General features: G+C 43.7%; 49 protein-coding genes and 1 pseudogene (2 of these 50 only partly in view). 21 read left to right on the top strand and 29 right to left on the bottom strand.

Annotation, left to right across the window (positions count from 1 at the left end; all coding sequences use genetic code 11):
- From cyoB to ACROAE_RS08440, 3 genes are all read right to left on the bottom strand, one after another.
- On the bottom strand, positions 1-1,396 hold the 5' portion of the coding sequence (cyoB, locus tag ACROAE_RS08450) for a cytochrome o ubiquinol oxidase subunit I (RefSeq protein ID WP_432400699.1). 587 nt of this gene lie to the left of the window's left edge; only the first 1,396 of its 1,983 coding nucleotides appear in the window; it begins with the start codon at positions 1,394-1,396; its stop codon lies beyond the left edge, outside the window.
- Between the two features lie 2 nt (positions 1,397-1,398).
- Complete coding sequence (cyoA, locus tag ACROAE_RS08445; RefSeq protein WP_432400697.1) at positions 1,399-2,457, bottom strand: ubiquinol oxidase subunit II; 1,059 nt, start codon at positions 2,455-2,457, stop codon at positions 1,399-1,401.
- Positions 2,458-2,629: 172 nt separating this feature from the next.
- A complete protein-coding gene (locus ACROAE_RS08440; protein WP_229785805.1) occupies positions 2,630-3,019 on the bottom strand; it encodes a hypothetical protein in 390 nt (129 codons plus the stop codon).
- A gap of 679 nt (positions 3,020-3,698) precedes the next feature.
- On the opposite strand from ACROAE_RS08440, the gene ACROAE_RS08435 reads away from it, so the two are divergent.
- The 5 genes from ACROAE_RS08435 (at position 3,699) to ACROAE_RS08415 (ending at position 8,960) form a co-directional block, all read left to right on the top strand.
- Positions 3,699-5,189, top strand: coding sequence for a SulP family inorganic anion transporter (locus ACROAE_RS08435; RefSeq protein WP_432400694.1), 1,491 nt, complete (start codon positions 3,699-3,701; stop codon positions 5,187-5,189).
- 31 nt (positions 5,190-5,220) lie between these two features.
- A complete protein-coding gene (locus ACROAE_RS08430) occupies positions 5,221-6,069 on the top strand; it encodes a universal stress protein (RefSeq protein WP_432400692.1) in 849 nt (282 codons plus the stop codon).
- A gap of 1,181 nt (positions 6,070-7,250) precedes the next feature.
- Positions 7,251-7,925: a DUF2238 domain-containing protein gene (locus tag ACROAE_RS08425; RefSeq protein WP_432400690.1), complete on the top strand. Its 675-nt coding sequence runs from the start codon at positions 7,251-7,253 to the stop codon at positions 7,923-7,925.
- Between the two features lie 484 nt (positions 7,926-8,409).
- Complete coding sequence (locus ACROAE_RS08420; RefSeq protein WP_160052031.1) at positions 8,410-8,667, top strand: type II toxin-antitoxin system Phd/YefM family antitoxin; 258 nt, start codon at positions 8,410-8,412, stop codon at positions 8,665-8,667.
- Complete coding sequence (locus tag ACROAE_RS08415; RefSeq protein WP_432400688.1) at positions 8,655-8,960, top strand: type II toxin-antitoxin system RelE/ParE family toxin; 306 nt, start codon at positions 8,655-8,657, stop codon at positions 8,958-8,960. Before ACROAE_RS08420 ends, ACROAE_RS08415 begins: the two co-directional genes overlap by 13 nt.
- Positions 8,961-9,499: 539 nt before the next feature.
- On the opposite strand, the gene ACROAE_RS08410 is transcribed toward ACROAE_RS08415, so the two are convergent.
- The 8 genes from ACROAE_RS08410 to ACROAE_RS08375 all read right to left on the bottom strand — a co-directional run bounded on the left by ACROAE_RS08410 (position 9,500) and on the right by ACROAE_RS08375 (position 18,574).
- Positions 9,500-10,384, bottom strand: coding sequence for a DMT family transporter (locus ACROAE_RS08410; protein WP_432400686.1), 885 nt, complete (start codon positions 10,382-10,384; stop codon positions 9,500-9,502).
- Between the two features lie 144 nt (positions 10,385-10,528).
- Positions 10,529-11,008 (bottom strand): transcription elongation factor GreB, encoded by a 480-nt coding sequence (gene greB / locus ACROAE_RS08405; protein WP_432400684.1) that lies wholly within the window; start codon positions 11,006-11,008, stop codon positions 10,529-10,531.
- Positions 11,009-11,092: 84 nt separating this feature from the next.
- On the bottom strand, positions 11,093-11,599 hold the full coding sequence (locus ACROAE_RS08400) for a hypothetical protein (protein ID WP_432400682.1): 507 nt from the start codon (positions 11,597-11,599) through the stop codon (positions 11,093-11,095).
- Positions 11,600-11,631: 32 nt separating this feature from the next.
- Positions 11,632-12,315, bottom strand: a complete 684-nt coding sequence (locus ACROAE_RS08395; protein ID WP_432400680.1) for a TorD/DmsD family molecular chaperone — start codon at positions 12,313-12,315, stop codon at positions 11,632-11,634.
- Positions 12,316-12,367: 52 nt separating this feature from the next.
- The gene (locus ACROAE_RS08390) at positions 12,368-13,048 is read right to left on the bottom strand and encodes a 4Fe-4S dicluster domain-containing protein (RefSeq protein ID WP_160052026.1); all 681 of its coding nucleotides are present in this window, start codon (positions 13,046-13,048) and stop codon (positions 12,368-12,370) included.
- An 11-nt stretch (positions 13,049-13,059) separates the two neighbouring features.
- Positions 13,060-15,576, bottom strand: coding sequence for a DMSO/selenate family reductase complex A subunit (locus ACROAE_RS08385; protein ID WP_432400678.1), 2,517 nt, complete (start codon positions 15,574-15,576; stop codon positions 13,060-13,062).
- Between the two features lie 44 nt (positions 15,577-15,620).
- Positions 15,621-17,612 carry an MtrB/PioB family decaheme-associated outer membrane protein gene (locus ACROAE_RS08380; RefSeq protein WP_432400676.1) on the bottom strand — a complete coding sequence of 664 codons (1,992 nt, stop codon included), beginning with the start codon at positions 17,610-17,612 and terminating at the stop codon, positions 15,621-15,623.
- A gap of 14 nt (positions 17,613-17,626) precedes the next feature.
- Positions 17,627-18,574 (bottom strand): DmsE family decaheme c-type cytochrome, encoded by a 948-nt coding sequence (locus ACROAE_RS08375; protein ID WP_432400674.1) that lies wholly within the window; start codon positions 18,572-18,574, stop codon positions 17,627-17,629.
- Positions 18,575-18,756: 182 nt separating this feature from the next.
- On the opposite strand from ACROAE_RS08375, the gene ACROAE_RS08370 reads away from it, so the two are divergent.
- From ACROAE_RS08370 to ACROAE_RS08340, 7 genes are all read left to right on the top strand, one after another.
- Entirely contained in the window at positions 18,757-19,692 is a 936-nt protein-coding gene (locus tag ACROAE_RS08370; protein ID WP_432400672.1) for a helix-turn-helix domain-containing protein, read from the top strand.
- A gap of 102 nt (positions 19,693-19,794) precedes the next feature.
- On the top strand, positions 19,795-22,155 hold the full coding sequence (locus ACROAE_RS08365) for a Tex family protein (RefSeq protein ID WP_432400670.1): 2,361 nt from the start codon (positions 19,795-19,797) through the stop codon (positions 22,153-22,155).
- Positions 22,156-22,349: 194 nt separating this feature from the next.
- Complete coding sequence (locus ACROAE_RS08360) at positions 22,350-24,017, top strand: phosphoethanolamine transferase (protein WP_432400668.1); 1,668 nt, start codon at positions 22,350-22,352, stop codon at positions 24,015-24,017.
- A gap of 9 nt (positions 24,018-24,026) precedes the next feature.
- Positions 24,027-24,437 carry a diacylglycerol kinase gene (locus ACROAE_RS08355; protein WP_432400666.1) on the top strand — a complete coding sequence of 137 codons (411 nt, stop codon included), beginning with the start codon at positions 24,027-24,029 and terminating at the stop codon, positions 24,435-24,437.
- Between the two features lie 84 nt (positions 24,438-24,521).
- Positions 24,522-25,199 (top strand): response regulator transcription factor, encoded by a 678-nt coding sequence (locus ACROAE_RS08350; RefSeq protein ID WP_432400664.1) that lies wholly within the window; start codon positions 24,522-24,524, stop codon positions 25,197-25,199.
- Entirely contained in the window at positions 25,196-26,623 is a 1,428-nt protein-coding gene (locus ACROAE_RS08345; RefSeq protein WP_432400662.1) for a sensor histidine kinase, read from the top strand. The genes ACROAE_RS08350 and ACROAE_RS08345 overlap by 4 nt, the downstream gene beginning before the upstream one ends.
- 426 nt (positions 26,624-27,049) lie before the next feature.
- Positions 27,050-29,053 carry an LTA synthase family protein gene (locus ACROAE_RS08340; protein ID WP_432400761.1) on the top strand — a complete coding sequence of 668 codons (2,004 nt, stop codon included), beginning with the start codon at positions 27,050-27,052 and terminating at the stop codon, positions 29,051-29,053.
- Here ACROAE_RS08340 and ACROAE_RS08335 read toward each other — a convergent pair.
- Positions 29,045-29,560, bottom strand: a complete 516-nt coding sequence (locus tag ACROAE_RS08335; protein ID WP_432400660.1) for a hypothetical protein — start codon at positions 29,558-29,560, stop codon at positions 29,045-29,047. The genes ACROAE_RS08340 and ACROAE_RS08335 overlap by 9 nt on opposite strands.
- A gap of 64 nt (positions 29,561-29,624) precedes the next feature.
- Positions 29,625-30,416 carry a pimeloyl-ACP methyl ester esterase BioH gene (bioH, locus tag ACROAE_RS08330; RefSeq protein ID WP_432400658.1) on the bottom strand — a complete coding sequence of 264 codons (792 nt, stop codon included), beginning with the start codon at positions 30,414-30,416 and terminating at the stop codon, positions 29,625-29,627.
- Positions 30,417-30,458: 42 nt separating this feature from the next.
- Between bioH and ACROAE_RS08325 the strand changes: the two genes are divergently transcribed.
- Both ACROAE_RS08325 and nfuA read left to right on the top strand, forming a co-directional pair.
- Complete coding sequence (locus ACROAE_RS08325) at positions 30,459-31,265, top strand: ComF family protein (RefSeq protein ID WP_432400656.1); 807 nt, start codon at positions 30,459-30,461, stop codon at positions 31,263-31,265.
- Positions 31,266-31,493: 228 nt separating this feature from the next.
- Positions 31,494-32,072 carry a Fe-S biogenesis protein NfuA gene (gene nfuA / locus ACROAE_RS08320; protein ID WP_432400654.1) on the top strand — a complete coding sequence of 193 codons (579 nt, stop codon included), beginning with the start codon at positions 31,494-31,496 and terminating at the stop codon, positions 32,070-32,072.
- Between the two features lie 79 nt (positions 32,073-32,151).
- Here nfuA and ACROAE_RS08315 read toward each other — a convergent pair.
- From ACROAE_RS08315 to ACROAE_RS08305, 3 genes and pseudogenes are all read right to left on the bottom strand, one after another.
- A pseudogene (locus ACROAE_RS08315) lies at positions 32,152-32,480 on the bottom strand (FKBP-type peptidyl-prolyl cis-trans isomerase).
- A 289-nt stretch (positions 32,481-32,769) separates the two neighbouring features.
- A complete protein-coding gene (locus ACROAE_RS08310; protein ID WP_432400652.1) occupies positions 32,770-34,704 on the bottom strand; it encodes an alpha/beta hydrolase family protein in 1,935 nt (644 codons plus the stop codon).
- A 65-nt stretch (positions 34,705-34,769) separates the two neighbouring features.
- A complete protein-coding gene (locus tag ACROAE_RS08305; RefSeq protein ID WP_432400650.1) occupies positions 34,770-36,113 on the bottom strand; it encodes an MATE family efflux transporter in 1,344 nt (447 codons plus the stop codon).
- A gap of 14 nt (positions 36,114-36,127) precedes the next feature.
- Between ACROAE_RS08305 and ACROAE_RS08300 the strand changes: the two genes are divergently transcribed.
- Positions 36,128-37,186, top strand: a complete 1,059-nt coding sequence (locus tag ACROAE_RS08300; RefSeq protein WP_432400648.1) for a polysaccharide deacetylase family protein — start codon at positions 36,128-36,130, stop codon at positions 37,184-37,186.
- A gap of 29 nt (positions 37,187-37,215) precedes the next feature.
- Here the strand turns inward: ACROAE_RS08300 and ACROAE_RS08295 are convergent, their stop codons facing one another.
- From ACROAE_RS08295 to ACROAE_RS08275, 5 genes are read right to left on the bottom strand one after another with little or no spacing between them, the layout of a single operon-like run.
- Positions 37,216-37,839, bottom strand: a complete 624-nt coding sequence (locus ACROAE_RS08295; RefSeq protein WP_432400646.1) for an SCO family protein — start codon at positions 37,837-37,839, stop codon at positions 37,216-37,218.
- 14 nt (positions 37,840-37,853) lie between these two features.
- A complete protein-coding gene (gene cyoE, locus ACROAE_RS08290; RefSeq protein ID WP_432400643.1) occupies positions 37,854-38,765 on the bottom strand; it encodes a heme o synthase in 912 nt (303 codons plus the stop codon).
- Positions 38,766-38,778: 13 nt separating this feature from the next.
- On the bottom strand, positions 38,779-39,759 hold the full coding sequence (locus tag ACROAE_RS08285; protein WP_432400641.1) for a COX15/CtaA family protein: 981 nt from the start codon (positions 39,757-39,759) through the stop codon (positions 38,779-38,781).
- Positions 39,759-40,310 (bottom strand): hypothetical protein, encoded by a 552-nt coding sequence (locus ACROAE_RS08280; protein WP_432400639.1) that lies wholly within the window; start codon positions 40,308-40,310, stop codon positions 39,759-39,761. Before ACROAE_RS08280 ends, ACROAE_RS08285 begins: the two co-directional genes overlap by 1 nt.
- A 45-nt stretch (positions 40,311-40,355) precedes the next feature.
- A complete protein-coding gene (locus ACROAE_RS08275; RefSeq protein WP_432400637.1) occupies positions 40,356-41,189 on the bottom strand; it encodes an SURF1 family protein in 834 nt (277 codons plus the stop codon).
- Between ACROAE_RS08275 and ACROAE_RS08270 the strand changes: the two genes are divergently transcribed.
- Entirely contained in the window at positions 41,137-41,355 is a 219-nt protein-coding gene (locus ACROAE_RS08270) for a DUF2909 domain-containing protein (protein WP_432400635.1), read from the top strand. The genes ACROAE_RS08275 and ACROAE_RS08270 overlap by 53 nt on opposite strands.
- Before the next feature lie 11 nt (positions 41,356-41,366).
- Here the strand turns inward: ACROAE_RS08270 and ACROAE_RS08265 are convergent, their stop codons facing one another.
- The 6 genes from ACROAE_RS08265 to lexA form a co-directional block, all read right to left on the bottom strand.
- The gene (locus ACROAE_RS08265) at positions 41,367-42,242 is read right to left on the bottom strand and encodes a cytochrome c oxidase subunit 3 (RefSeq protein ID WP_432400633.1); all 876 of its coding nucleotides are present in this window, start codon (positions 42,240-42,242) and stop codon (positions 41,367-41,369) included.
- Positions 42,239-42,802 (bottom strand): cytochrome c oxidase assembly protein, encoded by a 564-nt coding sequence (locus ACROAE_RS08260; RefSeq protein WP_432400631.1) that lies wholly within the window; start codon positions 42,800-42,802, stop codon positions 42,239-42,241. The genes ACROAE_RS08265 and ACROAE_RS08260 overlap by 4 nt, the downstream gene beginning before the upstream one ends.
- Before the next feature lies 1 nt (position 42,803).
- Entirely contained in the window at positions 42,804-44,399 is a 1,596-nt protein-coding gene (gene ctaD / locus ACROAE_RS08255) for a cytochrome c oxidase subunit I (protein ID WP_432400629.1), read from the bottom strand.
- A gap of 10 nt (positions 44,400-44,409) precedes the next feature.
- Complete coding sequence (gene coxB / locus ACROAE_RS08250) at positions 44,410-46,443, bottom strand: cytochrome c oxidase subunit II (protein ID WP_432400627.1); 2,034 nt, start codon at positions 46,441-46,443, stop codon at positions 44,410-44,412.
- Between the two features lie 392 nt (positions 46,444-46,835).
- On the bottom strand, positions 46,836-47,342 hold the full coding sequence (locus tag ACROAE_RS08245; RefSeq protein WP_432400625.1) for a cell division inhibitor SulA: 507 nt from the start codon (positions 47,340-47,342) through the stop codon (positions 46,836-46,838).
- Positions 47,339-47,953, bottom strand: a complete 615-nt coding sequence (gene lexA, locus ACROAE_RS08240; protein WP_432400623.1) for a transcriptional repressor LexA — start codon at positions 47,951-47,953, stop codon at positions 47,339-47,341. Before lexA ends, ACROAE_RS08245 begins: the two co-directional genes overlap by 4 nt.
- A gap of 264 nt (positions 47,954-48,217) precedes the next feature.
- On the opposite strand from lexA, the gene plsB reads away from it, so the two are divergent.
- The 5 genes from plsB to ACROAE_RS08215 all read left to right on the top strand — a co-directional run bounded on the left by plsB (position 48,218) and on the right by ACROAE_RS08215 (position 53,439).
- Complete coding sequence (gene plsB, locus ACROAE_RS08235; RefSeq protein WP_432400621.1) at positions 48,218-50,641, top strand: glycerol-3-phosphate 1-O-acyltransferase PlsB; 2,424 nt, start codon at positions 48,218-48,220, stop codon at positions 50,639-50,641.
- Positions 50,641-51,897, top strand: coding sequence for a tryptophan permease (mtr, locus tag ACROAE_RS08230; protein ID WP_432400619.1), 1,257 nt, complete (start codon positions 50,641-50,643; stop codon positions 51,895-51,897). The genes plsB and mtr overlap by 1 nt, the downstream gene beginning before the upstream one ends.
- 123 nt (positions 51,898-52,020) lie before the next feature.
- Positions 52,021-52,800: a VOC family protein gene (locus tag ACROAE_RS08225; protein WP_432400618.1), complete on the top strand. Its 780-nt coding sequence runs from the start codon at positions 52,021-52,023 to the stop codon at positions 52,798-52,800.
- A 100-nt stretch (positions 52,801-52,900) separates the two neighbouring features.
- Positions 52,901-53,161 carry a hypothetical protein gene (locus ACROAE_RS08220; protein ID WP_432400616.1) on the top strand — a complete coding sequence of 87 codons (261 nt, stop codon included), beginning with the start codon at positions 52,901-52,903 and terminating at the stop codon, positions 53,159-53,161.
- Positions 53,161-53,439, top strand: coding sequence for a hypothetical protein (locus tag ACROAE_RS08215; protein ID WP_432400614.1), 279 nt, complete (start codon positions 53,161-53,163; stop codon positions 53,437-53,439). Before ACROAE_RS08220 ends, ACROAE_RS08215 begins: the two co-directional genes overlap by 1 nt.
- 106 nt (positions 53,440-53,545) lie before the next feature.
- On the opposite strand, the gene ACROAE_RS08210 is transcribed toward ACROAE_RS08215, so the two are convergent.
- Both ACROAE_RS08210 and ACROAE_RS08205 read right to left on the bottom strand, forming a co-directional pair.
- Positions 53,546-56,677, bottom strand: a complete 3,132-nt coding sequence (locus ACROAE_RS08210; protein ID WP_432400612.1) for an efflux RND transporter permease subunit — start codon at positions 56,675-56,677, stop codon at positions 53,546-53,548.
- 11 nt (positions 56,678-56,688) lie between these two features.
- Positions 56,689-57,671, bottom strand: partial view of an efflux RND transporter periplasmic adaptor subunit gene (locus tag ACROAE_RS08205; RefSeq protein ID WP_432400610.1) — the 3' portion only. 496 nt of this gene lie beyond the right edge of the window; the window shows 983 of its 1,479 coding nt (coding positions 497-1,479); its start codon lies beyond the right edge, outside the window; it ends in the stop codon at positions 56,689-56,691.

Below are 57,671 nucleotides of genomic sequence, written 5' to 3'. Positions count from 1 at the left end.
AGCCAATTTGCCAGCACCAAAAAGATGCCTTGCCTAAACGTTCATTAAGCGTGAAACCCATCGCTTTAGGGAACCAGTAAGCAAACCCCGCCATATAGCCAAATACCGCACCACCAATAATGGTGTTATGGAAATGGGCAATTAAAAACAAGCTGTTATGCAACACATAATCGGCTCCTGGTAATGCTAACAATACCCCGGTCATGCCGCCGATGGTGAAGGTCACCATAAAGCCTAAGCCCCACAATACTGGCACGGTCAAACGTAAACGGCCGCGATAAATGGTAAATAGCCAGTTAAACAGTTTTACCCCAGTCGGCACCGCAATCACCATGGTCATTGCGCCGAAGAAGGCGTTAACATTCGCGCTTGAACCCATGGTAAAGAAATGGTGTAACCACACAATAAAGCCAAGTACAGAAATCGCACCCGTTGCCCACACCATTGAGGTGTAACCAAATAAACGCTTTGAAGTGAAGGTTGAAAACACTTCAGAGAAAATACCGAAAGCCGGTAATACCAAAATGTACACTTCAGGATGACCCCAAGCCCAAAATAGGTTGATGTACATCATGGCGTTACCGCCACCGTCGTTGGTAAAGAAGTGGAAATCTAAATAACGGTCTAAGGTCAACATGCCTAACAAAGCCGTTAAAATGGGGAACGATGCAACGATTAACACGTTAGCCCAGGTACAAGCCCAAGTGAAAATAGGCATTTGCATCAGCTTCATACCAGGCGCACGCATTTTTAACACAGTGGCGATAAAGTTCACCCCGGTTAAGGTTGTCCCTATACCGGATATTTGCAAGGCCCAGATATAATAATCAACCCCCACCCCCGGACTGTAGGCCAGCTCTGACAATGGCGGATAAGCCACCCAACCGGTTTTAGCAAACTCACCGAGTCCTAGCGATATGTTAATTAACACCGCACCAGAGGTGGTTAGCCAAAAACTGAAATTGTTTAAGAATGGGAACGCGACATCGCGAGCACCAATTTGCAACGGTACGACCAAGTTCATTAAACCAATCATAAATGGCATTGCCATAAAGATAATCATGATCACGCCATGGGCGGTGAAGATTTGGTCGTAATGTTCTGGTGGTAAATACCCCGCAGCGCCATTAGTGGCGAGCGCTTGCTGGGTTCGCATCATAATCGCGTCAGAGAAACCACGGATAAGCATCACCATCGCTAACACGATATACATGATGCCAAGTTTTTTATGGTCAACCGAGGTTAACCAGTCGTGCCACAGCACGCCCCATTTTTGATGCTTAGTGATTAAAGCTGCAATAATGACACCAATAATGGCGACAGCCGCGAGGGTCACCATAATAATGGGTTCGTGATACGGAATAGACTCGAGTGTTAATTTTCCAAGAAATGGCATGATTACTCCGCCTCCCCAGAAGCAGTTGAAGAATGCTCTGTGGTTGAGTGTGTAGGTGATGGATGTTCGGGATGTTTTTCAGCGTCCATGTCTTTCATATGCTGCATATGTTGAGTGTGATCCATACCAGACATTGATTTCATGTTGCCCATGTCGTGCATGCCTTCCATACCTTCCATACCTTCCATACCTTCCATGTTGCCCATAGATTTCATGTTCGAGTCTGGATGCATATACTGCATTACAATGTAATTAAACATGCCGTGTTGTACTGAGCCGTAATATTGCACAGGGTTATTTTCGCTCTTTTCAGCGAGCTGCTTATATTGCTCAACATCCAAGGTGTGACCTTGTTGTTTTACCTTAGCAACCCAGGCATCAAAATCATCTGCTGTAGGTGTGGCAATGGCTTTAAATTTCATGCCGGTAAAACCTGCACCACTGTAGTTAGCAGAAATGCCGTCAAAAGTGCCAGGTTCATTCGCGATAAGGTGTAGCTTGGTTGTCATACCTGCCATTGAGTATATTTGGCTGCCCAACTGTGGAATGAAAAATGAATTCATCGCCGTGTCTGAAGTGATTTTGAAATTAACCGGCACGTTGGCAGGGAAGGCCAATTCGTTAACCGAGGCAATGCCATATTCTGGATAGATAAATAGCCACTTCCAGTCCAGCGACACTACTTCAACCGTGACGGGTTTTGCGTCATGTTTAAGCGGTTTATAGGGGTCTAAATCGTGTGTCGAATTCCAGGTGATAACACCCAAAATGATCACGATAATAATGGGTACAACCCACACCACAACTTCAATGGCGGTCGAGTGTGCCCATTTAGGCGCATAAATCTCCTGGTCGCGACCATCACGATATTTCCACGCAAAGTACAGCGTCATAAAAATGACCGGAATAACCACAATCAGCATCAGTAGCGTCGCCACTATAATGAGGTTTTTCTCATCGATGCCGATTTGACCTTTGGGATCCAGTACGCCGCCTTCACAACCGGCAAGCATAAATGCTAATGCCGCCAGTGCTGGTTTACTTAAATTTCGAATTAACAAAGGAAGATTCCTCTCACCTTAAAAGCTTACTACGCTGCCAATTCCATAAGGTTGTGGCAGATTGAGAGCAACACGCAAACACAGCATTAACTGGCCTATAAACGGCAGTTGTTCACTTTGATGTCAAAGTGGGTGTCATAACGAGTTGTTGAGTATTGAGCTAAAACGAAAGTTAACGAGGAGGGGCGCGGCAACCGTGTGCCGTATAGTCTAACGACTTAGGAATAACAGGAGATAATGCACTGAGCGCATCGCTGAGTTCAAGCAGATTGCTAAATTTAGAATTGAGATGAAACAAACGCCAAAATTGTTCAATAACCATAGGGTTAAGCACAATTAAGCTGAGTAAGCCCGCACCCACAAACTCAGCCAATAGGCCGTCTGCAATCGCGATAAACTCACTGATATCAATAAAGTGACCAACCGAAATCGATAACGCATCGGCTAAAGGTTGCAGCAACAGTAATCCGAAACACAAAGTTAAATGTGCTTTACTCAATTTAGACAAGCTTGCTATGCGGCTTAGCGGCGTAACAAGTTTTTGGCAAAGAGTTGGATTCAAAAAACGTTTCCGCCTGAGCGTAAATGAAGTGGTTGTCGCATCAAAAACCATGCGAGCTGTTATACGGCAGGAGAATAACAAGAAGCAGCTATTAATTGAAAGTAGTTAAGGGCCGTAAAACAGCGTAAAGATTAAATAAACCTGAAATAGCACATTATTTATACTGTTTGTTTACATATTTAACCTGGCATTCATCATTTCAGGTCTTATTAAGCTTAAAATCGTGATCGACCGCACACAAAATATCCAGATAAACGTGAGCCATCTTAAAATGGATTTGGGCTGAGTCTATTAAAAAAGGCGCTACTTTTATCGGATATGATCAGTGAAAATATTGTACTGAAACATCGCTGCAAATGAGGCTTAATAAGGCGAAACATCGATTATTTTTACGACAGATTTTGACTTTAGACGGGCTGAACTATATTCTTTGTCGCTGCTTTGAGGTGCATACGTGTATTTAAAGCAAAATCTTGCATGAACTAAGCCGCATTTAGCTATACCCTCCCGTATTGGATTGCGACAATCCATCTGTAGTGGCTGTTTTGCTTTACCCCATATTTGATAGCATCTCGTTGCATGACGGATCAACATCTTAGAAACTGTTTGCGGTATTTTCAGTTTCGGATCAGCACGTACTATTGAAATAAATGACTGAATTTTAAACAGAGTGAATAACATGATACAAACCATGAAAAAAGAATGGTTCTCCAACATCCGCGGCGATCTATTAGCCGGTCTTGTGGTGGCACTGGCGTTAATTCCAGAGGCAATTGCCTTTTCGATTATTGCAGGTGTCGACCCTAAAGTGGGGCTATATGCTTCGTTCTGTATTGCGGTAGTGATTGCGTTTACCGGTGGCCGCCCAGGGATGATCTCTGCTGCAACGGGTGCAATGGCACTGTTAATGGTGACCTTAGTAAAAGAGCACGGCCTTGAATATTTATTGGCTGCCACCTTATTAACCGGTGTATTCCAGATTGCCGCAGGTTACTTAAAACTCGGTAACTTAATGCGCTTTGTATCGCGCTCGGTGGTGACCGGCTTTGTTAACGCCTTGGCGATTTTAATCTTTATGGCGCAAGTGCCAGAACTCATTGACGTGACTTGGCATGTGTACGCCATGACTGCCACAGGCCTTGGGATTATTTACTTGTTCCCGCTTATCCCTGTTATCGGTAAATCATTGCCGTCACCGTTAGTGTGCATCGTGGGATTAACCATTTTTGCGGTATTTATGGGTGTCGATGTTCGTACTGTAGGCGACATGGGGCAGTTACCAGATACATTGCCTATCTTCTTGTGGCCAGAAGTGCCATTAACCCTTGAAACCTTAATGATCATCTTGCCTTATTCAGCAGGTCTTGCGGTGGTTGGTTTACTTGAATCAATGATGACAGCCACCATTGTTGATGACTTAACCGACACCCAAAGTGATAAAAACCGTGAGTGTAAAGGCCAAGGTATTGCCAACATTGGTGCCGGCTTAATGGGCGGCATGGCGGGTTGTGCGATGATTGGTCAATCAATTATCAACGTTAAATCAGGCGGCCGTGGCCGTTTATCAACGTTTGCAGCCGGTGTGTTTTTGCTGATTTTAATCGTATTCCTCGGCGAATGGTTAAAGCTTATCCCTATGGCAGCATTGGTTGCTGTGATGATCATGGTGTCTATCGGTACTTTCTCTTGGGATTCAATCCGTAACCTTAAACATCACCCAATGTCGACAAACCTTGTGATGGTGGCCACGGTTGTGGTGGTTGTCGCTACCCATAACCTGGCGATTGGGGTATTTGTAGGGGTGTTATTGGCTTCATTATTCTTTGCCAATAAAGTGGGCCGATTCATGGTGGTTAAAAGTTCAGAGATTACTGCTGAAACTGGCCGCCATTATCAAATCGTTGGCCAGGTGTTTTTTGCCTCGGCAGATAAATTCAGCCAATCATTTGATTTTAAAGAAGTGGTAGATAAAGTGACTATCGACTTATCACTAGCGCATTTTTGGGATATCACCGCAGTATCGGCACTCGATAAAGTAGTGATTAAATTCCGTCGTGATGGCACCGAGGTTGATTTAATTGGCCTAAATGAAGCCAGTTCGACCATCGTTGATAAATTTGGGGTGCACGATAAACCTGAAGAAGTCGAAAAAATGATGTCTGGTCACTAACCCTGAGCAACACCACAAAAGGAGAACAATAATGACAAATGTGATTGCTTGTATCGACGGTTCAAAAGCAACCTTAGCCGTATGTGATGCCAGTGGATGGGCGGCTAAGCAATTAGATGCCCCAGTGACCTTGTTACATGTATTAGATAAGTCGGTGTATCCAACTCAGTTGAATTTATCTGGCAACATTGGTTTAGGAACGCGTGAGCATCTACTTGACGAAATGGTGGTGCTTGAAGGCCGCAGAAGCAAACTGGCACTCGAGCAAGGCAAATACATGCTCGAAGATGCTAAAACGCGTGTAACTGACCAACAATCTTCTGTGTCAGTCGATACCTTACAGCGCCATGGCGACTTAATTGAAACCTTGTTAGAACAAGAGCCAAATGCACGTTTAGTGGTCATGGGACGTCAAGGTGAGCAACACCAGGACCAACCAATAGGTAGCCATATTGAGAGTGTTATCCGCACGCTTAAGCAACCTATTTTGGTTGTCATGGCAGAGTTTACAGCGCCTGAGCGCTTTATCTTTGCTTACGATGGCAGCGCCACTGCGAAAAAGGCCCTTGGCCGAGTTGCCGCCAGCCCTTTACTTAAAGGCTTAGCGTGTCACTTAGTGATGGTGTCAGACAATCAAACGACAGCCAGTGCCGAACTTGCAGCGGCAGCTGACACCTTAAGCAGTGCAGACTTTACGGTAAGTACAGCAGTGTGTCAGGGTGAAGTGCAAACCGCATTAGAAGCCTATCAAGTCGCCAATAATATCGACTTAATGGTAATGGGTGCTTACGGCCATTCACGTATTCGTGAATTTTTTGTCGGTAGCAATACCACCAGAATGATCAGCAAAAGCAAAATCCCGTTATTACTGCTGCGTTAATCATAATGGATTAGCTGACTGCGAACGGTTATTAGCTGATTGCGATTAGCGAATAATGATTAGCTATGAACAAAGTGCTGATAGCTAAACCTTGATAGCGATAGTTAATAGTGTCAGTTGATAGCTAACAGCTGATAGCTAAAAGTTAAAAGTGCTAGCTAAAAAGCCACCCCGGCATTGTATGTCGGGGTGGCTTTTTTTGTTTATGGCTTCGTTATGGTTATTTAAGGCCTACGAGCACTTACGTCGTGGCGCTTCGATGACTCCAGAGTATGAATCAATGTCACTTTGATTCCATTCAATTCGACTGAGTTAAATTCAACTTCATTAAATCTGTCTTCATAAAATTCGTCAGCATTAAACTCGTCTTCATTAAATTCGTCCTCCCGGCAATGCTTTTGAGCCGGGATCCAGGTGTTTGCTTTGCTTTTTCTGATGGCCTACGGCCACTAACGTCGTGGCGCTTCGCCCACACCAGACCAAGAGGAAACCAACGGCTGTTCCCTCTTGGAACTCCCAGCCGCCACATCAAAATTATCTGAAAAGCGATAATTTCGCGACGTGGTTGAATCAAGCTTTTGACCGTATTTCGGTGTTCTTCGGTCTTATTCGAAAATGCTAACGCTTCAGATGGGGCGTCCCTTCCCCTCTAAAGCTAGCCAGACATCCATGTCAGGACTCACGTCATTTTCTTCAACAGCCTCAAGTTCAGAGTTGAATTTGTACATTTTAAAATCAAAAAATCAACTCGGTTTGGCATCAAAGTTAGTAAGGAAGGTTAATCATGGCCAACCAACCTAATTGCTAATGCCTGAGTCTACTACGCCTAAGCGTTTTATCTTTGTTTTGGCTTTTTTCATGGCTATTTGCCCACATTGAGGCAGAGAGTTAAAGCTTATTCTTGTTTAAAATCAGAGATGATATGTTGTGTTAAATAAACGATTTAGCATTGAAATATTGGCGTATGGGTTTATTGTATAAAAATAAAGCGTATCATCAATAATGACGCAGTGATAAATGCAATCTATGAGTCGTAGGTGTTTGTTGCCTAAGATTTTTTAGCGGTATTCATCCGTGACTATCGCTATTCATCTGTGTTTAGCAGGTGATGTTGAGAGGCAAGCCTAAAGTAAGCCGTTACATGCCATAAAATATCTTTAATTCACAATGGCCAACATTCTATGGAACATAAACGATATTTTTTATTGCTTTCAATCATCTTTGTTATTGAATTTATTGTTATTTCTATCAACCCTTATAATCGAGCCGATTGGGCGCTTGAGAATGTGTTAATTGTCTTCTCTGCCATCTTTGTGGTGTTCACCTATAAAAAATGCCCATTATCGCGGCTTTCTTATAGCCTGATATTTGTCTTTATGAGCTTGCATGAGATCGGCTCACATTATACTTATGCCAATGTTCCCTATGATGAATTTCTGCAGTCATATTTTAATTTTAGCCTTAATGAATATATGGGCTGGGAGCGTAATAACTTTGATCGATTGATTCATTTCGCATACGGCTTCTTACTGGCATACCCAGTGAGAGATTTGTATTGCAAGATTGCTGGCGTGAAAGGCTTTTGGAGTTATTTCACGCCGTTAAACCTGATTATGTCGACATCGATGTTATATGAGTTAGTAGAGTGGGGCGCCGCAGAGATATTTGGTGGCGAACTTGGCATGGCGTATTTAGGCACCCAGGGTGACATTTGGGATGCGCATAAGGATATGGCACTCGCTAGTCTAGGCGGATTTATAGCGATGGCGATAACACTGTTTATCCATTCACGTATTCAAAAAGACTTTCGAGAGCAATGGCGATTAAGCTTAACAGTAAAACATAACGGGGATTAAGCAAAGCTGAGGCAAGTTGAATTGTTATGGTTACTCAGACTTTGTATGACCTAAAGCCAAAAACGCCGTGGTGCTTCGCTGACGCCAGAGTTGGGTAAATGTTACTCAGTTCCACTTCAACGTCATTAAATTCGACTTCATTAAATTCGTCGTCCCGGCAATGCTTTTAAGCCGGGATCCAGGTGTTTTCTTTGTTCATAATATAGAAAGCTGCAACACGCGATGCACTAAGAAGGGGAAGCCTTTTTCACCTCAAAACTCACCAAACCCGCCATATACTCCCTCTAAAACAACAGTATACCCGCATGTTAAATAATGTTTGAATTTTTGTTAAGTCGTTGATTTAAATTATTAAATTTGTTGTTTTTTACTGCATTAATCAAAATAAATTTTAAAACCAGTAATTCTACAGGCTTGTTAGCTGTATTCTCAAATTGCTCATTAAGTGCTACTATAGTGATACATTTTTTGTGAGGCGATTAGTATGAGAGTAGAGCTAGTTACAACATTAAAACGGCAGGCAACGAAAATATTATCAGAGCTTCATTCTTCTAAAGAGCCTGTATTAATTACTGAACATGGACAACCTTCTGCATACCTTGTTGATGTTGATGACTTCGAATTTATGCAAAAGCGTATGCAAATCCTTGAAGCTCTTGCTAAAGGTGAGCAGGCTATAAGTCGTGGAGAAACGGTATCTAATATTGAGGCTAAAGAGAAAATGAGTAAATGGCTGAAATAATTTGGACCAACCCTGCCTTGGAAGATCTTAATGACATAGCTGAATATATTGCTTTAAGTCATCTTCTGGCCGCTAAAAGTTTGGTAGCGAAAATTTTTGCTAAAGTCGAACGGCTTGAAGAATTCCCTGAATCAGGAAAGAAACCTATTGAGTTAAGTAACCTTAATTATCTGGAAATAGTTATTAATCCTTGTCGTGTTTTTTATAAAGTAGAAAACGACAAAGTTTATATTTTACACGTTATGAGGCAAGAGAGAGACCTACGTAAATTCTTACTTACAGCTAACAAATAAGGATAGACCGCGCGAAGCCGCGTGCCTATACCAAGTGTACTTTGTTATGTAAATAACAGCTCGAGAAAACGCGCTGATTGATTGTTAAAGCACAAAACTCACACCTGGATCCCGGCTCAAAAGCATTGCCGGGACGACGAAAAAATCTAAGCCTTGTCCAAACGAGCCAATTGCTGTTTGAAAATGCCCAAACTCAACTCTGAACTTGAGGCTGTTGAAGACTCTTTACAAAAGAAACGTGAGTCCAGACATGGCCTTTCCCACAAATCAAAACCCTAGTCTTAAGCAATAGCATTTTCACTCTTTATTACAAGATGCGCCGCAGGCTATAAGCAAACCAAAGCAAACCAAACCAAACACCTGGATCCCGGCTCAAAAGCATTGCCGGGACGACGAAAAAATAGCTAACAAGCATCGTCAAAAACGAGTCAGTCTCTGTTGCTTCACTCTCACCAGAGAGTGAAGCAACATGATCTTAATGGCCACAAGCCATAAGATCATTGATGCTACAACTAAACCCTGTGCAATCCCACTGCCCATTAGGCTTCGCTATTCACCACCCTCGAACTGACTTTTTTGCGTGTTTGGCTGAGCGTGTAAACGCCGCTGACGACAACCAGTAGGCTGCCGAGTAGCGTCATGGTGTCGGGTGATTCACCGAATATGAATATGCCCAACGCTAATGCAAATAATAAACGGGTGTAGCGAAAGGGGGCGATGACCGAGACGTCGCCTGCGCGCATGGCGATGGTGAGGGCATTGTAGGCGGCAACACCAAAAATAATCGCACCGATGATTTGCAGTGATGCTGTGGTATTAAGTTGTGCTGGCTCATTTTGATATAGCTGGATAGCGATACCTGCAGGGATTAATACAAAGAATCCGTAAACCCCAAGTTGCATGTTCGATAGCACGGGTGGCGCTGCGCGGGTGGCTAAATCGCGGCCGGCAAAGCCTAATGTGGCGATGACTGCGAATAGTGAGTTAGCTTCAAACCCAGCGAGTCCTGGGCGTATAATCATTAACACCCCAATAAACCCTACAAGTACGGCAATCCATCTTTTAACCCCCACGTGTTCACCAAACAATAATGCTGCGCCTATCATGGCAATCAGTGGCGTGGCTTGTAATATTGCCGAGGCGCTTGAGAGTGGTGTGAGAGTGATGGCTAATGCAAAGGTGAAGCGGCCAGTCACTTCACAGACTGCACGGATTAAAATCGGCGCAGTGAGTATGGCCGGATGCAGTATTTTTTGACCTTTACGCCATGTTAGCAGCATAAAAATCAGCATGCCGCCGAGGCCAAACAATGCCAGGATTTGGCCTAAAGAAGTAGTTTCTGCTGCGGACTTAATCAGCATGTCTTCAATGGCAAAAGCGGCCATTGCAAAAACCATGTAGAGACTGCCTTTCGTGTTGTTCAATATGACACCTATTGGGAATGCAAAGCGATTAACGCAACGTGATAAACACAGCTACCTTGAGTAATGTGTGAGTGAAAAAGGCTTGATACATACGTTAACTGGTTGATTATTATTAGCTATCGATTAGGCAACACTAAATCACTTTTAGGCTTTGGTATAGGTAATTTTATTAATGTACCAGGTTTTATTGCCTTGAGGCGTGCTGACGACGGCTTCGTCGTCGACTTCTTTTTTGAGTAACGCGCGCGCCATAGGTGAGTCGATAGAGATGTAATCTTTGCGTTCGTCGTAGATTTCTTCTGGGCCGACAATTTTAAAGGTTTTAATGTCGCCAGCATCGTTTTCGATTTCGACAACGGCACCAAAAAACACTTTGCCTTCTTGTTCTGGCGCGTAATAAACGATTTTAAGCTCGGGTAACAGTTTGCGTAAGTAGCGTACTCTACGGTCTATTTGCCTTAATAAACGCTTGTTGAAGGTGTAGTCAGCGTTTTCTGAGCGATCTCCAAGACTGGCAGCCCAAGTTACAATTTTAGTCACTTCAGGACGTTGTTCTTTCCACAAGTAATCGTGCTCAAGTCTGAGCTTGTTGTAACCTTCGAGGGTAATTAGCTTGGTTTTCACGCGTTTCTCTATGTGTTTTGGCTTAAAGCAGAAACTAACTAAATTATTGGCATTTGTCGATTTGTATTTACGGTCAGTTAGGCGTTAATGCGCGCCCATGTTGCGTTGTGCTTTTCTTTGGACATGTCTTCGTTGTTTTAATTGCGCCATGGCGTTGATGATCTGGACACTTTGGTTCATTAGCTTAATGTCTTCAATCGGCGTTTTTTGACAGTTAATCGCGTAGTATTCAGCTAACTGCACAATGATGGCTTCTGCTTGTGAGAGCTGTTGATATTGAAGTTCTTTTACAAATAACAGCAAGAAACAGTCAAATAAAGCATTAGCAGCATCGATATGGGTTAACCCTTGCTGTGGCTGATTTGAGTCTGATGAGGCGACTTGCAGTGGATTATTTTCTGGTGGTTTTGCTTGAGCTGATTTTGGCTCGGGCGTTGGCTTCAGGGCGGCAACCACGTTAGCGACAGTGATCATAGTTGTCGCTCCCGCAAAGAGGCTCCTTACATACGCGTCTTGTTGCCAAAAAAGCACCAGCTGATGTGACCATTCAGCTTTGCTCCATTGCGATGATACCGCGCGTATAAAAGACATGTTGTCGCCTCCAGTGAGCTAGCCAAAATAACCTATCGATGCAGTTTTCTTGGCATGGGCAGTACGTTAAAGGTGCTGGTCAGTTCGTTGATAAAGGCTTGGGTCATTTTGGCGATACCAAGGTAAAAATCAGTGTTTGCGTGTTGCTCGCTGAGCGCTAAACAACGGCTTGCCCAAGGAGTGAAGTGCTTTTGCAATAAAGTGTAGATAAATTGCATCAGTTCGTCTTTGTTAGTGTGCGAGTCTGCTCCAATTAAACGCTGAAAGCTTGAATCTAACACACTAAAAAATAGCCCCATATGGTCAACAGGCTGCGGCATATCGAGCTTGAATTCAACTTTATGTTGTTTATAAAAGTCGACCAGCGCTAAAGTTGATACATCAAAATGCACTTGCTCTTCGCCCAGGTAGGCCGAACCTTGTGGTATGGCTTTAGGTTCGCCAGGGCCAAAGTATAGGTTGCCATAATCGAGTTGTAGTTCGGTAAGTTGATTGGCTTGCCATTGCTGCAGGTATCGTTGTAGATAAAACTGTCCAGGCTGCTCGGGTGCTGACTCGGCGAACACAGGCCAGGTTTGGGCGACGTCGTTTTCGATAAAACTGTCGATGAGTGCTTCGTTGGGATAAAAGCAAAAAACATTGTGCAGGATGCGTGCAATCGATTGATATTCTTCTAACTTATCGACGCCGATTGATGCAACGTTGTTTTCAGTCATGATTAAGTCCTTAAAGGAAGGCAGTGATAATGATTTATCACTGCCTTAATTATTACACTTCTGATGGATTCAGAATTTGACCTGTGCCACCTGTTGTTGATTGGCCAAGGCGATTGGCTTTAATAATCAAATTAGGTGATGTTAGTGATTGATTAGGTAATGGTGCAATGTGCGAGTCGCCGGTACCGTATTTAGCCACGATATTTTCAACGGTATCAAAGTCTAATGCGCGCATTGGACATGATTCAACACAGGCTGGCTTGCGGCCTACTGCCAGGCGTTCATAACAACCATCACACTTGGTCATGACTTTTCTTTCTTGGTCAAGCTGTGGCGCATCATATGGACAAGCGCGTGAGCAGCTTTCGCAAGCGATACATAAGCTTTCTTCAATGTGCACTAAACCGTCTTCTTTGCGTTTGTGCATTGCGCCTGTTGGGCAAGCTTTAACACAGACTGGTTCTGAACAATGATTACAGCCAAGTGACATGTAGTAAGCAAAGACTTCTTGCTCGTAAGCGCCAGTGTTTGGGTCCACATTCCATGAACCGCCACCGTACTCATACACGCGGCGCCAGTTAACGCCATTTAGCGTAGGCACACCATCTTCTACAGGTTTGGTTGAGCTGCGAATGATATCGCCTTGTCTGTCTTTACAAGCAATGTGACACGTTTTGCAGCCTGTGCATTTAGTGGTGTCGACATAGAAACAATATTGGGTTGAGTCGCTCATGGTTGTGCCCCTTAAATAACTTTACGAATTTGAACGCGGTTAGTGTGCTGTGGATTGCCTTTTGCTACTGGGCTTGGCATGTATCGGGTTAGGGAGTTAATTGCCCCACCAATATCCACAACTTTACCTGATGAGCCGGTTCTACTATTTGGGTCTGGCTTGAACCAAGCGCCTTGTCCTAGCATGATAACGCCAGGAATGACTCGTGGTGTCACTCTTACTGTGACTTCAATTGAGCCGCGTTCGTTATATATTTCAACCGTATCACCAGACGACACGCCGTAGTTTTGCGCGTCGATTGCGTTCATCCATACAGCGTCTTCTACGGCTTCACGTAACCATGCTACGTTATGGTAGCTGGAGTGAGTCCGGCCTTTGGTGTGGTATCCAGAAAGTTGTAATGGATAATCTGTTTTAGTGTCTTCATCTTCATAGCCGTCCCAGGTGACTGTGTATTGTGGGATGGCCGTGATGGTGTCGCCTCTGACTTTGTTTTGTTCCCAGTTAGCAGCGCGCCATGCTAGCTCTGCTGAGTAAATTTCAATTTTGCCAGAGGGTGTTGGTAATGGCTTACTACCGTTAACGTATGACTCAAGTGCAACGTTGCGATTTTCCATATTTTTACGGAAGAAGCCGATTTCTTGTGCTTCTTTGTAAGTGTCTGGGAATGCTGGGGTGACACCGGCGTTAGTGCTAGACGCTTTAGTTTGCTGATAAAGCTCTTCAAGCCATTGGTCTTCGGTTTTGCCTTCGGTAAATTCATTACCTACGCCCATTTTCTCTGCGATTAATGCAGCAATTTGATACATAGACTTGCAGTCCCAAATAGGTTCGCCAGCCGCTTTCATGGCGGTGATGTAACCTAATGCACCAGAAGCATAAGAGTCATTAACAAGGTCGTTTGATTCTAACCATGAAGTGTCGGGTAGAATAATATCGGCAAATTTACTGCCCGGTGTCATCCAGCAATCGCAAGAAACGATTAACTCTACACCGTTTTCATCACTGTAGATTTCAGCGGTTTTATTAATATCAGAATGCTGATTTAACAGGGTGCTATCAGACGCTGAGAAAATCACTTTGATATTGGTGCCTAATGGCGTATCTAACGTTTCAGTACCGGTAATACCATGGGTTCTCGCTGTCATGGTTTCGCCATGGTGAATGGCTTCACTCCATGAGAAAAAAGAGATTCTTTCTTTAACTGGGTTAGTGCCTGTAGGAATACCACCACGGAACATACTGCTCATGTTTGGCAGCTCGCCATTTGATGCACCTACTTGACCTAATTTGCCGGCTAGTACACCTAACATGTAAATAGCACGGACGTTTTGCTCGCCGTTTGCATGGCGGTTAACGCCTGCGCCCGCAATAATATACGGTCTGCTAGAGGCCATTAAGTCGTCGGCTAGGGTGTTAATTTTTGCTTCGCTAATGCCAGTGATTTTCTCAGCCCATGCTGGTGTGCGTGGACCTCGGTCACTGTAAATACCCAAACCCATAATATAGTCGTAGTAGTTTTCGCTTGGGTTCATTGCTGCGGCATATTCAATTTTTGTGGCATCACCGCTGGCTTCAAAAATTTCTTTTTGAGCGGTAATTGACGCTGCGTCATAACCGACTGCATATTGGTTAATGAAGTTAATTGAGTTGGCATCAACCCAGCCAGAGCTGATCATTAAGTAGGCCATGGCTTCAGCTAATGCGGCATCTGTACCAGGTCTAATCGGTAACCAGGTGCTTTCTTTACCGATCATCGAGTCTGTGTAACGCGGGTCAATCATGGTGACTTTTAGACCATTATTGCGTTGTAGCGCTTCAAGGTAGTCGTAACCTTCACCTGAACCAGACTGTCTAATTTCGCTTGGGTTATAGGCAAAACCTAATAAAAAGTCGCTGCTTTCTAGTGTGATTGTGGCAGAGCCTGAAGTACTGCCAGAACCAAAGGTATGTTTGGCTGCTTCAGTTTGTTGTGCCCAAGAGTAGTTACCAAATTTATCTAAAAAGCCACCCACTAAATTGAATAAGCGGTTAAAGCAGCTGTTAGAGGCAAAACCGTAATAAGCACCAGAGCCGTAGCTTCTGAAAATAGCTTTGTTACCGTGCTCGGCTATCACTGAGGTTAATTTGTTAGCGACGGTAGTGGTGGCTTCTTCCCATGTGATAGGAACAAACTTACCTTCACCTCTTTTACCAACACGTTTCATTGGGGTTTTTAAGCGGTCAAATGCGTAGGTTCTTTGACGTAGTGAGCGACCGCGAGCACAAGCGCGTACCTGGTGTAAGCCGTAGATGTCTTCGACCTCATGGTCGGTTTCAACGCGGGTGATCATGCCATCGCGGCTAAACACTTTAATCGGGCAGTTAGAGCCACAGTTAACCAAACATGATGACCATGTTATGGTTTCTTCTGAAACTGGTGGGCTTACTGGTACTTTTACTGCATCTTTTGAGCTTGAGTTACAGCCCGAGACGGTTGCTGCACAACCCATAGCAGCACTCATTTTTAAGAAACTTCTGCGTTCCATTGTGATGTCCTCTTGCAATATATAAATTGAGTTATTGGTAACGATTACAACAAGTAGCTGAAGTTCAGCATGACCTGATGGGCGTTATAGTTATGATTTAACTCACCTAAAGTGATAACGCTGGCCGGTTCATCAAGCGACATTTGCGCGTCATCGGTGTCGTAATAGCGCTCATAGCGATAGGTGAGCTTTAGTGCCATTTCGTTACTAAGGCTGTAGTTTGCGTATAAGCTGGTGCTGTGGTTGTACGAGTAATAGTCACCGTATGGCGAGGTGCCAGTACTGGTGATATAGGTGTCGCTGTTTGAGTTACTGAATAGGTAGTCTGCGCCGAGTGTCAGCTTGTCTTGCATTAAGCCGCCGTAGCTAATACCGGTGCCGATATTGATAAATTCATCTTCAATGTCGGTATACCAGTCTGCGGTGCTGTAGCTTTGGCTGCTGGCCTGGGCTGAATTAATCCATTGCTGGCTGGCAAAGCCATACAGGTTCACCTGCTTAGAAATATTGAGGTTAAGATTGAGGTTTACGCCGTAATCTTCTGATTCAGTTAAGCCGATGAGGGTGTCGTCATAATCATCTTTGGCATAGTGAGCACTGATATCCACACTTAGCCAGTTGAGTGGCGTATGGTTTACCGACAACTCGACATTGTTGCGGGTTCTGTTGGCCAGGTAATACTTACGCATTAAGGCGTTTTCTTCTGATGAGGTTAATTCATCTGTTTGGTATTCAGAGCCATCACGGTTGCTGTGTTCTGCTTTAATATCAATAATAACGTTGTCGACAGCACGAATAGACAGCTTGCTCCATAACGTGTCGTCGTGGGTTTCTTCACGGGCACTGTAGCTTCTGTCTATTTCTTCGCGGTCGTAACCTGCTTGTAGGCGATAATCCTGGCTAATGCGATATTTTGCGTTGAGCTTATAAGTAGCGCGTTCAATATCGGTGGCGATGTTTTCTTTGAATGTGTCGTTTAAATCATTAAAGGTATATTGCAGAAATTCAAATACAGAGCTGTTGTTTTCGCGGTTGCTGTAGTCGTAGCTACCACCAACACGTAAACGGCTGCTTAGCATTGACGACACTTTTAAGGTGGCATCAGTGGTTTCAATTTCGCCATCCCAATTTTGGATTGGGTTACCGTTCATTGAGATTAAATCGTCATCTTGAATCATCCGGCCCACAATAAAGCGCCCAGACATGACGGTGCTGTCTAACTGATATTGACCAGATAATGCAATTTGGTGTGCTTCATTGTCTGGCGCAGCAGCATAGACATCGTCTAGGTAAGTGAGGCTCAAATCTTGAGCATTGTTTTGATATTGGCTGCCAAAGTAGCTGAGTTCGGTAATCCAGTTAGCACCATTTAATATCGCGCCTGCGGTAAATGAATCTGTTGTTGAGTCAACCACTAGGCCGATATTCACCGGACTCGGTGTGATAATACTGCTACTGGTGTAGCCCGATTTATCTTCGGTTTCAAATTGCACATAACCTTGATAATTATCTTGTTTAACGTCGGCTTCGATATCGAACTTTTCACGTTGCTGTGACAACTCAAAACCGTAGGGCTGGGCGCTGTTAACAAGCGTGCCCTGGTCATAGTAAAGATTGCTTTGAGCATCACCCGATTGGTACGTCGTGATTAACTGATAACCGGCATCGAGATTAAACAAACCGGCTTTGCCAGCACTCATTTCAGCAAAGCTGTTTTCATAGCCTAATTGATGAGTTTGAAGCTTAGCCTGGTAGCCGTCATTATTTTGATATTTCACGTCAGCATTAGGCGTCGCAACAAAGCCATCCTGGTCGGTACCCAAGGCATTGGCCGCGTGGACATCGTCACGGCTAATGTAGCCTGCTGCCACACTCACGTTACCGCGATAGCCTGAGTTAACTTCACAGCGTTGGCATTGATAGTTTTGCTGCTCAACCTTAGTGGTATTCGCCTGGCTAACCGCAAAGTTAGCTGACAGTACTGGCGCAGAAGCGAGCAATAATGAGGCGGTAATAATATTGAGTTTGAAATTCATTGTGTAACTCCTCATTAACGTTGCAATGTGCTGCCAGCAGGGTGGTTTGAACCGTGAATTTGGCTATGGCAATTTAAACAACTTTTACCGCCACCAAAGGCATCGTTACCTGCTTGTTGCACCACTCGACTGGCGTGGCCATCATCGGCATGACATTGCTGACATAACTGTGGGGCGCGATGCGTTAGCATGCTTTCGTTAACGCTACCGTGCGGGTTATGACATGTGATGCAGTTTTCGGTCACTGGCGCATGTTCCCACAGGACTGGGCCACGTTTTTCAGCATGGCAGCTGTAACATGTGTCATTAATAGAAGGTTTGTTTAACGCGCTTTCGGTCATTGAACCGTGTGGAGAGTGACAATCGATACAGGTCATTTGGTCCCATTTCATTGGGTGACTCGAGCGTTTGTTCATGTCGGCTTTTTCACGCGTATGACAATTAGTGCAGGTATCATTGACGGTGAGTTTTTCTAATACTGGGTCGGTCGCGGCGTGAACAACATGACAGTCGGCACAAGCCACATCTTCAAGATTATGAGTGCTGTTATGCCACGCCATTTGCTTGGCATCGTTATGGCAACCCTGGCAGACCGTATTTTGAGTTTGAGTAGACAGTTTGCTGTTTTGGCCAAACTGGATCATCGGTTCTTTACCACCGCGGTTATGGTTACCGAGCGGTCCATGACAGGCTTCGCATTGTAGGCCGGCCATCGGTGATTTTGAATTGTTTAAATTGCCATGAACGCCATTAAAAATGTCCATCACTTTGGCACTTTTCTTATGACACATTAAGCAGCTGTCAGCACCTTTGGGTGAGTAGTTACCGTCAGCGAATTTTTGAGTGAGTGCTGATTCAAGTTGGTCAGCATCAAGCTGTTCCCAGGGTGAAGATGCGGCATTAAATGCACACCCATAAATGACCAGTGAAAGCGCAAAGAGCCATTGCTTGTATGCGTTCATAGGAGTTCCTACCTTAATTACGTAAATGATGTATATCGTAATAGGTAGTTTAGAGGTCTATTCGGAGGTTAACCATGCGTAGAAATTGGCATAAAACGACAACTGTGACTAAGATCAATGCTCAATATAACAAAAAAGATAAAATGTAAATTAGAGTAAGTTAACGAGGCAAAGTTCACCCAGTGATAAAATTTAAATGCCGTCCTGCACTGCACACTAAAATGGTTATCGAGTATTGCGATAGCAAAGGTATTTCTGTGCCAGACCATTATCAACATATCCGTTTTTTAGCAGATGACGATAAGATTAATTATTATACTGTTAATAATATTTTACATGACATGGAAGTGTTAGATAATAATCCATACTTCTTTTTTGAATTAGAACATGTGTTCAGGGAAAGGTTAATTCCCTTTACTATTAAGATATTGGATTTTAATAAGTCTGCGGCACTTAATCTATTAGATTTTACTCATTATTATAGCAGCATTTCTGATCTTGCCTGGTCAAGTATTGTTACCGCCACAAGCGTGACGCTAGTCGCAGCAAGAGGCTCAGAGCAAAGAGCGTCTAAGTACGATGACTTGTTTATCTATTTTTGCATGATCGAAATATTTAAACCGCTATTAAATAACCCCGATGATATGTTAATTTGCCTTCCATATGGACGTGATTTTTATAGTAAATATATTAATGTATTTGAACAGGTTAAATTTAATCATGGTTGTTTTAGCGTCACCATAAATAAAGATGAAGGCGATAAAGATTCTGGCGAGTGTTTAGCTGTAGCCAATATAAATGAATTAGACAGAGTGGGTGCTGCTGCAAATAGTATTCCTTCTCATTCGTTATCGCTTTTTACTTTAGCGCAATTAATGAATGTTGCGCCAAGAAGTTTACAACGAGAATTAAAGTTATTAGATTCAAAGCCACAAAATATTATTGATAATGTAAAAGTGAATTATATTATTAGCCGATTAGGCATTAACAAAGGCAACATTAAATTAACCGCATATGAATGTGGTTTTACGGATATGCCGACATTCAGCCGTTTTTTTACCCGAACCACAGGGCTGTCACCTAAAGCGTATGTTAAGGCTCGAATGATGATCTCGTAATCGCGGTTACGGTGCATGTTTTCCAATCTACGTAAAACTCTATCAAAGATTATGGTATCTTTAGCATAATTTCATTTTCAACCATGCCGAATTCGAACAACTATGCATAATATTGCCCAGATTATCGCTCAAGAACTTAACGTTCGTGAGCAACAGGTCACTGCGACCATAGCGCTTTTAGATGATGGTGCAACAGTACCGTTTGTGGCTCGTTACCGTAAAGAAGCCACTGGTGGCTTAGATGACACTCAGTTGCGTAATTTGTTTTCTCGCCTTGGTTACCTGCGTGAATTGCATGATCGCCGCCAGGTAGTGTTGTCGAGCATTGAAGCGCAAGGCAAATTAACCCCAGCATTGTCGCAAGCGATTAATGAAGCCGACAGTAAAACCCGTCTTGAAGATTTATACCTGCCTTACAAACCTAAGCGCCGTACTAAAGGGCAAATAGCTATCGAAGCGGGCATTGAACCGTTGGTGGATGCCGTATTAGCTGACCGCACATTGGACATAGACAGCAAAGCTGAAGCGTTTTTAAATCCTGAAGCCGGTTTTGCTGATGCGAAAGCGGTATTAGACGGTGCACGTTACATATTAATGGAACGCTTTGCTGAAGATGCAGAGCTATTACGTAAAGTTCGCCAACACTTAAGCCAGCAAGCTGTGCTTGAGAGCCGTATGGTGAAAGGCAAAGAAAAAGAAGGCGCTAAGTTCCGCGACTATTTTGAACACAATGAGCTGATGAGTAAAATTCCATCGCACCGCGCTTTAGCTATGCTGCGTGGTCGTAATGAAGGTGTACTCAGCTTATCGATGAATGCCGACCCTGACACAGAAGCAAACCAAGGCAGCTATTGTGAAGTGATTATTGCCAATCATTTTAAGTTAGTGCTATCTGACTCTAGCGTTGATACCTGGCTAAAAACAGTCGTTACTTCAACTTGGCGGATTAAAGTCGCCTTGCAAATGGAAACTGAGTTTATTTCTAAGATGCGCGAAAGTGCTGAAGAAGAAGCCATTAAAGTGTTTGCTCGCAATTTAGGCGACTTATTAATGGCAGCTCCTGCGGGTGCTAAAGCGACCATGGGCCTTGACCCTGGGATCCGCACTGGCGTTAAAGTGGCGATTGTTGATAACACTGGCAAGCTGGTGGCCCACACCACTATTTTCCCGCATGCACCGCAAAACTTATGGGACAAATCAATTCGTACCTTAAGTAACTTAGTGGCGATGCATAAGGTCGAGATCATCGCGATTGGTAATGGTACGGGCTCGCGTGAAACCGATAAATTGACCGGTGAGCTCATTGCCGCAGTAAAAGAGTCACAACCTAACTTAACCAAAGTTATTGTGAGCGAAGCTGGTGCATCGGTCTATTCTGCTTCTGAATTTGCTGCCAATGAATTTCCGGATTTAGATGTGTCTATTCGCGGTGCAGTATCGATTGCACGTCGTTTACAAGACCCATTAGCCGAGCTGGTTAAAATTGAGCCTAAAGCGATTGGTGTTGGCCAATATCAACATGATGTTAGCCAAAGCATGTTGTCACAGTCACTTGAAGCCGTTGTCGAAGATTGTGTAAACGGTGTTGGTGTCGATTTAAACATGGCGTCTGCGCCATTATTGACTCAAGTCGCCGGGTTAAATAAAACCCTCGCAAAAAATATTGTTGATTACCGCGATGCCAATGGTCAGTTTACTAATCGTAAGCAGGTATTGAGTGTGCCGCGCGTTGGGCCAAAAGCCTTTGAGCAAGCCGCCGGTTTCTTGCGTATTCGCAATGGCGATAATCCGCTTGATGCCTCATCGGTTCACCCTGAAGCTTACAGCTTGGTTGAAGCGATTGCTGCGGCTAAGCAACAGCCTGTTGCACAGCTTATTGGCAATAGCGATTTATTGCGCGACATAAACGCGGCTGACTTTGTCACCGCAAGCTTTGGTGTGCCAACCATTAACGATATCTTGGCTGAGCTGGATAAGCCTGGTCGTGATCCTCGTGGTGAGTTTAAAACGGCTAATTTTAAAGACGGCGTAGAGGAGTTAAAAGACCTTAAGCTTGAAATGATTTTAGAAGGTGTGGTCACGAACGTAACTAACTTTGGTGCCTTTGTCGATGTGGGTGTACATCAAGATGGTTTAGTGCATATTTCATCGTTAACCGACAAGTTTGTGAGCGACCCTCATACCGTAGTGAAAGCCGGCGATGTGGTGAAAGTAAAAGTGATGGAAGTGGACGTTGAGCGCCGCCGCATTGCCTTAAGTATGCGCCTGGATGAAAAGCCAGCGCCTGCCAAAATGGGCCAAGCAAAATCGGGTTCACAAAAGACGTCATTTAGTGGCAAGCCTAATAGTGGTAAACCTAAGTCAGCCGCACCGCAAAAGCAGCAAAATATGCCAGCAAAAGCGACTCAGAATGCCGCAATGGGCAATGCCTTTGCTGATGCCTTTGCCAAACTGAAGAAATAATCCATTGTTGCTCATGCAAGGTTAAGTTAACTTAATGCATTGATTAATAAGCCCTTACATTACGATGTAAGGGCTTTTTTATTGCTGTAGAAAACTGAATTTCTACAGTCAGTAATAATTCAGTTTTTATTCAGTAGATCTTAAGTGTTTTGGTTGAATATCAGCGCCAATCGAGTTTAACGCGAGTGGCAATTTTGAAATTATTAACCCAAACACTTTCACGCCTTACCCCCAAAAGCATCAGTTATGAAGCGATGACGCTCATTATTGCGGTGTATTTTGGCCTGGTATTAAACTTCCCTGTTATTCGCAAAATTTACCAATTATCGACAGAGGGCCATGTGCTATTTTCGCTCTCTCCAGCTATTTTGCTCAGTGGCTGTTTTATGGTTATCTTCAGTTTATTTGCTTTTAGATTTGTGTTTAAACCTGTAATGGTTGTGTTATTACTGACCTCATCGGCAGCGATGTACGCAATGCTCAAGTACAACGTGATGTTTGATTACAGCATGATTGAAAACATTTTTGAGACCAATTCGGGCGAAGCGTACTCTTATATTAATGCACACTCTGTGGGTTATGTGTTGGTGTTTGGTGTGCTGCCATCGATTTGGTTGCTGCTCACAAATGTGACCAACCGCGCTTCGGTGGTTAAAACGGTATTTCATCGTATTGGTTTTGTGGTGTTAGGTTTGGCTGTTATTGGTGCAATGATTGTGTTTTTTTATAAGGATTATGCATCAGTAGGTCGTAATAATAAGTACCTCAACAAGATGATTATTCCGGCACATATCTACAATACCGCTAAGTTTGTAAAGCAACGCTATTTCACTGAAAAACTGACCTTTAATCCTATCGGTGAAGATGCGCAATTGGTGCCAACGGCAAATAACAAACCAACCTTAATGGTGTTAGTGGTCGGCGAAACTGCACGAGCCGAAAATATGGCTTATAACGGTTATCAGCGTAATACCAACCCATACACTGAAAACCTAGGCATTATTGCGCTGCAAAATGTGTCGTCGTGTGGCACCGCTACGGCGCACTCACTACCTTGTATGTTCTCAAATTTAACTCGCGACACTTATAAGCGTGAAGCGGCTGATGCGCAAAATAACGTACTTGATGTCATCAAAGCGGCAGGCGTTGAAGTGACCTGGTTTGACAATGATGGTGGCGATAAAGCGGTTGGCGCGCGGATTAACAAAATTGACATTTCACCTAGCGAAAATAACCCATTGTGTGATGGTTTAAGTTGCTACGATGAAATATTAATTGAAAAGCTCACTCAAAAATTACAACAAGATACACAGGCTAGTGCCGCGTCGGGTAAAGGGTTAGCGAACCAATTTATTGCGTTACATACTATTGGTAGCCATGGGCCAACTTACTGGCAACGTTACCCAGCGGATAAAGCATCATTTACACCAGCATGTAGCCGCAGCGATATTGAAAATTGCAGTGACCAAGAGATCATCAACGTATACGACAATACCATCGCCTATACCGATTTTGTGTTGGCTCAAACCATTAAGGTACTCGAGCAATATCAAGATAAATATAACGTGGCATTGGTTTACCTGTCTGATCATGGTGAATCATTAGGTGAAAGCGGCATGTACTTACACGGCACGCCTTACAGTATTGCGCCTAGCCAGCAAACACATGTGCCTTGGTTTATGTGGTTGCCGCAAGATTACACCCAAGCAAAAGGTGTCGACCGTGAATGTATTGCTGAACATGCTCAAACAGCAAGCTACTCACACGACAACTTGTTCCACAGCTTATTAGGCCTTTACGGCGTAAATACCTCGGTGCGTGATGCTAAATTAGATATCACCAGCAACTGTGAATTGAATTAGGAAGGCTCCATGACATCATCAAGCTCGGCAAATAAAGCTCAAACTACAGAATCGCCTAAAATAGTGGTTAAACGTCAAGGGCTAATGCGCTTATTATATACCTGTAAACATACCTTTAACGGCTTAACCTGGATGTGTCGTAACGAGGCGGCATTTCAACAGGAGTTGATGTTGTTTGTGCCATTGACTGTGTTTGCATGTGTGGCAAATATCACCGTGGTGCAAACTGCGATGTTGGTTTTAGCGTTACTGTTTGTATTGTTTGCCGAACTGGTTAACACTGCTATTGAGGTTGTTGTCGATCGTATTGGCCTTGAGTTTCACACGTTATCAGGTTTGGCCAAGGACATCTCATCGGCGTTTGTGTTTGTGAGTATGTTAATGGCCGCGATTGTTTGGTGGGCGGTTTTATGGCCATAAAACATGAGTAACGGTTGCTTACAGGCGTGTCAAAAATAGTGGTTAGTTTCATGGATAAAACATAAAAATGATAAAGGATGCTCAATGAAAGTGTTGTTAATTGAAGACTCTGAAGCACTTCGCCGTGGTATTCGGGTTGGGTTAGACCATTTGGGCTATACCGTTGATGAAACCGGTGACGGTTCTGAAGGCTTGAGCATGGCGCTCACTAATCAATATGACTTTATTATTTTGGATTTAATGTTACCCAATGTCGATGGTATTAGCTTATTGAAAAGTATCCGTAAGCTAGGTAACCAAGCTAAGGTCATTATTTTATCAGCAAAATCTCAGGCGGAAGACCGTGTTAACGGATTGTTGTCTGGCGCGGATGATTATTTAACCAAACCATTTTCGTTTGATGAGCTCCAGGCGCGGTTGATTACCATGGGGCGCCGTGGCGAATTAAACCAACAAGCAAAAACAATTAATATTGCTGATTTTGTCCTTGATACAAGCAATAAGTCTTTGCGGGTCAATGGCCATTTTATCGACCTGACTAAAAACGAATTTAAGATAGTGGAATACCTATTTAATAACCCTAAGCAAGTGTTAAATCCTGAACAAATCAGCGAGGCGGTAGTGGGGTCGTTTAATCACTTATCTAAAAATACCATTGAAGCGCATTTATCGTCAGTACGTAAAAAAGCTAAAGCCGTTGGGGCGATGTTACCGATTAAAAATAAGCGTGGGTTTGGGTATTTTGTGGATGTGCAAGCATGAAGTCATTAACCACTAAACTAATGAACACCATGACCTACGTGGTGACAGCAATTTTAATTATGGTATTTTTGGCGATTGATATCAGTATCGACAATTGGGTTGATGTTGAGTTTGATAATGCACTGACTGATAAATCTAATTATTTAAAAACGTTAGTAAAAGTAACACCAGAAGGTACCGAGTTTGATTTTTCGGGCGAATTTATGCCTGAGTTTGGCACCTCAACTAAAGCCAGCTTTTTCCAGCTATGGCAAGGCGATGCTGTCTTTGAACGTTCGGAGTCATTGAGTCATTTCTCAGGTAGCGATTTACTCAAAAAAGATATGCCAATCAATAGCGCTATTTTTGCTGATGTAGAATTACCCGACGGGCGCTCAGGGCGTGCCATGGTGTCCTATTTTGAGCCACAAGTGCCAAGTACCATGCGCAATGAGGCAGGGTATATCGTTGAGCCAATGTGGTTAACCGTGGCTATTAGCTCTGAAGACTTAACTCAAATTTTGGTCATCATTGATTCCAGTTTAGCCATTGGTTTGTTGTTAGTGATTGTGTTGATCCGCTGGGCTGTAGTGAAAGTTATTTCTCGGGGGTTAGTGCCGTTAAATGAACTGAATAACGCGTTAAAAACGGTTGATGTCACCCAAAAATATATCCCGTTATCAACCGAGTCTGAACGTTATCTTGAGATTGAACCGATACGTAATGAATTGAATAAGTTCGTTAAAATTAGCCAACAATATTTGCAAACTGAAAAGCGGATCACTGCCGATATTGCCCATGAGTTGAAAACCCCCATTAGTGAACTTATTAGTTTAAGTGAGATCTATATTCGCTACCCAGATGATCAGCGTATTGGTGCCACATACAAGCAAGATGTGCTCAATATTAGTCTGCGGATGAAGACCATTGTGAGTAACTTATTACTGTTGCAGCAAGCCTCGTCTGAAAATATGCACCTACATCGACAGCAGCTTGATGTTACCGATTTAGTGGATCGGGTTATTGAAGCCTTAGCGTTTAAGTACAGCAGCATAACTGAGCGTATGCAGGTGGAAAATTATCTGCGTAATAGCAGTATTTTGGTCGATGAGTTTTCATTACATCTTATTCTCACTAATTTATTTGATAACGCGCTGTATTACAGTCCACCAAAGTCCAGAGTAACTGTAAGGTTATCGACTGACGATAACGGCATGACTCTGAGTGTCGAAAATCAACTACTGACCAGTTTAAAAGCCGATGATTTAGAGCGTCTAACTCAACCGTTATTCCAGGCTGAACAGTCGCGCAGTAATACTGAGCGCCATGGGCTAGGCTTGGCGATTGTGGAAAATATCGCCAAGGTTAATGGTTTTATATTTAGCTTTGGATTGATGGCGGAAGACCGGATTAAGTTTACTGTCTACATTCCTAATGTTGATTAAGCAATCACGAGACGCAAACCATGACATTCAACATAAAATAGCACTTAACCTAATTGTAATAAAAATGTTAATATGACTGCCTTTAGAGTGAACTTATTACCTAAACACAGGTCTTAAGGTTAGCTACTTTTGGTACCAATTTTTAATGCGTATTCATTGTAAATAAAGGTCAATATGCTTTTTATAATTTGAAACACATAAAAATATTGAAATTTATCCAATAGACTTTTTAACGATAAAAATGAAATCGTTTTCACGTTAAAAAATAAGTTGTTGGTACTGTTAACGCCTAAGCCTTTTTAATCGCCGCTGATGAGATTATCTAAATAACCGCTGTTATTTAGAGTTAACTTTTGCGCGCAAAATTTGGCTATGAGTATAAAAAATAATAACAATGGAGTCTAAATGACGACTAGCTTCTCTGATATGGCTGATAACAATCATCCACAGAAACAATACTTTTCACCCAGTTTATTTAAAGCCATTTTTGCTTTTAGCATGATTTCGCTTATCGTGATGAGCTTAAGCCGTATAGGGTTGTCGATATGGCAAGCTGAACGTGTCACTGATGCGCAAGGATGGGGCTATATTTTAAGCCAGGGTTTACGGGTTGATATTGCTTCTATCTGTTGGGTTTTTGGCATTGCAGCACTCGGTACCGTGGTGTTTTCTGGTGAGCATATTGTTGGCCGCGTCTGGTTAGTCATTTTACGTGTGTGGCTTACGTTAGGTTTATGGATACTGGTATTTTTAGAAGTGTCTACGCCGTCTTTTATTGCCGAATATGGTTTTAGGCCAAACCGTTTATATGTTGAATACCTCATCTATCCAAAAGAAGTCTTGTCGATGTTATGGGCAGGGCGTAAAGCCGAGCTTATTTTGTCTTCACTTATCACAATCGGTACGTTATCAGGTGGTTGGTGGTTAAGTGGTCGTTTAACGCAACAAATTAAATACCCAAAATGGTATTGGCGCCCAGTGTTAGCCATTTTAGTCATAGTTGTGACTTTATTAGGCGCGCGTTCATCTTTAGGGCATCGCCCGTTAAACCCTTCGTTAGTGGCGTTTTCCAATGACCCGTTAGTCAATTCATTAGTGCTTAATTCATCGTTTTCATTAATGTTTGCGATTTCGCAAATGAACAACGAAGAAGATGCTTCAAAAGTGTACGGCAAGTTATCTGCCGATAAAGTGATTGATATTGTGCGCCGAGAAAGTGGCCGGCCAATGAGTGCATTTACCTCAACAGACATTCCGACTCTGTCGTTTAATCAAGCCAGTTATAGCGGCAAACCTAAAAACTTAGTGATTATTTTACAAGAAAGTTTAGGGGCACGTTTTGTGGGCAGTTTAGGTGGATTACCGTTAACACCAAATATCGATGAGTTGTCGCAAGAAGGTTGGTTTTTTGAAAATCTTTACGCCACAGGTACGCGCTCGGTGCGAGGCATTGAAGCGATTACTACCGGTTTTACGCCAACACCTGCACGTGCAGTTGTTAAGCTAGGTAAGAGTCAAACAGGCTTTTTTACCATTGCCGATTTATTAAAGCAGCATGGTTATGAAACTCAATTTATTTATGGCGGTGAAAGTCATTTTGATAATATGCGCAGTTTCTTTTTAGGCAACGGTTTTGCCAATATTGTTGACCAGGGTGATTATAAAAATCCTGCATTTATCGCGTCCTGGGGAGTGTCAGACGAGGACTTATTGTTTCGAGCTGATGAAGAGTTCACTCGAATGCATAAACAAGGTAAACCTTTCTTTAGTTTAGTGTTTAGCTCAAGTAATCATGATCCATTTGAGTTTCCTGACAATCGGATTGAGCTTTATGAGCAACCACAATACACCATGCATAACGCTGTAAAATATGCCGATTATGCAGTGGGCGAGTTTTTCAAAAAAGCGAAACAGTCTGAATATTGGAAAGACACGGTATTTTTAGTTGTGGCAGATCATGATAGCCGTGTTAGCGGTTCAGATTTGGTGCCGGTGTCTCGCTTTAGGATCCCTGGGCTGATTTTAGGCGAAGGTATTGACGCTAAACGTGACTCACGGGTAACGAGCCAAATCGATATGGCGCCAACCTTGCTATCACTGATGGGCGTGTCTGATAGCTATCCAATGTTAGGCCGAGATTTAACTCAGGTTCCAAGCGATTGGAAGGGCCGTGCAATGATGCAATATGACAAAAACTTTGGTTTATTAGAAGGTAATGAGGTGACTATTTTACAGCCGGAATTACCAGCAGAAAGCTTTACCTATGACTTTGCGAGTGAGCATTTAATCCCTAAAGAACTCGATAGTAAACAAGCTGAAACCGCATTGGGTTGGGCGTTGTGGGGAAGTTTGGCGTACAACAAAATGCTATTTAAACCAGAAAGAAGCTCTGCCGAAACAGACAAAAATATCAAGGAAGTGTCACGCTAATATTTGTAATTGCGATTCGAGATTGGGCGCGGATTGTTGCTGATAAAATTGGCCAATCCGCATACCAAATTGCTGAGAGTTGGCGCTGGTCATGTTGTCAGTTTGGCGTGGCTTAGGTTCGACTTGAGTTTTTACGGGTGTCGACTGCGATTTTACTTGAATGTCTTTGCGTTGCAGCGCGGGTGTGTTGCTCGCAATCACGCGTAACGTTTGCTTTTGTTGTGCCTGTTGGCGTGTGGGTTGTTGCAATAACGCTTTAGGGTCGACAGATTGTTGGGTTAAGCTTTGTTGTTGACGTTGTGATTGGTCTTGCTGTTGTTTTTTCTCTGCCACAACGTAAGTTGGTGCACGTTCATTTTGTGAATTAAATGCACGTTCTTCATGGCCTTTACTGGGTTCTTGCGGTGGAATAATCGGCGGTTTTTGTTGATTGTCCACTCGTGCAAGGTCCGTCGCAACATTCGATGTTGCTAGCGGGACTTGCGGATAATGAGTGTTAATAATCATTACAGGTCGCTACGCGATTAAACCGTGGCTAAATTATAGCCAAAAAATGAACGTTGCTAAAGTGCTATTGCTGATATTTTATGATCCAAGGCAATAAGTTGTGCAAAAAATCGTCTTGATGTGAAATAAATGGTGCATGCGAGGCCTTGTTTAGCAGTATGTCGCTGATGTTTTCTGCTTGTGGCATTTGCTGAATAACCCGCCGAGGCACTAAGCCATCGAGTTTACCCCACATCCGCAACCAGGGCTGTTGTATCTGTCTAAGCTGCTTTCGTATATCCACGCCCTCCAACATAGTTAACCCCTGTGAAAGAGCCTGACGACTGGGTAACGGTTTGCTTAGTACCAATTGTTTTATTTGGTGTATGTCGGCTTTAGCATTATCGCTTCCCATGGCTTGAATCGCTAAAAAACGTTCAACGGTGCGCGGTAAATCACGATTCAGTTGTGTTGAAAATTGCGCTAATACCTCGGGTGAAATCCCTGGCCACGCAGGTGTGTTAGGCAATTCGTCTCTGGCCATGAAGCACGGCGATGATGCAATAGTCACCAGTGCCGCGACCGAATCAGGGAAATCAATTGCGACTTTGCTAGCGACCAGCCCTCCTAAAGACCAGCCAATCCAAATAGCGTGCTTAGGCAGTTGCTGCGCGAGTGCTTGTGCCCATTGATTAATATCACCATCAATATTGGGGCTTAACCCGAATCCCGGCAAATCAACATAATGCACTCTATACTGGTGTAATGCGTTTTTTAGTGGACTGAATACGGCGTTATTGACCCCCCAACCATGCAGTAGGATTAAATCTGGGCCATGGGTGCCAACAGTATCGATATGCAGTGCAGGAAAGCTCACGTTAATCCCTCTTATTTGACTATTTAATGGAATGAATAGCCTATGTCTGTGACTGTTTTTAAACGAAATATAACGGATTTACTAAAACACAGTAAATCGTTCTATCAACACGTTAATGTGGCATTGCTTGGCAGTTTACCCAACCGTTGCCAGCTGTGCCAGCACCGAATTGAACAGCTCGATTATCAGCAGTTATTTCCTAACCAGGTGCTGACAGGCATTTGCCAGGTGTGTTTAGCCGCAAGTTTATACCAGCATGAAGTGTGTTTAGGCTGCGGGCGTGAAATACCACTGTTACAAGCTTATTGTGGCAAATGCTTAAAGCATACTCCTATGCTGGTTATTGCGCCGTGCAGTTATCATCAAGGGTTAGGGCCGTTGATTGCGGCAATAAAATACCAACAACAATGTGCACCCATGAACGCTATTGCCCAGCAGCTTGCGATCCGCGTTAACCAATTAATTGCGCATAAACTTATTCGTGCTCCGCAAGTATTAATCCCGGTACCTTTACATCCCAATCGCTTACGTCAGCGTGGTTTTAATCAAGCTTGGTTGATTGCGGCGCGCCTAAGCAAGATACTCAATATCCCATTAGATGACACCAGTTTAACCAGAGTGGTTGATACTGTACCTCAAGCCGATTTGTCGGGTAAGCAGCGCCGTGAAAACTGCCATCATGCATTTAAACTGAGCGACAATGTGTCGTATCAACGAGTCGCCCTAATCGATGATGTTGTCACAACGGGTACCACCGTCGATGAAATTGCGAGGTTATTTAGCCAACAATTTATTTATGTGCAAACTTGGTGTTTAGCGCGCGCGGAAGCACCAGGATTATTAGATTAAATCGATTTGAGTAATAACAATATTATTCTCTAACAAAAACAATCAACTAATTTATGCTTTATGAGTAAATATGTTTGGTTATGCGCAACTTTGAATGTAAAAAACCTTGAACTTGATCATTTTTTTAAGATCAAAGCGTGTCGAGACTACAAAGAAAATCCAACACAGAGTATCATGTGCCTAATTCTTACTAAATTACTCGGGTATACCCTGAGGGAGCAGGTTTTCATGATCACCATTTCCGATACAGCTCAGGCCCATTTCGTTAAATTATTGGCCGATCAGCCAGAAGGCACTCACATTCGTGTTTTCGTTATAAGCCCAGGCACAGCGCAAGCAGAGTGTGGCGTGTCTTACTGCCCACCAGATGCGGTAGAAGCTGACGATACTGAATTACCATTTAATGGTTTCAGTGCCATGGTTGACGAAAAAAGCGTGCCTTTTTTAGACGACGCAAGCATTGATTTTGTGACGGATCAACTTGGTTCGCAGCTCACCTTAAAAGCACCTAACGCCAAAATGCGCAAAGTGTCTGGTGATGCGCCATTAGTTGAACGTATTGAATATGTTATTCAGTCAGAAATTAACCCACAACTTGCCAGCCACGGCGGTAACATTATGTTGGTAGAAATTACCGACGCGGGTGTTGCAGTATTACAGTTTGGCGGTGGATGTAACGGTTGTTCGCAGGTCGATATCACCTTAAAGGATGGTATTGAAAAACAGTTATTAGATATGTTCCCTGGCGAATTAAACGGTGTGCGTGATGTAACAGATCACCAGCATGGCGAGCATTCTTACGCTTAATAGCATTAAGTGTGAGCTTAAGTGTGAGCCAATAAAAAACGCGACCTTTTGAGTCGCGTTTTTTTTATATAGAGATGGGTTAATCGTCTCGGGTTAATACTTCAAGTAATTCGATTTCAAAAAACAAATCCGAGTGAGCCGGAATACGATCGCCAATTTGTCGTTCGCCATAGGCGAGGTGAGCTGGTACTGATAACTGTCTTTTGCCACCCACATTCATACCTACAATACCCTGATCCCAGCCTTTAATGACTCGGCCAGTGCCGATGACACATTGAAACGCATCAGATGCATCAAACTGAGTTCCATCAGCTAAACGCCCATGTAGCGGGTCGTTATTAGCGCGCCTTTTACAGCGGTTTTGCCACTGCCTATTTCGACATCGGTTATTATCAATTCTTGAGTCATTCTATTTTCTCATGTAATACCATTTCCATTAATTATGTGACCAATCAGAGTCACTCAGACTGTTCAGTTTGAGGCGCATTGTTGTAATAATGGTTATTCCCTTCTAAGACGATGCAACAAAGAAATGAACGGTCTGAGTGCCTCCTGCAAGGCGGGTTTCTGTGCCTTCTATGCTGCTTAATAGCATTTTGACGTAGAGCAACTATGCCTTCAATTCTATTACTTGCCTAGAAGACACAGAATTCCCGCTGAATGACCAGATAATTAGTGGAATTGGTATAACTTGAAATTATTTTACCCCAAGATTGGCAGCTAAGAAGCGCTCTATTTCAATAAATGTGGTTAAGCGGTGTTCATTACTGCTCAGGTAATGGTCGCCATTTTCAAGCGCAACGTATTTAACTGGTTTATTTAACTCGTTAAGTTCATCGTACATTGCTTCGCTATGTTCTGCTTTTACCACTCGATCTTTAGTGCCGTGAATTAACAATACGGGCACCTTGATACTGGCAGCCTTACTGATAGGTGATCGTTGGTATAAATCATCATAATCATCACCAATTTGTTTTTTAACGATTTTACTGTTGTCGTAGTTACGTGATGATTTTACTAAGCTTTCAAGATCTGTCACACCTGCAATACTGATAGCACATTTGTACAAGTCGGGTGTTTTTGCCACGCCCATTAATGCGGCATAACCACCGTAGCTTGCGCCGACAATACACATGCGTTTAGGGTCGGTAATGCCTTGTTGCACTAGCCAATGAGCGCCATCTTCGATGTCATTTTGCATCTCAAGCCCCCAGTTTTTTAGCCCTGAATTCATAAACTGAAAGCCATATCCAGCAGACCCTCGAAAATTCATCTGTAAGACGGCATAACCTCGGTTAGCGAAAAATTGTGACCAGTAATCAAATGCAGTTGAGTCGTAACTAATCGGCCCACCATGCGGAAAAATAATGGTGGGTAAGTTTTTGGCTTCAGTGTCTTTTGGTGTGGTTAAAAAGGCTTCAATAGCTAAACCGTCACGGGCATTGTAATTAACCTTTTTAGGTTTAGCCAAGACCTCAGGCGGCAATTGGCTATAACGATAAGCGATTGGATAAAGTTCTCCTTTGTCCCGGTCGCCATAAAAGTAAGTACCCGATTCAATGGGACCAGTGCTGTAAACCAAATAGCGTCGTTCATTGTCGCTTAATTGATTAATGACATTATGAGATTCTGGTAATACATCGTTTAAACCGTTATTGAGCTTGATGTAGTCGTTATCCCAAAATAAGAATTCCCCTTCAATATTGGTATCAATACCGATGACTTTTTGTTTTAAATTGGAATAAATGAGCTGGCCTTCGACATCATAATTCTCGTTTTGATAAACCAGTTCTTTAGTCAGATTAGGGTCGGTTAAATTCACTTTAAAGATAGCTTTTAAACCTTGATGGTAAGCACTGACATAAAGGATGTTCGGGTCATGGTCAAAGCCGATAGGCCATATGGCATCTTCATCTAAGGCTTCAAACTCCCATAATAAGCGCAGGTCGCCATCGGCTTCTTGTTGCTCATAAATACGGTAGCTTGTATCGTCGCGATAAATGCCAATGCGTACCTGGTTTTGCCTGTCTGTTAACCAATTTTCAATGTACTTCTGTGCGTGTTGCTTTATTTTTATTCCACCGCTTTTTAAGCTGACTTTAATCACGCTTTCATATTGCATCTTAGAGCCTAAGCCACTTATTTGCATAAGAATATGGTCAGGGTCGTTATCAAGATAATCGACGATAGAAGATTGTATTTGTGGCACGTCTACAAATCGTGAAAAAGTGCGTTTAGAAAACACACTGGAGGTTTTATTGTCGCTAAGTGAATACTTCATTAAGCGCGTTTCTGTTGTAGGAATACCGCGACGGGTGGCAGGGTACTTAGCGGTGATTAAGATAATGTCATCACTTGCCCAGCTGAGTGACAAAATCACAAATTTTTGATTGTCAGTTTGAACTGGGAAAATATCTTTATTGGTTTTAATGTCGCGAATGCTCAACATTTGCCCGTCGAGAGTCTTATTGTTAACCCTAATTAGCGAAGCGACTTTTGTACCATCAGGCGATAAGGTGACAAAGCGCACATCTGGGAGATTGGCAAACGCTTCAACAGGAAGGGAAGTTGCTAGGGCAATATTTGAGAGTTGAATATATGTGATGGCTAAAAGCCATAAAATCCTTTTCATTAAAAATCCGTTTAAAAAAATGTTGTCAGCATGTTACATTTTCGCATTGTGGCGTTCAATGATTATTATGCGGTAGCCAGTCTATATCTCAGCTTATAATAATAGTGCCAACCTAAGGTTATGCTTCTGCATAGCATAAATATCGACATAGCCGCCCACAGGCTGTTATTACCCCATGGTTGCAATAAATACCAACATGGGAAATACACTGCAAAGGTTGATATAATCATACTGTTACGCATAATTTGCCCCTGGGCTGCACCAATGTAAACGCCGTCAAATAGGTAACAGCCGAAGGCTAGAATGGGCATGAATATCAGCCAAATAAGGTATTGATTAGCACTATTTTGTACGGCCTCAACATTGGTTAAGAGTTGAATTATCCATGCTCCAGCCCCCCAGAATAACAAGCTAAATAGTACTGCTGTTGCGGCTGACCAACAAAAAGCCAGCACCACACTTTCGTGCAGTAGTTTGGGATTTTTTTGTCCAAATGCGCGGCCGACTTCGGCTTCAGCATAATAGGCTATGCCATCAAGTGCGTAAGAGATCAGCATTAACAGGTTAAGCAACACCGCATTAGCCGCTATGATGTTATCGCCTAATCCTGCCCCGTAGAATGTCATAAAACTAAACGCGGCTTGCAGGCACAAACTGCGGATAAAAATGTCGCGATTTAGCGACAATAAACGCCCATAACCGCGTAGTGTGAGTTGGCTTAAGCTGCGTTTTAAATCAAAGTCACCCATATTAACGAGCTGGCGTTTAACCATAATAAGTGCCACTGAGAATGCACAAATATCGGCAATCACAGAGGCTAACGCAGCACCTCTTACGTCCCATTTAAAGACCATAACAAAGACAATATCGAGGATGATATTGATACAATTAGCTATAATGAGCTGCCACATGGCAGCTTTAGGGGCTTGGCGTCCGAGTAGCCAACCTAATAACACCAAATTGACTAACGCGAACGGCAGTGACCAGATCCGGATATCGACATATTGACGACAGTACAGCATGACCTGTTCGCTGGCATCACTGAGACTTAGCGCAAAGTTTACGAGGGGAGACTGCAACATAACGCAGGCAAACCCTAAGGTTAATGCTAAGATACAACCTTGTAACAATAATTGTTGTTGCGTTATTTTATCGTCTGCACCATAAGCTTGTGCGACGAGTCCGGTTGTCGACATGCGTAAAAAGCCGAGCAACCAAATCATCAAGGTGATAATGGTACTGCCAAGTGCAACCCCACCAAGATAGTAAGCTTGACCTAAATGGCCAATCACTGCGGTATCGACTAACCCTAGAAGTGGGATAGTGATATTTGACAGTATCATCGGTGTTGCTAATGCCAATAATTGACGATGTTTATGGCGATTTAATAGTAATGCGCTAACTGACATAGGTATGAGTAATCATGGTTAAAAAAATAGTGTTAGGCTTGATGGTTATCTGTTTTAGTTTGTTTCACCTTAACGCACAAGCGGTGGTAATTTTACAATATCATCATGTTTCAGAGAGCACGCCAAAAAGCACGAGTGTCACTCCCGCACAATTTGCAGAGCAGATGCAGTACTTAGCAGACAATCATTTTACAGTAATGCCATTAAGTGATGCCGTCGATGCGCTAAAGAATAACACGGCAATTGCCAATAATAGTATTGTGATTACCTTTGATGACGGCTATGAAAGCATCATCAAAAATGCTGCGCCTATTCTTGCATCTCATCAATTCCCATTTACGGTGTTTATATCGCCAGCACCTATTATTGCTGGCTATGACGGAATGATGAGCTGGCAAGACATCAATACCTTAGCAGAACAAGGCGCGACCATTGCAAACCATAGCTGGGGACATGAACATCTTATTCGTCGTTTACCCAAAGAAACTGCAGAGCAATGGCATGACCGAGTAGAAAGCAATATTTTAGCTACAGAGGCTGAGCTGCTTAAACAAACAGGCCAAAGTGCAAAAATGTTTGCTTATCCTTATGGTGAATACACTGCGAAATTAGAAGCCATATTGGAAAAACACGGTTTTGTTGGTTTTGGCCAGCAATCTGGTGCGGCGGGCGAGTACTCTTCTATTACTGCATTACCACGATTTCCGGTGGCGAATGCTTATGCCGATTTATCAAGCCTTACAGTGAAGTTTTCAAGCTTGCCGATGCCAGTGTTGAAGCAGAATATCAGTGAACCAGTGTTAGCTTCTGGCAAGTTTAGGCCTAAGCTGGTTATTACTCTCGACACCACGGATTTATACCCACATCAATTGATGTGTTTTATCCAAGGGCAAGGTGCTAAAAAGCCGATATGGATAGAGGAAGATACCTTTAGCATTCAGGCTCCTGCTGATATGGCGCCAGGTCGTTCACGTTATAATTGCACCGTGCCGAGTAAAACCCGTACGGGTTATTATTGGTTTTCGCAAATGTGGATCAGGCCAAAAGATGACGGTAAATGGCTGCAAGAATAACGCCATTACAGCCAGTTTAATTTCCTATGCTAACGCCAGGTGCTAACAATCTGGTCAACGTCGCTAATCAGTTCGCTATTGAGAATTTGTGGTAGTTGGCCGGGTGCCGGCTTGGTTTTAAATACTGCTGTTTTCTCTCCGCGAGGTGATACCAACACGTAAGATGCACTGTGATCCACTTGATAGTCACTGTCTTCACCTACCATGGCGTAGACAAAACCCAGGTCGCGACTAAATGGAAACAACGCAGTGTGTTCTGCACTGACGGCTTTAAACTCTTTATTAAAAAAATTAATGTAATCGAGACGCTTAATTTGGGTATCTCGCTCAGGATCGGCTGAGACAAACACCACTTGAAACGAATCGGATATTTTTTGTAATTTAGGGTATGCCGCCGCTAACTTATTTAAGGTAGTAGGACATACGTCAGGGCAGGCGGTATAACCAATAAAAAATAAGCTCCATTTACCTTGCAAGGATTGATTGGTAAATGGATTGCCGTATTGGTCAGCAAGCGTAAAAGGCGCTAATGCTCTAGGCTGATCAAACACATAGCTAGTTGACAAATCGAGCGGCTTATCTTGAGTGGCTTTAAACGCAAACACCCCGACAATGGTGAGCAATATGAAACCTGCCGCAATGAGTATTTTCAATACAGATATCCTTTCTATGGGTTAACCCAAAAGTAATGGTCAACCAACAGTACAATAAATAACACCATTAAATGATAGATTGAGAAGGTAAATACCTTCATGGCTAAGCCTGGGTAGTCATGGTATTTAAGCTGCCACGCCTTGTAAATAAACCCACAACTCAAGAGGGTTGAACCCACCAAATAAATGGGTCCACACATGCCAACTAATACCGGTAATAAGCACGCAATTGCCAACAAAATGGTATACAGCAAAATGCAGGTCTTGGTAAATTCTACCCCATGGGTTACGGGTAGCATAGGGATGTCGACTTTAGCGTATTCTTTACGGCGATGGATCGCTAACGCCCAAAAGTGTGGCGGTGTCCAGGTGAAGATGATAATCACTAAAAGTAATGCATAACCATGAAGTTCGTTGGTGACCGCTGTCCAGCCGAGCAATGGAGGCATTGCCCCTGCTAATCCTCCAATAACAATATTTTGCGAAGTGGCTCGCTTAAGGTAGGCGGTATACACCAGCGCATAGCCAATAAGGCTGGCAAACGTTAACCAAGCGGTAAGCTGATTGACTAATGTATACAGAACGATAAAACCAATGACTCCCAGTGATATCGCAAATACAGCTGCTTTAGTTGTCGATATTTTGCCTTTAGGCAATGGCCTGTTGTAAGTACGCGCCATTAAACCATCAATTTTACGATCGATTAAATGATTAAATGCTGCTGCCGCGCCCGCCATCATCGCAATGCCAGCCATTCCGGCGACTAATGGCTGTAAAGGCACAACTCCAGGTAGGGCTAAACACATGCCCACTAATACGGTCAGCAGCATTAATGCCACGACTTTCGGTTTAGTCATTTCAAAATAGGCACGCCAAGAGAGCGTTATTTTTTGTTGTGGTTGGCTTAGAGTAAGAGGTTTTGTCATGGTCAATCCTCGTTTATGCTTTACGCCACAGAGCGTAATTAATAAAGACTAAAGTGAGCAGCAATAATGCCGCCCCCGCGTTATGGGACACGGCAATGCCCAGTGGTAAATTCATTACCACATTACTTATCCCAAGGCCGACTTGAACAACGACGAGCAATAGCAACATAAAGGCACTATTGCGCATAATGTGTGAGTGTGAATAACGTAGTTTTATTGCGAGCCAAATAAGCATAACTGCAGTGACTACCGCCCAAATACGGTGGCTAATATGAATAGTCATCCGTGTCGGATAGTCTAAAACACCAAATTCAAAACTGGGGTGTTCGCCTTGAAACGGCGAAAATGCATCGGCGAAGCGCAAGTTATCAACCCAGTTGCCTTCGCAAATCGGTAATGTCGTGCAAGCGAGTGCCGCATAATTTGATGATGTCCAACCGCCTAGTACAATTTGAATAATCAGTACCCCTAAACACACTAGCGCTAATGGCATTAGTTTACGTGCATGGCTATCTCCGCCGGGGATCCGCAGCGGTTTAAGGCGCAAATACAGCAATAACAGTAAGGCAAATAAACTAAAGCCGCCAATAAGGTGCGCCATGACTACGATTGGCATGAGTTTCATGGTGACGGTCCACATGCCAAGTGCGGCCTGGAATATAATCAATATGGCTATAAAGCTGGGGAGTTTTTTCGGCGCATTGGCTTGCTTAAAACACATAATGAGAATGGCTAACACCATTAAGCCGAGTGTGCCGGCAATGTAACGATGGATCATTTCAAGCCAGGCTTTTTCTGGCTCTATGGTCATATCGGGAAAACGTTGTTCAATGCTAGCAAGATCATGGCTTGCGCTCGGTACCGATAAATGGCCGTAACATCCTGGCCAATCTGGACAACCTAAGCCCGCATCCGACAAGCGAGTGTAGGCACCCATTAAAATGACCGCGAGGGTAAAGACTAAAGTGAATTTAATGAGTCTTTGAATTGCCATTAGCCAACCCTCGATAACTTAAGCATTTTGCGTAAATCAGCAATCATGGCTTTGCCCTGAGCGATATTGGCATCGCGGCCTGTCACTTTATTGTATTGCATAATTAAGCTGCCGAGCGGATCAACAATCACCAGTTGTTGTTGGGTCAATAATGCCGCTAAGGCTTGGTTCACGGGGACTTGTTGGAAAGTAACTCCTAGCTTTTTAAGCGTATTAATATCGCTATTTCTGTCGATTAAAATTATCGGGATGACTCTGTCGCGGTCTTTGCCTAAGGCGATATAGCCCTGATGCAGCACGTATAACCGGTCTTGGCACGATTGCTCGCAGATTTCTGGTAATAGATACAACATTTGCCACGAGTGTGGCTTTGGGTTGGGCATAGCAAGGGTTGAATAATTAATGTCAGGTGACATTAATGCGCCTTTGTTGGTGGCCCCACCTTGATACAAATCAAAGCTTAATACTAGTTTTGCCACCGCGACGGGTAACACGAAAACGACCAGTAATAAGATTAATGTTTTATTACTTTTTTTAGGTTGGGAGTTCATTCTATCTCCTCGCATCGTTATGATATTATTGTTATTTATGTGATGTTAATGTCTTTTTTGTTGGCGTCGATATTGTTTATACATAATCCAACCCATTAACCCTAAAAACACCGCAGCCATAGTGAACCACTGCAAGGAATAGCCTTGATGTTTTTGGGCCGATAACGGGATAGGCACCCATGGCTGAGGCAATGAGTGCTGTGGAACGTTATCCGGTTGCAATACCGCAGTGGCAATATCGTGTTTCAATAACAACGTTAATGCCGGTATGTTGATATTTTGAAAGCGTATTGGTTTACCTGTGTGTATTTCAGGGTGGAGCTCATCACTCAATGGGTTGGCCTGTTTCTGATAAATCCGACCTGTTAATTGATATTGCCCTGCCAAAATAGGTGTTAAAGCAGGTAGCTCTCGACGATCATTACCTGCGGGGACAAATCCTAACTCCACTAGAATCCAGGGAGTGTCGACCGTCACTTCAAATAGTTGATAAGCTAAATATCCCACCTTGCCTTGGTACACTTGATTGTCTAACAGTAACAAGGGTTGCTTGAGTGGTGTTGCCTGTATCGATAAACGATAACCTGTCAGTAAGGCTGTTTCAGGAGCTGCATCTGTCGGTGCATTAGGGTTCATTAATGTTAGCAGTTGCTGATAATCTAGCGGTGCTTGTTGCTGACGCATGGCCAATGTCGCTTGCCATTGCTCTTTATACTCAGCTCGCGCTAACTGCCAAAACCCGAGCTTGACCAAAATCCAAAACACGCTCACTGTAATTAAAACCAATAACACTCGAGACACACCCACACTACTAAAAGGATTGCCTGTGACAGCCCCATTACTTGTTAAGTTAGTTTTAGTCTCGTTGCTTATATTCATAATTTTTAATTTGGGTAGAGCATTGTTTATTATGGTTAAAGGTCAGCATGAACAACCCATGAGTCAATATTTAGGCCGACGCGTTTTATTCTCAGTGGCCGTTATATTGGTCCTGCTGGTGGCTTTAGGGTTGGGTTATATTCAACCCAACACCCGGCCTTATTAATACTCAGCGTTTTACAACACATACACAAAGATGAATAGACATAACCACACCACATCGACAAAGTGCCAGTACCAACTGCCTGCTTGAAAAGCGAAATGCTTGTCTGGAGTAAAATGGCCTTTGATAATTCTGAGCAATAAAATAATCAAAAATAGGGTGCCAATGGTGACGTGCATACCGTGAAAACCGGTGAGCAAGAAAAAGGTATTACCGTACACCCCCGAAGTGAGCGTGAGGCCCATTTCTTGATAAGCGTGGCTATACTCTTCTACCTGTAATCCAAGGAAAACCGCCCCTAAAATCACGGTTAAGCCCAACCAAATAATGAGTGGCTTGCGCTTAGCTTTTTCTAAACTGACATGGGCAAAATGCAGCGTTACAGATGATGTCAGTAAGATCATCGTGTTAATAAGTGGTAAACCAGTCCATGGCATGGCTTCTGTGGTGGTGCCGTCAGGGGTTTTGATTAAAGGCCATACGGCTTCAAATGCTGGCCATAATACTTCTTGAGTCATGGCGTTATTTGATGCGCCGCCCAACCAAGGTACCGATATCATCCGCGCGTAAAACAAGGCACCAAAAAAAGCGCCGAAGAACATGATTTCAGAGAAAATAAACCAACTCATTCCTTGTCTAAACGACCGGTCCATTTGCGGTGAATATAAGCCTGCCATTGATTCGTCAATGACGGTTTTAAACCAGCCAAATATCATAAAGATAATCACAGCGATACCGGCTAATAAAATGTAGCCGCCAGAGGTCTTTTCGGTGGCTAATTGCTGAATATAGTTACCCGCGCCAAAGGCGATTAAAAATAAGCCAATGGCGCCAATAATAGGCCAGCCACTTTGAGCTGGGACGTAATACGTTTGATGCTTTGTTGTCATCTTGCTGCTCCTTGCTTTGCCGATACCGCGAGTTTGTCAGTGATATCGTAAAGGGTATAAGAGAGAGTCAATGTATTAATGGACGCCGGTAAGTCTGGGTCCACGTAAAAAATCAAGGATAGTTCTGCGCTAGTTGATGCGGCAAGTGGCTGTTGGTTAAAGCAAAAACATTCTGTCTTATTAAAATATGCAGCGCCTTGACCTGGCGATACCGAAGGGATCGCTTGGCCAATAATATTTTTTGTAGAGAGGTTTTTAACCAAGAATTTGGCATGAGTAAGTTCGCCAGGATGCACACTCATGTGATTCACTTTTGGGGTGAATTCCCATGGCATACCCGATTGCACTTGAGTCACAAATTCGATGGTGATTGTGCGCTTTTTATCAACAACCACCGCGTCATAACTGCTGGCACTATTTTGGGGTTTTCCGTTAATCCCTAAGGTGTCGCACAGCACGTCATATAGCGGTACCAATGCAAAACCAAACCCAAACATACCGACAGAGCCTAATATAAGCATGGTGAGTAATTTACGGTTTGATTTTGGTGTTGGGTTCATATCATTTAATCTCCGGTGGAGTGGTAAATGAATGATAAGGAGCAGGGCTTGGGATCGACCATTCTAAGCCATCAGCTGCTTGCCAAGGATTGTCACCTGCTGGTTTGCCACCTTTAATACACTTGAGTACAACCGCCAGAAATATTAACTGCGATAGTCCAAAGGCAAATCCACCAATGGAAACAATTTGGTTAACGTCGGCAAACTGGATTGCATAGTCTGGGATCCTGCGGGGCATACCCGCTAGGCCTAAGAAATGCATCGGGAAAAACAGTACGTTGACCGAGATCACTGAACACCAAAAGTGCCATTTCCCTAAGGTTTCGTTGTACATATTGCCGGTCCATTTGGGCAGCCAATAATATGCCGCCGCCATAATGGAGAAGATGGCACCTGTAACCAATACATAATGGAAGTGAGCTACAACAAAATAGGTGTCATGGTATTGGAAATCCGCAGGGGTAATGGCAAGCATTAGCCCTGAGAATCCACCAATGGTAAAGAGAATAATAAAGGCGACAGCAAATAGCATGGGGGTTTCAAATGTCATTGAGCCTCGCCACATAGTGGCAACCCAGTTAAACACTTTCACCCCAGTTGGTACGGCAATGAGCATGGTGCAGTACATAAAGAACAGTTCGGCAAACACCGGCATACCCGTGGTAAACATATGGTGTGCCCAAACCAAAAACGACAGAACAGCAATACTTGCGGTTGCATACACCATGGAGGAATATCCAAACAATGGCTTGCGACTGAAGGTTGGGACAATCGCCGAAATAATACCAAAAGACGGTAAAATCATGATGTACACTTCAGGGTGACCAAAGAACCAGAAGATATGCTGGAACATTACTGGGTCGCCGCCACCTGCTGCATCAAAAAAGCTAGTGCCAAAAAACTTGTCGGTTAGTACCATCGTTACCGCACCGGCAAGTACCGGCATTACTGCAATCAATAAAAATGCGGTAATTAACCAGGTCCATACAAATAGCGGTAACTTCATCCATGTCATGCCAGGCGCGCGCATATTCACAATGGTGACCACTACGTTAATCGCACCCATAATTGAGCTTATCCCCATAATATGGATGGAAAAAACAAACAATGCAGTAGAGTCTGGACTGTAAGTCGTCGATAACGGTGCGTAGAATGTCCAGCCGAAATTAGGCCCGCCGCCTTCCATAAATAACGAACCCAGCAACATGGTGAAAGCAAAAGGTAAAATCCAAAAACTCCAGTTATTCATGCGCGGCAGCGCCATATCTGGCGCGCCGATCATCATAGGTATTAGCCAGTTTGCTAACCCGGTAAAGGCTGGCATTACCGCGCCAAACACCATAATCAGACCATGAACTGTGGTCATTTGATTAAAAAAGTTTGGTTCAACTAGCTGTAAACCCGGTTGGAAGAGTTCTGCGCGGATGACCATTGCCATTGCGCCACCCGTTAAAAACATGATGAAACTAAACCATAAATACAAAGATCCAATGTCTTTATGATTGGTGGTCAGTATCCAGCGCATTAGCCCTTTAGGGGCACCGTGATGATGCTCATCATGCGCAGTGCCGATTGTATCGTGCGTTGTTGTGCTCATTGGTTTTCCCCTACTGTCCATGACTAGCGACATCGGCAGGTTGAACTGCCTCGCCAGAATTATTGCCCCACGCATTGCGCTCATACGTAATCACCGCAGCCATTTTTTGTGGGCTGAGCTGACTACTGAATGCCTGCATTGCCGTGCCGGGTTTGCCATGCATCACTATTTCGATATGCCCGCTTACTGGCCCTGTTATTACTGGGCTGCCAATCAGTGAGGGGAATGCGCCTGGTATTCCTGTGCCAGTAGGTTGGTGACACGCTGCACACGTAGCGGCATAGACTTGTTCACCTTCAGCCATAAGCTGTTCCATGGTGAGTGTGGGTGATGCTTCTGGTGTGACGACTTTGCCAACGGCTTCGGCTGCTTGATTAGCCGCATCGGTTACCGCGTCTGCAACAGTATCAACGACAGCGGTAGCTGTATCTATTGCTTGTGCTGCGGGCTTTGGTGAAGCTGCACTGTTACTAGAAAAATTACCCACATCCGCAGCTTGAACAGCATCACCTGAGTTATTTCCCCATGCATTACGCTCATAAGTAATCACAGCGGCAATTTGCTGTAGGCTAAGTTGAGCACTGAAAGCCTGCATTGCTGTGCCTGGTTTGCCGTGCATAACCATCTCGATATGCCCGCTTACTGGTCCAGTTATTATTGGGCTGCCAATGAGTGAGGGGAATGCGCCAGGTATGCCTGCGCCAGTAGGTTGGTGACACGCTGCACACGTAGCGACATAGACTTGTTCACCTTCAGCCATAAGCTGTTCCATGGTGAGTACAGATAAATCTTCTGGCGCCACGGCTTTTGCAACGGCTTCAGCAGCTTGGTTGACTGTTTCGGCTAGCGTATCAGCAGTATTATCAACCATAGCTGTTGCTGTGTTGGCTTTTGCTGCCGCTGCATTAGGTGCTGCGGTACCATTACTTGAAAATTTACCTACGTCTGCTGCTTGCACTGCATCGCCACTGTTATTACCCCATGTATTGCGCTCATAGGTTATGACTGCGGCAATTTCTTGAGCAGATAGCTGCTTAGCAAAGGCTTGCATCGCTGTGCCGGGCTTACCGTTGATCACAATATTAAGGTGATCTTCAACAGGGCCTTTAATAATCGGACTACCGATTAACGATGGAAATACGCCAGGAAGACCCGCGCCATTGGGTTGGTGACAGGCTGCGCAGCGAGCAAGGTACACTTGTTCACCTTGTTTGCTTAAATCGGCAAGAGATAAGGTTTGCGACATCGAGGCCGCAGCTGCTGCGGCTTCGGTTTTAGCCATTTGCTTTTGCTCAATCAGCCAATTATCAAAATCTGCTTCAGAAAGCGCATTGACCACTATGGGCATAAAACCATGATCTTTTCCGCAAAGTTCAGCACATTGACCACGGTAGATCCCTGGTTTATCAATACGCGTCCAGGCTTCGTTAATAAAACCGGGATTAGCATCTTTTTTAACGGCAAATGCCGGTACCCACCAAGAATGGATTACATCATCTGAGGTCATTAAAAAACGCACTTTGCGATTAATCGGTAATACCAGAGGCTTATCTACCTCGAGTAGATAGTTTTCACCTTTGGTTTGATCACCATCAATTTGTTCTCTTGGAGTTGAGAGTGTGCTGTAAAATTCTATGTCTTTATCGAAATAGCTGTAGTGCCATTTCCATTGCGACCCCGTAATTTTTATGGTCAGATCCGCATCGCTGGAGTCTTCCATTGCAATCAGGGTTTTAGTAGCAGGAATTGCCATAGCAATTAAGATGATAAACGGAATGACTGTCCAGGCTATTTCCACTTTAGTACTTTCGTGAAAATTGGCCGCGACAGCGCCTTTAGATTTGCGGTGATAGATCATTGAGTAAATCATGATCCCAAACACCACTAGCCCAATAGCACAACAGATATATAAAATGGTCATGTGGAGGTCGTAAACCTTACCACTGATATCTGTCACGCCTTGAGTCATGTTGAGGGGCATTTCTGCAGCCCCAAGCGGAAGTGCTATCAGCACAACCAATAAACAATACCACCATTGCTTCACAAGACTTCTCCTCTGCTAATTGCAAATAGCAACTACAAAGAAGAGTCACACAGTAAGTCTCTGCTCTATGCAAACTCTTCGGTTCCCAAAAAAGTTTGATGACCTCAAAGTAACTTGGTGGTTGTAAACTGGCAGTTTACGCTTTTATTGTTAGCTGAACACCACACTTGTACCTACGACTGAACTAATCAAATTGTATTGACGTATTCCCATCGATGGCGGTGTTATCTGCCAAATTACGTCAAATAAAAGATAAAAAATGTTTCATCCTTGTTAACAACATTACTTGTAGATTAAACATTGATCAAGATCACTTTGTTCGCTAATTGGCTGAAAAAAGGTAAAAAAAAGCCCTGAATTGGATGCAGGGCTTGGTGTTGAAGGGTTCGTACTTAATGAAATGCTGAAAAATTACTTGTTGCAGAAGGCATTGTTGGATTAACGATTTGATGTTTTTCAGGTAAGTGAGTATTCACATCTTCAATTACCACACCTAAAGCGCGTGCACTTTTGGCGACAATTTCTAAACGGCGACTGTCACGAGCATCTAATGAACTCGTCCAGGTAATCACAGCGCTTGAAGTGCCACTGGTTAATGCTTTTTCCATTGCCCATAACGTTTCAACTTCATCTTTAGTGTGTACTAGTAAGATTCGGTCCATTCTTACACCAGCACTTGCCAGCATGTGCTTATAACCAATATGCGGAGGACTAATGAGCACTATCCAGCGTCCTTGTCGGCTTAAGGTTGCTAACTGGCTGCACAGTTGCCCTAACTCAGACTCACCTTGAGTGACGGTTTGTAATGTTTGAATGGTTTGGTTGCCATACAATTCTGCTTCTGTTGAATCTGCCCATAAACCTGGGTGGCGCGGGGCAGTGCCCATTAGTTTGTTCATAACCAATCTCCATTACGGATAACGCCAACGGCAAGCCCTTCAATGGTGAGGCTTTGGCAACTTAAGTCTACTTTAATCGGGGTGTATGCTTCGTTTTCGGCATGTAGATAGACAACATTGCCTTTTTTCTCGAAACGTTTCACCGTGACGTCATCTTCAACGCGGGCCACAACTACTTGGCCATTACGTGCTTGCTGCATTTTATGAACGGCAAGTAAATCGCCCTCTAAAATGCCAATGTCTTTCATGCTGTCGCCACGTACTCGCAGTAAAAAATCGGCTGCGGGTTTAAACATGTTTGGGTCGACTTGATAATATTGCTCTACATGCTCTTGCGCTAAAATGGGTTCACCAGCAGCGACTTGGCCAATCAGCGGCAATCCTGTTTCTTGTTGTTCTTCATGAGGTAAGCGGATACCTCTTGAAGTGCCAGGCATGATCTCGATAAAGCCTTTTTTGGCGAGTGCTTTTAAATGCTCTTCGGCAGCATTTGCACTTTTAAAGCCAAGACGGTTCGCAATTTCAGCACGAGTCGGTGGCATACCTGTTTCGGCGATATTGTTTTTAATTAAGTCTAAAATTTCTGCTTGGCGCGGCGTTAACGGTCTCATGATGATTCCTGTCTTTTTATACAGTGACTGTCATTATATACAGTGTTTTTGTTCGCGCAAGTATTAACCAACCGTTTTTTGTTTTTTGTTACGGCATTGTTGCCTATCAGTATGTTTTATATCAGTTTCATTCTATATTTTAATTGAGTTGTTCAGTTAGGGACTGTTCACAAAGTAAAGATAAAACAGCCAGATAGTGTATCAAGGGTGGTTTCTGGTATCCTATGCAGCAATATTACAGTGGCTTATATTGCGAAAGTAACTATGTCAAAACCAAATTCAATATTTTTACGTGCATTAAAATGGGTACAGAAATCGATGGTTCAAACCATTGTTGTCCCGCATGACCCTTTTGATGATCTTAATTTAGATCCAAATAAACCATTGGTTTATGTCATGAAAACAGAGTCAATCAGTGATGCCGCTGCGCTAAGCGAAATCACTGAGGGCTTTGGAATGCCGAGTCCATATGACCCACTCATCGTTGATGGCTTAAAAGTGCCACGTATTGTGTGTTTGGAGGGGCGTAAGCCACTCTTTGGTAAACGCGAAAGTGGTGAAAAGTTTATCGATAGCTTCACCAGTTTATTGGCGCTTCATCGTCAACGTCCGGATTTGGATATTCAACTCGTTCCCGTGAGTTTGTACTGGGGGCGCACGCCTGGTAAAGAAGACGACAGTATGAAGGCGGCAGTGCTTGAGCGTGAAAGCCCAACGTGGTTACGCAAATGGCTAATGATTTTGTTTCTTGGTAGACATAACTTTGTCCAGTTCTCTAATGCATTATCTTTACGCTATATGGCAGATGAGCATGGATTTGATAAAAGTATTGCCCACAAATTAACCCGTGTAGCTCGAGTGCATTTCAGTCGTCAACGTAAAGTGATGACGGGCCCGCAGTTGCCCAACAGACAAATGTTTTTTGCTTCGTTGCTTAAGTCGGATTCAATCAAAAAAGCGATTGAAGAAGAAGCCATTAACAAGAAAGTATCACCTGAAAAAGCCCGTGAAACAGCTGTTGAATATTTAGATGAAATTGCCACGGACTATTCAGACAGTTTAATCCGTATCGCTGAGCGCTTCCTTACTTGGCTGTGGAACAAGCTATACAGTGGTATCAATATCAAAGGCGCTGAACAAATCCGCCAATTACACCATGATGGTCATGAAATTGTGTATGTGCCGTGTCATCGCAGCCATATGGATTACTTACTACTGTCGTATATTTTGTATTATCAGGGCATGGTGCCACCGCATATCGCTGCGGGAATTAACCTAAACTTTTGGCCAGCAGGCCCGATGTTCCGTCGTGGTGGCGCGTTCTTTATCCGCCGTAGCTTTAACGGCAACAAGCTATACACTGCTGTGTTTCGTGAGTATTTAGACCAACTGTTTGCTAAAGGTTATTCGGTTGAATACTTCACTGAAGGTGGCCGTTCTCGTACCGGACGTTTACTTGCCCCTAAAACAGGCATGTTAGCCATGACTATCAATAGTGTATTGCGCGGCATTGAGCGACCTGTAACGCTTGTGCCTGTGTACTTAGGTTATGACCATGTGATGGAAGTCGCCACTTATCACAAAGAGTTAAGCGGCAAGAAAAAGCAAAAAGAGTCAGTGTGGCAAGTGTTTGGTGCCATTCGTAAATTAGGTAATTTTGGCCAAGGTTATGTGAATTTTGGTGAGCCGATTAATCTACAAAACTTTTTAAATCAACAAGCTCCAGATTGGCGTGAAGAAGTGGCCAAAGACCCAGAGCAAAAACCGACTTGGTTTACGCCATCAGTTAACTTATTGGCTAACCGTGTGATGACTAATATTAACGGCGCTGCCGCTGCGAGTTCAGTGACATTAACCAGTTTAGTCTTGCTAGCTTCTGAGCGAAATGCATTAGAGCGCAGCTTGTTAGAACGTCAGTTAGATTTGTATTTAGCGATGCTGAAAACGGTACCTTATACAAATTATGCTTCTGTTGCAGAAGGTAATGGTAAATCGATTGTTGATCATTGTTTATCACTGAATAAGTTTGTCAGCACGAAAGATGCCATTGGTGAAATTATTTCTGTTGATGAAAAAATTGCTATCACCATGAGCTACTACCGCAACAATATCATTCACGTCATGGCGATTCCGTCGTTAATTGCCAGTTGTTTAGTGCAATATGATATTTGTGACCGCGAAAAAATTCATGCCGTCGTGATGGATTTTTATCCGTTGCTAAAAGCTGAATTATTTATGGGTATTGACGATGTGCCACAGCATATCGACAGCCTTTTGGACTTTATGGTTGAACAAGGCTTACTCAGTGGCGAAGCACATTTTGAAGTCACGCCTCGGTACACTGCGCAATTATTATTGTTAGCAGAAACTATCAGCGAAACGTTACAGCGTTATGCCATTATCTTTAACTTGTTAGCGATAAAGCCTGACTTAGAACGCTCAGAGCTTGAAACTGATAGTCACTTATTAGCACAGCGTTTAGGTGCATTGCATGGCATCACAGCGCCAGAGTTTTATGACAAAAAACTCTATAACACCTTAAGCGTTAAGCTAAAAGAACTGGGCTATTTATGCAGTGTTGAGCATCGGTCTGAAGTGATTAGAATTCGCGATTATGCAAACCAGTTATTGAGCTCATCAGTAAGACAAACCATTGTTGATAGTGTGCACGCGGAGCATGGACATTAATGGCCAACCATATGAATGCTGCAAAGCACCGTCCGCAAGGGAAGTCTCTATTGGGCGGTGCGATGATTATTGCGGGCACCACGGTGGGGGCTGGCATGTTTTCATTGCCAGTTGTGGGTGCCGGAATGTGGTTTGGTTATTCAATTGCCATGCTATTAGGTGTCTGGTTTTGCATGTTAATGTCGGGGTTATTGCTGCTAGAAGCTAACTTGCATTTTGAGCCTGGGGCCAGTTTCGATACGCTAACCCGAGAAACATTAGGTCAATTTTGGCGAGTCATTAACGGCGTATCCATTGCGTTTGTCTTGTACATTTTGACCTATGCTTATATTAGTGGTGGCAGCTCTATTGTTAATCATAGCTTGTCGGCACTTGGCGTAACCTTACCTCAAAGTGTTGCCGGTTTAGTGTTTGCGGCAGTGTTAGCGTTCATCGTATTGATTAGCACTAAAGCGGTTGATCGTATTACCACCATTATTCTCGGCGGTATGGTGATTACCTTCTTTTTAGCAATAGGTAATTTATTGATTGAAATCGACACCACTAAGTTAGTGTCACCAGACGGTGAAAGCCGTTATTTGCCGTATTTATTTGCTGCCATTCCCTTTGGCTTAGCCAGTTTTGGCTACCACGGCAATGTACCGAGTTTAGTTAAATACTATGGTAAAGATGCTAATACCATTGTCAAAGCGATAGTCGTAGGCACTAGCATCGCCCTCATTATCTATGTGTGTTGGCTTATCGCGACCATGGGTAATATTCCGCGTAGCCAATTTGCTGATGTGATTGCCAAGGGTGGCAACATTGGGGTGCTGGTTGAGGCTTTATCGGGTGCGATGGCAAGTCAGTGGCTTAACAATATGCTGACGTTATTTGCCAATTTAGCCGTAGCGTCATCGTTTTTAGGGGTGACTTTAGGTTTGTTCGATTATCTTGCCGATTTATTTGGCTTTGATGACTCGCGTTCAGGTCGTGTTAAAACCGCTGCAGTGACTTTTATTCCACCAACGATTTTGGGCTTATTATTTCCTAATGGTTTTATTATTGCCATTGGTTTTGCCGCATTAGCCGCAACCGTGTGGGCTGTGATAGTGCCAGCCCTGTTAGCATATAAAGTGCGTCAACTGTATCCAAACTCTACTGGCTTTAAAGTCCCAGGCGGTACACCGCTGATTGCTGTCGTTGTGCTGTTTGGTATGATTACCGCAACCTGTCACTTACTGGCCATGGCCGATATTCTACCGGTATTTAAATAAGCTGATTTGCACAGTGCATTTTAAAAAAAGCCTTCGTTTGAAGGCTTTTTGCTTTTTGGGTGATATCAACTTAACTTATAACTATTACCTATCAGTAATTGTGACTTCGACAGGACAACAATAATGAAAGTACAACAATATCAACAAGGGCAACCATGCTGGATTGAGCTGGCTACGCACGATTGGGATGCGGGTAAAGCGTTTTATCAAGCATTATTTGGTTGGGGAGCTGATGATATGCCAATGCCTGAAGGGCATTACACAATGTTGCAAATTGAGGGTGACGATATTGGCGCAATGTACCCAATGCCAGAAGATATGTTGGCGTTGCCCACTCACTGGACGGTCTACTTTGCCGTTGATGATGTCAATGTTAGCGCTGAATTAGTTAAACAAGCTGGCGGACAAGTGATAGCTGGGCCACATTCGGTTGGGGACGCAGGCCACATGGCATTATGCACCGACCTTGAAGGTAGCCGTTTTGCACTGTGGCAAGGGCAAGATCATATAGGCATAAAACGGGCACAAGAAGCTAATACCTTATGCTGGGTTGAGTTAGCCTGTCGTGACACCGCAGCCGCTAAAACATTTTATAGTAAGGTGTTAGGCTATCAAACCAAACTTGCAGATATGGCCGATTTTGAATACACCGAATGGTATGTGGGTGAGCAAGCTGTTGGCGGCATGATGGAAATGACGGCAGAATGGGGCGATGCGCCAGCGCATTGGATGAACTATTTTGCAGTTGATGATTGCGATGCCGCGCTCGCTAAAGCAAAAAGTTTGGGTGCGACCGTGTGCGTATCCGCTACCGACATCCCTAATGTGGGACGTTTTTCGGTACTCAATGATCCGCAAGGCGGGTTTTTCTCGATTATTTCGCTATTGGACCCAGCAGCATAAACATTTAGCATCTTGTATTTACGTCATTATTTGAACTCAAATTAACAATCGATGTCTGAATAATTAGTGTTACACAAGGAGTACACCCAAGGATGAATTTATGACTCAAGAAACAACACAAACAGCATTAGCACGAATTAACCGCAGTATGCTAATGGTGGCCATTATCGATTTTCCCGGTACGTTATTGTTTGGTTTAGGGCTTTACGGAATATTTGCCGGCTTTGACGAAGGCTTTTTACCTATGCTATCTCATCCAATGATCATTAATGCAATGTTGGTTATTGGTGGCGCGATTATGGCGTGGGGAATGTTTAAGATGATGAGTTTAGCGCGTGAAAAACAAAGGATCACTCAATAATGAAAAAGCAGCTTGTTCAATCGACCCTCTTATCGAGCCTGATATTGTCTAGTTTACTTGTCTTAACGGCTTGTAGCGGCACGTCGCCAAACCGTTTAGGCAATGCTGGCAATGCCGACGATAATAAAAATGATACAGATTACATGATACTCAATCTGCCTATGGCGATTTTAGCCAGTGATCCATGCAAACACGGTCATCCTGATGATATCGCTGCATGTAAGAAGAAGAAACAAGATGAAGCGGATCAACTTAATGAGTCACTTAAGCGGAATTAATCTCAGCTTAACTTAGAATGTTGATGTGATAGTAAAAAATCCCAAACAATGTATTGTTTGGGATTTTTGCTTTATAGCGTCAATATGAACGTATTACTGCCAATGATTATGCAGGCAACCGTCGACCGTAAATGAGTAAGTAAATCGCCGGTATCACAAATAGCGATAATAGCGGCGCGGTGACCATACCGCCCACCATAGGTGCGGCAATTTTTTGCATCACTTCATTGCCTGAACCACTGCCCCACATGATGGGTAATAAGCCAAAAAAGATGGTGGCAACCGTCATGGCTTTAGGGCGTATGCGCATTACCGCTCCTTCGATAAGCGCAGCCGTTAAGTCGGCTTTAGTTTGATAGCGGTCTTCTCGTTTGTAAGCGGCAATGCTATTGTTGAGGTACACCTGCATCACCACCCCAAACTCAGCGGCCACACCAGCCAGTGCTATCATGCCAACCGATACCGCCACTGAGAAATTAAACTCGAGCGAGTAAAGTAACCATGCGCTGCCCACCAGTGAAAATGGCAAACTGAGCATAATCACCAGAGCCTGAATGGTTGAGTTAAAGGTCATCATCAATAAGATAAAAATCACCGCAATCATCAGCGGGATCACCAGTGTCATTTTAGCTTCAACCCGTTGCATGTATTCATATTGGCCCGCAAAGCTGTAGCTGTAACGCGCAGGTAAGCTAATTTGTTCATCGAGTGCGGTTTGAGCCTGGGTAATATACTCACCAATTGAAATATCTTTTAAGTCGACAAACACCCATGAAATAAGGCGGCCATTCTCACTGGCAAGCATCGGCGCGCCGTCGCTAATGGTCAGTTCAGCTAGGTAACTTAAGGGTAGGTATTTACCGGTTTTAGTGAGCACTGGCAGATCTTTTAGCTTTTCAATGTTGTCGCGTAACTCCCTTGGGTAACGAATATTAATTGGGTAGCGTTCCTGACCTTGAATCGATTCGCCCACCGTCATGCCGCCAATGGCAATTTGCACCACATCTTGAATGTCTTTGAGTGTCATGCCGTAGCGAGCGGCATTTTTCAAGTTAGGAGTAATATCAATATAACGACCTCCACTGCTGCGCTGTGCAAATGCCGATAAGGTGCCCGGTAATTGGCTTACTACTGCTTCTATTTCACTGCCTATTCGCTGTAACTCCTCAACATTTGAGCCTGATATTTTGATGCCGACCGGGGTTCTAACACCAGTGGATAACATATCTATACGGGTTTTAATCGGTTGCACCCAAGCGTTAGTCATGCCCGGAATACGTACCGTTTTTTGCAGTTCGGCAATGATACTTTCTAATGTGACGCCAGTTCGCCATTCGCTTGTGGGTTTAAGCATAATGGTGGTTTCTAACATGGTTAACGGTGCGGGGTCGGTGGCTGTTTTTGCTCTGCCTACTTTACCAAATACCCGCTTAACTTCAGGCACCGTTTTAATTAGCCTGTCTGTTTGTTGTAAAATCTCCGCCGCTTTCCCTGCACTAACGCCGGGTAATGTGGTGGGCATATACAGCAAGTCACCTTCTTCTAGCGTTGGCATAAACTCTGAGCCCATTTGGCTAAGGGGATAATAGGCGCTGAGTAAGGCGACAATAGCCATAACGATGGTCATTTTTGGAAAACGTAACACCCACTTTAATAGCGGTTGATATAACGCAATTAAGATACGACTGAGTGGGTTTTTACGCTCATCGGGGATTTTTCCACGAACAAAATAGCCCATTAATACCGGAATTAAGGTGATGGCTAAAATTGCCGATGCGGCCATAGCAAAGGTTTTGGTAAAGGCGAGAGGATGAAACAAGCGCCCCTCTTGTGCTTCTAACGCAAACACAGGGGTAAAGCTTAAGGTAATAATTAATAAACTGAAAAATAGTGCAGGACCCACTTCAACAGAGGCTTCTTTTACTAGCTGCCAGTGTGCTTCGCCCTCAGGGGCTCTGCCGTGTTGTTGGCGGTAATGCTCTAAATGTTTGTGAGTATTTTCTACCATTACGATTGATGCATCAACCACTGCGCCAATGGCGATAGCTATCCCGCCTAGGCTCATAATGTTGGCATTCACCCCCATAAAATGCATCGCAATAAAGCTGATCAAAATCGAGATGGGTAGAGTGATAATGGCCACTAATGTCGAACGAGCATGCAGTAAAAATAATAAGCAAATCAGCCCAACAACCAGCATCTCTTCGAGCACTTTATGTTTGAGGTTGTCGACTGATCGCACAATCAGCTCTGAGCGGTCATAAGTGGTGACTAACTCCACTCCGTCTGGCAGGCCATTACTGATTTGTTCGAGCTTAATTTTGACATTATTAATGGTTTCAAGGGCGTTTTCGCCGTAGCGCATCACCACAATACCGCCGACGACTTCACCTTGTCCATCAAGCTCAGCAATCCCACGTCTTGCCGCTGGGCCTGTGCGTAGTTCTGCGACATCTTTCATTAATATTGGCGTGCCGGTTTCAGATAATATGCCCAACGGCACTTCAGCAAAATCAGCAATGGTTTGGCGATAACCACTTGAGGTAATCATGTATTCCGCCTCGGCCATTTCAATCACCGAGCCACCCGTTGAACTATTAGAATTGTCGAGGGCATTTTTAATGGTCATTAAATCGATTTGATACAAAGCCAACTTATGCGGGTCGACGACCACTTGATAGGTTTGTTCCATACCGCCAACGGTCGCGACTTCTGATACGCCTGCGACACTTTGCAGCTCAAGCTTTAAAAACCAATCTTGCAGAGAGCGCAATTGCGCTAAATCGTATTGGCCTTTGCGATCTACGAGTGCGTATTGAAAAATCCAACCGACACCGGAGGCGTCAGGGCCTAAGCTCGGCGTGACTCCATCAGGCAGTTGATCTTGGGTTTGCGAAAGGTATTCAAGCACGCGTGAGCGGGCCCAATAAATGTCGGTACCGTCTTCAAAAATTACATACACAAACGAGTCACCAAACATCGAGAACCCGCGCACGGTTTTGGCGCCGGGAACCGCCAACATGGCCGACGACAATGGGTAGGTTATTTGGTCTTCTACCAACTGCGGAGCTTGACCTGGATAACTGGTTTTAACAATCACTTGTACGTCTGATAAATCGGGCAATGCATCCAATGGAGTGGTGCGCATGGTTTGAAAGCCCACCAGGGCAATGATTGCCGTAAACAACAACACCATAATACGGTTTTTAATTGAAGCATTGATAATTTGCGCTAGCATAGCAAGGCTCCTTAGTGTTGATGAACGTCAGTTTGGGCTTGAGTACCTGCACCACTTAAACGCTGCAAACTGCCTTGAATACTGGCTTCTGAATCAAGTAAAAACTGTCCAGATACGACCACTTTGTCGTGCTCATTTAAACCTTGGATAATTTCCGCTTTACCTTGAGCCATCATGCCGACTTTTACTGACACTGATGCAAAGCTAGTGTCGCTGCGCTGCACCACTACGCGGTTTTCTCTGCCGGTTAAAATCAACGCTTCGGTAGGTACCGTCAATACATCCAGTTTGGGTTGACCGTACAAGGTGACATCCACCAACGTGCCGGGCCTCAGTTTGTCTTGCATGTTGTTTAATTGAATTCTGACTCGCATGGCGCGGGTGACTGGGTCTAGCTCTGGATAGATATAATCAATGTTTGAATCAATATCAAACAGGCCTTGTGCCGCTGCGCTGACACTGACTTTACGCCCTTCTGTTAACCAACTTTGTTCGTTCTCAAATACGTCTGCAATGACCCATACACTGTCTAAATTGACAATTTCAAATAAGGTATCACCCGGTTGAATATACATGCCATGACGAATGGTTAACTTACTAATAAAGCCACTTTGCGGCGCATAAAACGGCACGCGATAAATGGTTTCTCCGGTTTTTTCTAGGCGATTAATCACCGCATTATCGACGCCTAATAATTCTAAGCGCTTACGGGCTTTACTCAATAATATGCTGCCACGTTGCTTGTCTTGTTTAAGGTAATCGAGCGCTTGTGAGTAATCATCTTGAGCATTAACGAGCTCTGGTGAATACAACTCATACAAGAGTTGACCTTGCTTTACCTGTTGGCCAACATTGTGCACTGTCAGCGTTTCAATCCATCCGGTGGCGCGAGTGTGTACATGGCCTATGGTATTTTCGTTGTATTGCACAGTGCCAATGGTATTGACTTGGCGCGATAAACTGCTCTTGGCCACTACATGGCTGCGCATACCTA

Source organism: Shewanella sp. MF05960 (assembly GCF_050849305.1).
GTDB lineage: Bacteria > Pseudomonadota > Gammaproteobacteria > Enterobacterales > Shewanellaceae > Shewanella.
This window is presented reverse-complemented; position numbering and strand designations above follow the sequence as displayed.

Coding starts and splice junctions, on each gene's coding strand:
- ACROAE_RS08435 (WP_432400694.1), top strand. CDS start 3,699: ATGATACAAACCATGAAAAAAGAATGGTTCTCCAACATCCGCGGCGAT.
- ACROAE_RS08430 (WP_432400692.1), top strand. CDS start 5,221: ATGACAAATGTGATTGCTTGTATCGACGGTTCAAAAGCAACCTTAGCC.
- ACROAE_RS08425 (WP_432400690.1), top strand. CDS start 7,251: ATGGAACATAAACGATATTTTTTATTGCTTTCAATCATCTTTGTTATT.
- ACROAE_RS08420 (WP_160052031.1), top strand. CDS start 8,410: ATGAGAGTAGAGCTAGTTACAACATTAAAACGGCAGGCAACGAAAATA.
- ACROAE_RS08415 (WP_432400688.1), top strand. CDS start 8,655: ATGGCTGAAATAATTTGGACCAACCCTGCCTTGGAAGATCTTAATGAC.
- ACROAE_RS08400 (WP_432400682.1), bottom strand. CDS start 11,599: ATGTCTTTTATACGCGCGGTATCATCGCAATGGAGCAAAGCTGAATGG.
- ACROAE_RS08395 (WP_432400680.1), bottom strand. CDS start 12,315: ATGACTGAAAACAACGTTGCATCAATCGGCGTCGATAAGTTAGAAGAA.
- ACROAE_RS08390 (WP_160052026.1), bottom strand. CDS start 13,048: ATGAGCGACTCAACCCAATATTGTTTCTATGTCGACACCACTAAATGC.
- ACROAE_RS08385 (WP_432400678.1), bottom strand. CDS start 15,576: ATGGAACGCAGAAGTTTCTTAAAAATGAGTGCTGCTATGGGTTGTGCA.
- ACROAE_RS08380 (WP_432400676.1), bottom strand. CDS start 17,612: ATGAATTTCAAACTCAATATTATTACCGCCTCATTATTGCTCGCTTCT.
- ACROAE_RS08375 (WP_432400674.1), bottom strand. CDS start 18,574: ATGAACGCATACAAGCAATGGCTCTTTGCGCTTTCACTGGTCATTTAT.
- ACROAE_RS08365 (WP_432400670.1), top strand. CDS start 19,795: ATGCATAATATTGCCCAGATTATCGCTCAAGAACTTAACGTTCGTGAG.
- ACROAE_RS08355 (WP_432400666.1), top strand. CDS start 24,027: ATGACATCATCAAGCTCGGCAAATAAAGCTCAAACTACAGAATCGCCT.
- ACROAE_RS08350 (WP_432400664.1), top strand. CDS start 24,522: ATGAAAGTGTTGTTAATTGAAGACTCTGAAGCACTTCGCCGTGGTATT.
- ACROAE_RS08345 (WP_432400662.1), top strand. CDS start 25,196: ATGAAGTCATTAACCACTAAACTAATGAACACCATGACCTACGTGGTG.
- ACROAE_RS08340 (WP_432400761.1), top strand. CDS start 27,050: ATGGCTGATAACAATCATCCACAGAAACAATACTTTTCACCCAGTTTA.
- ACROAE_RS08335 (WP_432400660.1), bottom strand. CDS start 29,560: ATGATTATTAACACTCATTATCCGCAAGTCCCGCTAGCAACATCGAAT.
- ACROAE_RS08325 (WP_432400656.1), top strand. CDS start 30,459: ATGTCTGTGACTGTTTTTAAACGAAATATAACGGATTTACTAAAACAC.
- nfuA (WP_432400654.1), top strand. CDS start 31,494: ATGATCACCATTTCCGATACAGCTCAGGCCCATTTCGTTAAATTATTG.
- ACROAE_RS08310 (WP_432400652.1), bottom strand. CDS start 34,704: ATGAAAAGGATTTTATGGCTTTTAGCCATCACATATATTCAACTCTCA.
- ACROAE_RS08305 (WP_432400650.1), bottom strand. CDS start 36,113: ATGTCAGTTAGCGCATTACTATTAAATCGCCATAAACATCGTCAATTA.
- ACROAE_RS08300 (WP_432400648.1), top strand. CDS start 36,128: ATGGTTAAAAAAATAGTGTTAGGCTTGATGGTTATCTGTTTTAGTTTG.
- cyoE (WP_432400643.1), bottom strand. CDS start 38,765: ATGACAAAACCTCTTACTCTAAGCCAACCACAACAAAAAATAACGCTC.
- ACROAE_RS08285 (WP_432400641.1), bottom strand. CDS start 39,759: ATGGCAATTCAAAGACTCATTAAATTCACTTTAGTCTTTACCCTCGCG.
- ACROAE_RS08280 (WP_432400639.1), bottom strand. CDS start 40,310: ATGAACTCCCAACCTAAAAAAAGTAATAAAACATTAATCTTATTACTG.
- ACROAE_RS08275 (WP_432400637.1), bottom strand. CDS start 41,189: ATGAATATAAGCAACGAGACTAAAACTAACTTAACAAGTAATGGGGCT.
- ACROAE_RS08265 (WP_432400633.1), bottom strand. CDS start 42,242: ATGACAACAAAGCATCAAACGTATTACGTCCCAGCTCAAAGTGGCTGG.
- ACROAE_RS08260 (WP_432400631.1), bottom strand. CDS start 42,802: ATGAACCCAACACCAAAATCAAACCGTAAATTACTCACCATGCTTATA.
- ctaD (WP_432400629.1), bottom strand. CDS start 44,399: ATGAGCACAACAACGCACGATACAATCGGCACTGCGCATGATGAGCAT.
- ACROAE_RS08245 (WP_432400625.1), bottom strand. CDS start 47,342: ATGAACAAACTAATGGGCACTGCCCCGCGCCACCCAGGTTTATGGGCA.
- lexA (WP_432400623.1), bottom strand. CDS start 47,953: ATGAGACCGTTAACGCCGCGCCAAGCAGAAATTTTAGACTTAATTAAA.
- plsB (WP_432400621.1), top strand. CDS start 48,218: ATGTCAAAACCAAATTCAATATTTTTACGTGCATTAAAATGGGTACAG.
- mtr (WP_432400619.1), top strand. CDS start 50,641: ATGGCCAACCATATGAATGCTGCAAAGCACCGTCCGCAAGGGAAGTCT.
- ACROAE_RS08225 (WP_432400618.1), top strand. CDS start 52,021: ATGAAAGTACAACAATATCAACAAGGGCAACCATGCTGGATTGAGCTG.
- ACROAE_RS08220 (WP_432400616.1), top strand. CDS start 52,901: ATGACTCAAGAAACAACACAAACAGCATTAGCACGAATTAACCGCAGT.
- ACROAE_RS08215 (WP_432400614.1), top strand. CDS start 53,161: ATGAAAAAGCAGCTTGTTCAATCGACCCTCTTATCGAGCCTGATATTG.
- ACROAE_RS08210 (WP_432400612.1), bottom strand. CDS start 56,677: ATGCTAGCGCAAATTATCAATGCTTCAATTAAAAACCGTATTATGGTG.